The organism is Acinetobacter sp. YH01020, assembly GCF_013420275.1.
In the GTDB taxonomy this organism is placed as follows: domain Bacteria; phylum Pseudomonadota; class Gammaproteobacteria; order Pseudomonadales; family Moraxellaceae; genus Acinetobacter; species Acinetobacter amyesii.
Window position 1 is genome coordinate 57,672 of sequence record NZ_VOYN01000002.1, and the last position, 57,671, is coordinate 115,342.

The 57,671-nt window shown below is 41.4% G+C and carries 54 protein-coding genes and 1 pseudogene; 34 read left to right on the plus strand and 21 right to left on the minus strand.

The features are described from left to right. Positions 1–84 precede the first annotated feature (84 nt). Positions 85–2,295, minus strand: a complete 2,211-nt coding sequence (locus FTT85_RS01400) for a carboxy terminal-processing peptidase (protein ID WP_180182659.1) — start codon at positions 2,293–2,295, stop codon at positions 85–87. A gap of 200 nt (positions 2,296–2,495) precedes the next feature. Between FTT85_RS01400 and nagZ the strand changes: the two genes are divergently transcribed. Continuing rightward, on the plus strand, positions 2,496–3,518 hold the full coding sequence (gene nagZ / locus FTT85_RS01405) for a beta-N-acetylhexosaminidase (protein ID WP_078192696.1): 1,023 nt from the start codon (positions 2,496–2,498) through the stop codon (positions 3,516–3,518). Between the two features lie 130 nt (positions 3,519–3,648). Beyond that, positions 3,649–4,518: a class I SAM-dependent methyltransferase gene (locus FTT85_RS01410; protein WP_180182660.1), complete on the plus strand. Its 870-nt coding sequence runs from the start codon at positions 3,649–3,651 to the stop codon at positions 4,516–4,518. Between the two features lie 27 nt (positions 4,519–4,545). On the opposite strand, the gene FTT85_RS01415 is transcribed toward FTT85_RS01410, so the two are convergent. Beyond that, positions 4,546–5,874, minus strand: a complete 1,329-nt coding sequence (locus tag FTT85_RS01415; RefSeq protein WP_180182661.1) for an alpha/beta fold hydrolase — start codon at positions 5,872–5,874, stop codon at positions 4,546–4,548. A 303-nt stretch (positions 5,875–6,177) separates the two neighbouring features. Here FTT85_RS01415 and FTT85_RS01420 point away from each other — a divergent pair, with 303 nt between their 5' ends. The 4 genes from FTT85_RS01420 (at position 6,178) to FTT85_RS01435 (ending at position 12,291) form a co-directional block, all read left to right on the plus strand. After that, positions 6,178–7,443 carry a glutamate-5-semialdehyde dehydrogenase gene (locus FTT85_RS01420; protein WP_180182662.1) on the plus strand — a complete coding sequence of 422 codons (1,266 nt, stop codon included), beginning with the start codon at positions 6,178–6,180 and terminating at the stop codon, positions 7,441–7,443. A gap of 494 nt (positions 7,444–7,937) precedes the next feature. Next, positions 7,938–9,155: an acetate/propionate family kinase gene (locus tag FTT85_RS01425; RefSeq protein ID WP_078192700.1), complete on the plus strand. Its 1,218-nt coding sequence runs from the start codon at positions 7,938–7,940 to the stop codon at positions 9,153–9,155. A 59-nt stretch (positions 9,156–9,214) separates the two neighbouring features. Beyond that, positions 9,215–11,356, plus strand: coding sequence for a phosphate acetyltransferase (gene pta, locus FTT85_RS01430; RefSeq protein WP_180182663.1), 2,142 nt, complete (start codon positions 9,215–9,217; stop codon positions 11,354–11,356). A gap of 188 nt (positions 11,357–11,544) precedes the next feature. Beyond that, entirely contained in the window at positions 11,545–12,291 is a 747-nt protein-coding gene (locus FTT85_RS01435) for a phosphatase PAP2 family protein (protein ID WP_180182664.1), read from the plus strand. Positions 12,292–12,442: 151 nt separating this feature from the next. Here FTT85_RS01435 and FTT85_RS01440 read toward each other — a convergent pair whose 3' ends face one another. The 3 genes and pseudogenes from FTT85_RS01440 to FTT85_RS18925 all read right to left on the minus strand — a co-directional run. Further along, the gene (locus FTT85_RS01440) at positions 12,443–14,065 is read right to left on the minus strand and encodes an alkaline phosphatase (RefSeq protein ID WP_180182665.1); all 1,623 of its coding nucleotides are present in this window, start codon (positions 14,063–14,065) and stop codon (positions 12,443–12,445) included. Positions 14,066–14,113: 48 nt separating this feature from the next. Continuing rightward, positions 14,114–15,334: an OprD family outer membrane porin gene (locus FTT85_RS01445; RefSeq protein WP_162689716.1), complete on the minus strand. Its 1,221-nt coding sequence runs from the start codon at positions 15,332–15,334 to the stop codon at positions 14,114–14,116. Positions 15,335–15,555: 221 nt separating this feature from the next. Further along, positions 15,556–15,768: pseudogene (locus tag FTT85_RS18925) on the minus strand (GNAT family N-acetyltransferase); the annotation flags it as partial. Between the two features lie 1,020 nt (positions 15,769–16,788). Between FTT85_RS18925 and FTT85_RS01455 the strand changes: the two are divergent. Continuing rightward, on the plus strand, positions 16,789–18,315 hold the full coding sequence (locus tag FTT85_RS01455; RefSeq protein WP_180182666.1) for a fumarate hydratase: 1,527 nt from the start codon (positions 16,789–16,791) through the stop codon (positions 18,313–18,315). Between the two features lie 130 nt (positions 18,316–18,445). Here the strand turns inward: FTT85_RS01455 and FTT85_RS01460 are convergent, their stop codons facing one another. The 4 genes from FTT85_RS01460 to tig all read right to left on the minus strand — a co-directional run bounded on the left by FTT85_RS01460 (position 18,446) and on the right by tig (position 22,794). Further along, a complete protein-coding gene (locus FTT85_RS01460; RefSeq protein ID WP_180026011.1) occupies positions 18,446–19,159 on the minus strand; it encodes a DUF2846 domain-containing protein in 714 nt (237 codons plus the stop codon). 163 nt (positions 19,160–19,322) lie between these two features. Next, positions 19,323–20,633 carry an ATP-dependent protease ATP-binding subunit ClpX gene (gene clpX, locus FTT85_RS01465; RefSeq protein WP_111884049.1) on the minus strand — a complete coding sequence of 437 codons (1,311 nt, stop codon included), beginning with the start codon at positions 20,631–20,633 and terminating at the stop codon, positions 19,323–19,325. Positions 20,634–20,662: 29 nt separating this feature from the next. Further along, positions 20,663–21,268: an ATP-dependent Clp endopeptidase proteolytic subunit ClpP gene (gene clpP, locus FTT85_RS01470; RefSeq protein WP_078192707.1), complete on the minus strand. Its 606-nt coding sequence runs from the start codon at positions 21,266–21,268 to the stop codon at positions 20,663–20,665. Between the two features lie 194 nt (positions 21,269–21,462). Beyond that, positions 21,463–22,794: a trigger factor gene (gene tig, locus FTT85_RS01475; protein WP_078192708.1), complete on the minus strand. Its 1,332-nt coding sequence runs from the start codon at positions 22,792–22,794 to the stop codon at positions 21,463–21,465. Positions 22,795–23,065: 271 nt separating this feature from the next. On the opposite strand from tig, the gene FTT85_RS01480 reads away from it, so the two are divergent. The 10 genes from FTT85_RS01480 (at position 23,066) to FTT85_RS01525 (ending at position 35,235) form a co-directional block, all read left to right on the plus strand. Next, positions 23,066–25,240 carry a TonB-dependent receptor domain-containing protein gene (locus FTT85_RS01480; RefSeq protein ID WP_180182667.1) on the plus strand — a complete coding sequence of 725 codons (2,175 nt, stop codon included), beginning with the start codon at positions 23,066–23,068 and terminating at the stop codon, positions 25,238–25,240. 315 nt (positions 25,241–25,555) lie between these two features. Then, positions 25,556–27,808, plus strand: a complete 2,253-nt coding sequence (locus tag FTT85_RS01485; protein ID WP_180182668.1) for a TonB-dependent siderophore receptor — start codon at positions 25,556–25,558, stop codon at positions 27,806–27,808. 111 nt (positions 27,809–27,919) lie between these two features. Further along, a complete protein-coding gene (locus FTT85_RS01490; RefSeq protein ID WP_078192711.1) occupies positions 27,920–28,603 on the plus strand; it encodes a Fe2+-dependent dioxygenase in 684 nt (227 codons plus the stop codon). A gap of 33 nt (positions 28,604–28,636) precedes the next feature. Continuing rightward, positions 28,637–29,743, plus strand: coding sequence for an alpha-hydroxy acid oxidase (locus tag FTT85_RS01495; RefSeq protein ID WP_180182689.1), 1,107 nt, complete (start codon positions 28,637–28,639; stop codon positions 29,741–29,743). Between the two features lie 263 nt (positions 29,744–30,006). Then, on the plus strand, positions 30,007–31,704 hold the full coding sequence (leuA, locus tag FTT85_RS01500) for a 2-isopropylmalate synthase (RefSeq protein WP_180101383.1): 1,698 nt from the start codon (positions 30,007–30,009) through the stop codon (positions 31,702–31,704). A gap of 104 nt (positions 31,705–31,808) precedes the next feature. Further along, entirely contained in the window at positions 31,809–32,969 is a 1,161-nt protein-coding gene (locus FTT85_RS01505) for a homoserine O-acetyltransferase (protein WP_078192713.1), read from the plus strand. Continuing rightward, entirely contained in the window at positions 32,969–33,562 is a 594-nt protein-coding gene (metW, locus tag FTT85_RS01510; RefSeq protein WP_067763682.1) for a methionine biosynthesis protein MetW, read from the plus strand. Before FTT85_RS01505 ends, metW begins: the two co-directional genes overlap by 1 nt. Next, positions 33,559–34,149 carry a tetratricopeptide repeat protein gene (locus tag FTT85_RS01515; RefSeq protein WP_078189669.1) on the plus strand — a complete coding sequence of 197 codons (591 nt, stop codon included), beginning with the start codon at positions 33,559–33,561 and terminating at the stop codon, positions 34,147–34,149. Before metW ends, FTT85_RS01515 begins: the two co-directional genes overlap by 4 nt. A gap of 103 nt (positions 34,150–34,252) precedes the next feature. After that, the gene (rdgB, locus tag FTT85_RS01520) at positions 34,253–34,876 is read left to right on the plus strand and encodes an RdgB/HAM1 family non-canonical purine NTP pyrophosphatase (protein WP_078192870.1); all 624 of its coding nucleotides are present in this window, start codon (positions 34,253–34,255) and stop codon (positions 34,874–34,876) included. Positions 34,877–34,941: 65 nt separating this feature from the next. Then, on the plus strand, positions 34,942–35,235 hold the full coding sequence (locus FTT85_RS01525; RefSeq protein WP_180182669.1) for a hypothetical protein: 294 nt from the start codon (positions 34,942–34,944) through the stop codon (positions 35,233–35,235). A gap of 35 nt (positions 35,236–35,270) precedes the next feature. Here FTT85_RS01525 and FTT85_RS01530 read toward each other — a convergent pair whose 3' ends face one another. Further along, positions 35,271–36,152 (minus strand): permease, encoded by an 882-nt coding sequence (locus FTT85_RS01530; RefSeq protein ID WP_180182690.1) that lies wholly within the window; start codon positions 36,150–36,152, stop codon positions 35,271–35,273. A gap of 141 nt (positions 36,153–36,293) precedes the next feature. Between FTT85_RS01530 and tatA the strand changes: the two genes are divergently transcribed. From tatA to FTT85_RS01550, 4 genes are all read left to right on the plus strand, one after another. After that, positions 36,294–36,515, plus strand: a complete 222-nt coding sequence (gene tatA / locus FTT85_RS01535) for a Sec-independent protein translocase subunit TatA (RefSeq protein WP_078189673.1) — start codon at positions 36,294–36,296, stop codon at positions 36,513–36,515. A gap of 12 nt (positions 36,516–36,527) precedes the next feature. After that, a complete protein-coding gene (gene tatB / locus FTT85_RS01540; RefSeq protein WP_180182670.1) occupies positions 36,528–37,004 on the plus strand; it encodes a Sec-independent protein translocase protein TatB in 477 nt (158 codons plus the stop codon). Next, positions 37,001–37,771 (plus strand): twin-arginine translocase subunit TatC, encoded by a 771-nt coding sequence (gene tatC, locus FTT85_RS01545; protein ID WP_180128405.1) that lies wholly within the window; start codon positions 37,001–37,003, stop codon positions 37,769–37,771. Before tatB ends, tatC begins: the two co-directional genes overlap by 4 nt. A gap of 220 nt (positions 37,772–37,991) precedes the next feature. Beyond that, entirely contained in the window at positions 37,992–40,208 is a 2,217-nt protein-coding gene (locus FTT85_RS01550) for a PhoX family phosphatase (RefSeq protein ID WP_180182671.1), read from the plus strand. A gap of 41 nt (positions 40,209–40,249) precedes the next feature. Here the strand turns inward: FTT85_RS01550 and FTT85_RS01555 are convergent, their stop codons facing one another. Beyond that, positions 40,250–41,029 carry an NRDE family protein gene (locus FTT85_RS01555; protein ID WP_218955412.1) on the minus strand — a complete coding sequence of 260 codons (780 nt, stop codon included), beginning with the start codon at positions 41,027–41,029 and terminating at the stop codon, positions 40,250–40,252. A gap of 93 nt (positions 41,030–41,122) precedes the next feature. Between FTT85_RS01555 and lgt the strand changes: the two genes are divergently transcribed. The 3 genes from lgt (at position 41,123) to FTT85_RS01570 (ending at position 42,853) form a co-directional block, all read left to right on the plus strand. Further along, positions 41,123–41,935: a prolipoprotein diacylglyceryl transferase gene (gene lgt, locus FTT85_RS01560; protein ID WP_180007176.1), complete on the plus strand. Its 813-nt coding sequence runs from the start codon at positions 41,123–41,125 to the stop codon at positions 41,933–41,935. A gap of 156 nt (positions 41,936–42,091) precedes the next feature. Then, positions 42,092–42,484 carry a hypothetical protein gene (locus FTT85_RS01565; protein ID WP_180105479.1) on the plus strand — a complete coding sequence of 131 codons (393 nt, stop codon included), beginning with the start codon at positions 42,092–42,094 and terminating at the stop codon, positions 42,482–42,484. Further along, positions 42,485–42,853: a hypothetical protein gene (locus FTT85_RS01570; RefSeq protein WP_078192719.1), complete on the plus strand. Its 369-nt coding sequence runs from the start codon at positions 42,485–42,487 to the stop codon at positions 42,851–42,853. It begins immediately after the preceding gene. Positions 42,854–42,875: 22 nt separating this feature from the next. Here the strand turns inward: FTT85_RS01570 and FTT85_RS01575 are convergent, their stop codons facing one another. Next, positions 42,876–43,388: a peptidoglycan amidohydrolase family protein gene (locus tag FTT85_RS01575; protein ID WP_078189680.1), complete on the minus strand. Its 513-nt coding sequence runs from the start codon at positions 43,386–43,388 to the stop codon at positions 42,876–42,878. A gap of 559 nt (positions 43,389–43,947) precedes the next feature. Here FTT85_RS01575 and thyA point away from each other — a divergent pair. The 5 genes from thyA to msrA all read left to right on the plus strand — a co-directional run bounded on the left by thyA (position 43,948) and on the right by msrA (position 47,728). Next, positions 43,948–44,790, plus strand: a complete 843-nt coding sequence (thyA, locus tag FTT85_RS01580; RefSeq protein WP_078189681.1) for a thymidylate synthase — start codon at positions 43,948–43,950, stop codon at positions 44,788–44,790. Between the two features lie 100 nt (positions 44,791–44,890). Further along, positions 44,891–45,403 (plus strand): dihydrofolate reductase, encoded by a 513-nt coding sequence (locus FTT85_RS01585; RefSeq protein ID WP_168377882.1) that lies wholly within the window; start codon positions 44,891–44,893, stop codon positions 45,401–45,403. Between the two features lie 27 nt (positions 45,404–45,430). Next, positions 45,431–46,501 (plus strand): DUF4105 domain-containing protein, encoded by a 1,071-nt coding sequence (locus FTT85_RS01590; protein ID WP_180182672.1) that lies wholly within the window; start codon positions 45,431–45,433, stop codon positions 46,499–46,501. Between the two features lie 84 nt (positions 46,502–46,585). Next, the gene (locus tag FTT85_RS01595; protein WP_111884063.1) at positions 46,586–47,044 is read left to right on the plus strand and encodes an META domain-containing protein; all 459 of its coding nucleotides are present in this window, start codon (positions 46,586–46,588) and stop codon (positions 47,042–47,044) included. Positions 47,045–47,203: 159 nt separating this feature from the next. Then, entirely contained in the window at positions 47,204–47,728 is a 525-nt protein-coding gene (gene msrA / locus FTT85_RS01600; RefSeq protein ID WP_180182673.1) for a peptide-methionine (S)-S-oxide reductase MsrA, read from the plus strand. Between the two features lie 83 nt (positions 47,729–47,811). On the opposite strand, the gene FTT85_RS01605 is transcribed toward msrA, so the two are convergent. The 5 genes from FTT85_RS01605 to FTT85_RS01625 all read right to left on the minus strand — a co-directional run bounded on the left by FTT85_RS01605 (position 47,812) and on the right by FTT85_RS01625 (position 51,492). Next, positions 47,812–48,216 carry a biopolymer transporter ExbD gene (locus FTT85_RS01605; protein ID WP_078192724.1) on the minus strand — a complete coding sequence of 135 codons (405 nt, stop codon included), beginning with the start codon at positions 48,214–48,216 and terminating at the stop codon, positions 47,812–47,814. Further along, on the minus strand, positions 48,216–48,839 hold the full coding sequence (locus FTT85_RS01610; RefSeq protein WP_078192725.1) for a MotA/TolQ/ExbB proton channel family protein: 624 nt from the start codon (positions 48,837–48,839) through the stop codon (positions 48,216–48,218). Before FTT85_RS01610 ends, FTT85_RS01605 begins: the two co-directional genes overlap by 1 nt. A 30-nt stretch (positions 48,840–48,869) precedes the next feature. Then, positions 48,870–49,634, minus strand: coding sequence for a TonB family protein (locus tag FTT85_RS01615; protein WP_111884065.1), 765 nt, complete (start codon positions 49,632–49,634; stop codon positions 48,870–48,872). 210 nt (positions 49,635–49,844) lie between these two features. Then, complete coding sequence (gene purU / locus FTT85_RS01620) at positions 49,845–50,711, minus strand: formyltetrahydrofolate deformylase (protein WP_078192727.1); 867 nt, start codon at positions 50,709–50,711, stop codon at positions 49,845–49,847. A gap of 79 nt (positions 50,712–50,790) precedes the next feature. Next, positions 50,791–51,492: a TetR/AcrR family transcriptional regulator gene (locus FTT85_RS01625; protein WP_078192728.1), complete on the minus strand. Its 702-nt coding sequence runs from the start codon at positions 51,490–51,492 to the stop codon at positions 50,791–50,793. Between the two features lie 116 nt (positions 51,493–51,608). Between FTT85_RS01625 and FTT85_RS01630 the strand changes: the two genes are divergently transcribed. From FTT85_RS01630 to FTT85_RS01650, 5 genes are all read left to right on the plus strand, one after another. Beyond that, the gene (locus FTT85_RS01630) at positions 51,609–53,057 is read left to right on the plus strand and encodes a coniferyl aldehyde dehydrogenase (protein ID WP_078189691.1); all 1,449 of its coding nucleotides are present in this window, start codon (positions 51,609–51,611) and stop codon (positions 53,055–53,057) included. A gap of 162 nt (positions 53,058–53,219) precedes the next feature. Beyond that, positions 53,220–53,456, plus strand: a complete 237-nt coding sequence (rpmB, locus tag FTT85_RS01635) for a 50S ribosomal protein L28 (protein WP_000048256.1) — start codon at positions 53,220–53,222, stop codon at positions 53,454–53,456. A gap of 12 nt (positions 53,457–53,468) precedes the next feature. Next, the gene (rpmG, locus tag FTT85_RS01640) at positions 53,469–53,624 is read left to right on the plus strand and encodes a 50S ribosomal protein L33 (protein WP_001205031.1); all 156 of its coding nucleotides are present in this window, start codon (positions 53,469–53,471) and stop codon (positions 53,622–53,624) included. Positions 53,625–53,765: 141 nt separating this feature from the next. After that, the gene (locus tag FTT85_RS01645) at positions 53,766–55,484 is read left to right on the plus strand and encodes a cation:proton antiporter (protein WP_111884066.1); all 1,719 of its coding nucleotides are present in this window, start codon (positions 53,766–53,768) and stop codon (positions 55,482–55,484) included. A gap of 187 nt (positions 55,485–55,671) precedes the next feature. Beyond that, positions 55,672–55,914 (plus strand): hypothetical protein, encoded by a 243-nt coding sequence (locus tag FTT85_RS01650; RefSeq protein ID WP_078192731.1) that lies wholly within the window; start codon positions 55,672–55,674, stop codon positions 55,912–55,914. Between the two features lie 74 nt (positions 55,915–55,988). Here the strand turns inward: FTT85_RS01650 and FTT85_RS01655 are convergent, their stop codons facing one another. The 4 genes from FTT85_RS01655 to FTT85_RS01670 form a co-directional block, all read right to left on the minus strand. Next, positions 55,989–56,267 carry a hypothetical protein gene (locus FTT85_RS01655; RefSeq protein ID WP_078192732.1) on the minus strand — a complete coding sequence of 93 codons (279 nt, stop codon included), beginning with the start codon at positions 56,265–56,267 and terminating at the stop codon, positions 55,989–55,991. A 105-nt stretch (positions 56,268–56,372) separates the two neighbouring features. After that, positions 56,373–56,876, minus strand: a complete 504-nt coding sequence (locus tag FTT85_RS01660; protein WP_111884067.1) for a DUF6586 family protein — start codon at positions 56,874–56,876, stop codon at positions 56,373–56,375. A gap of 75 nt (positions 56,877–56,951) precedes the next feature. Continuing rightward, positions 56,952–57,314 (minus strand): ASCH domain-containing protein, encoded by a 363-nt coding sequence (locus FTT85_RS01665; protein WP_111884068.1) that lies wholly within the window; start codon positions 57,312–57,314, stop codon positions 56,952–56,954. 42 nt (positions 57,315–57,356) lie between these two features. Beyond that, entirely contained in the window at positions 57,357–57,608 is a 252-nt protein-coding gene (locus FTT85_RS01670; RefSeq protein ID WP_078189697.1) for an RNA-binding protein, read from the minus strand. Positions 57,609–57,671: the final 63 nt, after the last annotated feature.

A 57,671-nucleotide genomic window follows, 5' to 3' on the forward strand; every position in this document is an offset into this window, starting at 1 on the left:
AGCTCGCTATTTCTCAATGGATAAATTCATCTTTTCTGTCAAAAACTCAAGCAATCATCTCAATGTTATTTATGGATGAATTACTTACTTTTTGGCTGTTGTTGTATGCGTTTTGCCTTGTAATTTGGCATAGTCCATTAGCACGTTTGCTGCTTCCGTCACAAAGACTTCTTCTTCAGGCAGTGCTGGACGTTGGTTTGCCTTCATTTTTGCACGTGCCTCCACCAATGCATCCATAGACGCTTGGTAGCTTTCCCAGTTGGCATAAGGTTTTTGACCCACCACTTTACGACGCTGATTTTCAGCATCCAAAGACTTTTGCTCTAGTGCCAACAGCTCGGCTTTACGCTTCGCTAAGTCAAGCACCACACGCTTTTGCTCTTCTGTCTTTTTCGCAATCGCAGTACGTTGCTCTAAATATTTAAATTGCGGATCAATGCTGACACGTTGCTGAGATGACTTAATCAAATCGGGAACATAGGCTTGGATCGAGCCTTCACGTTTAAACGGTGCTGTAGGAATGGTATCCCACTGTAAAGCATTTTTCGCTTTACGTTCACCAAACTCTTCATTGTAAATATCAACCAACTTAATATCAGGCACGACCCCTTTATTTTGGGTACTGCCGCCAGTCACGCGGTAAAATTTACGTTGCGTTAAGGTTGCTTGACCATAGGCTAAAGAGTCAAGTTGTACCTGCGCTGTTCCTTTACCCGTTGTGGTGCTACCAATCACCACACCACGTTCATAGTCTTGAATCGCAGCAGAATAAATTTCACTCGCAGACGCCGAAGCCAAGTTAATCAATACTGCCAATGGACCTGCATAAGTTTGCGCGCCCCCATCATCATCTTCAAACACGCTGACATTGCCATTGCCATCACGGATTTGCACCACTGGACCTGATTTAATCACTTGACCAAGCATACGTGCCACTTCTTCAAGTGAGCCACCAGGGTTGTTACGTAAGTCAATGATGATGCCTTCAACATTTTGCGCATCTAAAGTTTTTAAGGCTTTATTGGTATCTTCTGACACAGAGCGGTATTCTGTACCTGCACGACGGGCACGATAGTTCAAGTAAAACGATGGAATTTCAATTACACCGAACTTATGCTTTTTGCCATCACGCTCAATTTCAACGGTACGTGAACGCACGCCTGCATCTTCTTCTTGAATCACATCACGTACAATTGTGACATTTCGCGCTTGATTCATGGACGCACCAGCACCCAATAAACGTAGAGTCACTTTGGTGCCACGTTTACCACGAATCAGTCCGACAATTTCATTGCTCGGCCAACCGATCACATCCACCATTTTGTCGCCATCTTGTGCAACACCAACAATGCGATCACCTGACTTGACTTGTCCTGATTTGCTGGCTGGACCACCTTCTACAATCGTTTCAATTTTAGTGTAGTCTTCGTTGCCACGTTCAGGACGAATCGACACCCCAATCCCTTCCAATTGCAGCGTGGTTTGACGGTTCAATTCCATCGCATCTACAGGTGGAAAGTAATTACTGTGCGGATCATACGTCAGCATCATGGCATTCAGAGTTTTGTCAAGCACATCATCGCTTTTTAAACGACTAATCCGCTCTAACTGACGCGTATAACGCTTGGTTAAAGTCTGTACAGGTGTTAAGTCTTCAGGACCTGTTAAGTCTTGACCATTTGCCAGTGTTGGGTCATCTTTCAACGCTTTTTGTTTGGCTTTCTCTTCTTCTTTGCTGATGGTTAAATTGATCAGCTGAGAGACCAACATTTTATTCCAATGCGCACGCTGTTCTTCTGTCGATTTAAAGAATGGCGCTTTTTCACGATCGGTTTCGATGTAGTTATTCGGTTGATTTAAATTCTGTGGCTTTTTCAGCTCTTCCAACATATAGGTGTAGAACTGTTTTAAGCGCTCACGATATTGCGCATGAATCGCATACGGCCCTGTTAAATTGCCCGCTTTGAGATTTGCACCAAAAGTTGAACCATAACGTTTTTTATAATTTTCAATATCCGATGCCAAGAACAACGTATGTTCAGCATCTAAACTATCAATATAAAAATCTAAAATACGGTTAGATGTATTGGCATCTAAACGCTGATTTAAATAGTGTTGACGGTCTACCAATGTTGCAAGCTGACGTGAGACCAAGGCTTGCTCTTGTGTGGGCTGAATAGTACCCGCGCTCACTGCTTCTGTATTATTGGCAGCAATTGCGTCATTCACCACATGAGTGAAAAAGAATCCACCTGTCGCAATCGCAACGGCACAAGCTAATGTTTGAAGTTTCATAAATAATTTGTACTTCCTTGGTATTAAGACCAATATTACCGTGTTGGTTTTCGACCTGAATTGAATAGATTCAAAATCTTAAACAACTTAATATGTTTATGTCGTGTAGTTTTATCATATTCTCTGCTGACAAAGTGTAGCAAATCATTGCAGAATTCAGGTATTGTTTTTCCTTAAAAATTCCAACACGGACACCGAATATGATTGGCGCATTAATGCTCGACATTGCTGGCACAGAACTTACCCAAGAAGATATTGAACTATTACAGGCACCACAAGTTGGCGGCATGATTTTATTTGGTCGCAACATTGAATCTCCTGAACAAGTTCGTGCCCTAACCGACCATATGCGTCAAATCCGTCCTGATATTTTAATTGCCGTCGATCAGGAAGGTGGTCGTGTACAACGATTAAAACAAGGCTTCACACTCTTACCAGCTATGGGTAAGTTTGGAGAACTTTACTTAACTGAACCTGAAAAAGCTGTTGAACTGGCTGAACAATGTGGCTGGTTGATGGCAGCTGAAGTCCTTGCGGTCGGCATCGATTTTAGTTTTGCACCAGTGCTGGACCTAAATGATGTCAGTGATGTGATTGGTGACCGTGGTTTTGCCAAAAATATGCAAGACATCATTCCACTGGCAAGTGCTTTCTTAAAAGGTATGAAACGTGCGGGGATGGCATCTACAGGTAAGCATTTCCCAGGCCATGGCTCGGTGAAAGCAGACTCACATGTTGCTGCTGCCATTGACCATCGTAGTTATGAAGAAATCTATCAAAAAGACATGCAAAGCTTTATTCAACTGCAACCACAGCTTGATGCCTTAATGCCTGCGCATGTGATTTATGAAAATATTGATCTTAATCCTGCTGGATTTTCACCGTATTGGATTCAGAAAGTCTTACGTCAAGAGCTCCAATTTGATGGCGTTTTATTCTCCGATGATTTAAGCATGCAAGCCGCTTGTGTCGCTGGCGGCGCAGATGCTCGTATCCAAGCAGCATTAAATGCAGGTTGTGATATGGGCCTTGTATGTAATAACCGTGAATCTGCATGCATTGCGCTGGATGGCATTCAAAACTTGGCTCTCCCAAATCAAGAACGCCTAGAACGTATGCGCGGTAAAATCCCACAAATTGAGATTGGACAAAGCATTGAACTCGGAGCGGACTGGCAAAACGTGCGTAACCGTATTGTGGATTTTAAAAATCAATATTGCTAATCCAAGACTTTCAAAATTCTAGAAAATGGAGCACGACAAGGTGCTCCTTTTTGATTTATGATGAAGACAAAATAAGTGCTTCGGCGCTATACAAAAATTGCCAATAAAAACAACATTAGGTCAGGACGACATGACACAAAGTTTATCGGAACATCGACACATTTCCTTTACTGCACATTACACCGGCTATATTTGGTACAGCATGGGGATTTCGCATCCCGTTTTTGCCACACGTAAAGGCAAATTTTTAGCACGTTTAGTCCATCCTTTAGAAAGCTGGGCAGAAAAGAATGTGGGCGGTAGCATGCGTTCGACGCTTAAACAGCGCCATGCCATGATCGATCAACATTTAGATCAATTCATTACCCAACACCCTCAGCTACAAGTACTCGAAATTGCCTGTGGCCTCTCCCCGCGCGGTTGGAATTTTCGCACCAAGCATCCTGAAATTGACTATCGTGAACTCGACTTGCCGGATATGGCAAAAATCAAAACACAAGCACTCAAACAAATTGACCCGCATGCCCCTGAGGTCTTAACTGGTGACATTTTTACTCAAGATTTTGAACGTATTTTTCAGAGTTTTGACCCTGAACGTCCTTTGGTGGTGATTAGCGAAGGTCTGATTAATTATTTTGATCAAACCCTACTGAATAAGTTATTGCAAGGGATCACCGAATATGGCGCCTCGTTTCAGGAATTACATTATCTGACCGACATCTATCCAGAACCCGTCAAGAACCGTTTAGCACGCTTTATTTGGGCCAGTAGTAAATTACTCAAAGTTATGTCACGCAGCGCTTTTACTTTTCATTTTCAATCCCCTGCTGAATTACAGCAGTTTTTCACCCATACAGGATTTGAAGAAGTAAAAGTCGTTCAGCCGGCCTTATACTTTCTACAACAGCAGCAAGAACAAGTGATTCCTTTTCACGATGCAGAGCAGCACTGTGGAGATTTGGTTTGGATGGTCCATGCTAAAACAAAAAAACAGCGCTAAAGCGCTGTTTTTTTATATGTTCATGTTTTAACTTACAGCTTCTAATATCAACACATCTTCTTTTTGGCGTTGTACAAAGCGCAATAAACGCTCCGCCAACTCAAAACTACCATGCTTAAACAAAGCACGAACCTGCGTATCTACAACGTCAAAGATGAGACATTCAATTTTAAACTCACCTTCTTCATCTTCTAGATGTAATGCCAAATCCCGTGGATATGCATGCATGAAGTCCAACATTTCAGCCTGCACATTCAACAACACGCCAAAATAATTTAAATCCGTAATTTGAGTATCAACCACAAGGTCTGAATGGCGATGAGATAAATGCGTGAATGGCTGTTGTACACTCACCCGCGCTTCGCCACGGCGTTCGATATTTTGCATTTGCTCTCGGCTCATTGGAATGATCCCTTCCAACTGCTGAATAGACTCACCGCGTAGATAAGTTGCAAACAAATTCATGGTTTCCTTACGGCGTTGCAACTGCGGTAAATGATCCGCATTGGCAATCATGGCAAATTGCATATTCGGACATTGCAACGCAAAGCCCGCATTTTCATGTGGCAAAGTAAAACTGTCGTACTGCCCGCAAGACACCAATACATCACACTGTGGAATCGGCACGTCTTGCAAACGCAGCAAACGATTACAGTTAATGTCATAACGCTCTTGTTCGGTATTGGTGAATTCAGCCATTTGTCTAAAGAACAAACGCTTCGCTGTCGGTGACATCCGCGTCACATCCAGTTTCGCATGATTAACCAAATACAAAATCACCGCTTGACCAAATTCATCCATGCGCTGTTCTTTCATCAAATGCAAGGATTCTTCAAGCAACATGCGCCAGCTCTTGCGCGTTTTTTGCATTACGCCCATCAATATCATGCGGTCAATCAATTCAGGACGTTGATCCGCCAGTCCTGCAGCCACCACTGAACCTAGTGACATCCCCATCACGGATACTTTTTCTAGCCCAACAACATCCAACCAAACGCCTAACATCTGTGCCAGATCACCCAACTCTAAAGTCCCTGCCGACACCGAAGTATCGACATTGGTAATTTGCTGATTTGAGCCCATAGAGGGTAAATCAATTAAAATAATAGGTCCTGCCGCAAATAGTTGTTCGACACAATATTTGTAGGAATTAAAGTTTTGAAATGCCCCACCAATAATAACAATCGGGGTGCGATGAATGGTTTCAGGTTGTGCAATGGCCATATATTCGACCTTCCAGCCATCAATCCATGTCGTTCTGGCAGGCTGTTTAAAGCTTTGCTTGTCATACAGATCGAAAAAACTGTAATGCGTACTTTCCTGTACGGTGGGATCCATTTGGATAATGGAATTCATATTCCTTTCCTCCATTCCTGCCTTATTTTTATTGTCAGGAATTCATTTAGAGACTCTGCTCGACTTAGCGTCCTGCTCTTTAATCGTTATTTGTACGACTTCAATGTCGCTATTGTTTCATTCTATACAGAGGTTCATTTTACAAGCAACTGATATCCCCGCCGCTTATCTACTTTTGCTCTAAAAACAATTTCAAAATGTTAATTCTAGTCAGCAAGTACAGTCGAATATGCACTTAAGTGCTTCATTGTTCAGTCACAGGCTGTTAATATCGAGTTGAAATTTCTAAGTGATCAAACCGCTATGCAAGAGTCTATTGAACAATACATGCAAACGGTAGGACAGCAAGCACGCACAGCATCACGTGTGCTCGCAGGGGCTTCTACCCAGACTAAAAATAATGCCTTATCAGCAATTTATACTGCTTTACAAAACAGTGAAACTGCAATTTTGGCAGCTAACCAAGTGGATATGACCAAAGCGCATAACAACAACTTGGATAGTGCTCTACTTGATCGCTTAGAACTTACCCCCACACGCTTTAAAGGCATGCTCCAAGGTCTAAAAGATGTAATCGCACTCACTGACCCGATTGGCGAAATCACCGATATGGCCTTTCGTCCGACAGGTATTCAGCTGGGCAAAATGCGCGTACCGCTAGGTGTTGTCGGCATGATTTACGAATCTCGCCCAAATGTCACCCTTGAAGCCGCATCTTTAGCGCTTAAATCAGGTAACGCGATTATTTTACGTGGTGGTTCTGAAGCTTTGGAATCTAACCAAGCAATTGCGGCAGCGATTCAACATGGCTTAAGTGCCGCAGGTGTGCCTGAACATGCCGTTCAAGTCATTAATACCCCAGACCGTGCTGCGGTTGGCCAATTAATTACTATGCCTGAATATGTCGATGTGATCGTACCTCGTGGTGGCAAAAGCTTAATTGAACGTATTACCAATGAAGCACGTGTGCCTGTTATCAAACATCTTGATGGTAACTGCCATGTTTTTGTGGAAGCTCAGGCTGATTTGCAAAAAGCATTACCTATTGCGCTCAATGCCAAAACACACCGTTATGGCGTATGTAATGCCATGGAAACCTTACTTGTCGATGAAAATGTCGCTGAGGAATTTTTACCACGCATTGCTGAACTCTATGCGGAGAAAAAAGTTGAACTGCGTGGCTGTGCTGAAACGCAGCGCATTTTGGGCGAATCGATTGTTCCTGCAACTGAGGAAGATTGGTATACCGAATACTTAGGCCCGATTTTGGCAGTGAAAGTCGTTACAGGCCTAGATGAAGCGATTGAGCACATCAACAAATATGGCTCACACCATACCGACTCAATCATTACCGAAAACTTTAGTCTGGCTCGTCAGTTCTTGGCGCGTGTAGATTCGAGTTCAGTGATGATTAATGCCTCAACGCGTTTTGCAGATGGTTTTGAATATGGTCTTGGTGCTGAGATTGGTATTTCAACCGATAAAATCCATGCACGTGGTCCAGTTGGTCTTGAAGGTCTAACTTCTCAAAAATGGATTGTGTTTGGTGATGGTCAAATTCGTCAATAACACTTAATAAGATAATGAAAGCTGTGCTTTTCTGAGTAAAGGTGCAGCTTTTTTATGGTGATTTAAAAAAATTAGACCCAGGGTTCATATATTGAAATATAAGCCTGTAAACACACAGGATCTAGAATTGAAACACAGATTTTTTGACAATTAAATGTTTGAGAAGAATAAGAAAAAATTAATTTACCTGCTTTTTTGCAACAATTTGAGGATTACAGCGCAGCGAACGCATGTTATGTTCTATGTATATCCCTTAAATCGTATAAATTTTGAGGACTATTTTATTAATAAATGAAAACTATGAACTGATAAATTTTAATTATTATTGTGCTCAGGGTCGATAGTGCTTAAGTCTAATCTCCTAAAGTCTATCTAGAACGATAAAAAAACCCATGATAAAACATCATCACAGATCTAAATTGCATCAATCAATATAACTGCAATCAGATCAATATTATGGATAAGTATTTCAATTAGAATTCGGGTATTTAAACGTGTCTACATCAGTATTAGTAATTAACTGCGGATCTTCTTCTATCAAATATGCGTTAGTTTCTGAGCGCCGTGAAGATCGTATTTTTGGTCTAGCCGAGAACCTAGGTTCTGCTGATGCACGTATTAAAGGGGTCACTACAGGTGGTGATGCGCTTGAGCTGTCTATTCCACATGCTGACCATGAAAAAGCCCTCGAAACTATTTTAGAGCGTTTGGCTCACCATAATCCTCAAGCGATTGGTCACCGTGTTGTTCACGGCGGTACATTAACCAAAGCTGAGCTATTAACACCAGAAATTATTGAACGTATTCGTGAAGCTACACCGCTTGCTCCATTGCATAACCCGGCTCACTTGGTAGGGATCGAAGCAACCATGCGTTTGTTCCCTGAACTTCCGCAAGTAGCCGTATTTGATACAGCATTCCACCAAACAATGCCGTCTCATGCATACCGTTATGCATTACCAAAATTCTTGTACACACAGCATAACGTGCGTCGTTATGGCTTCCATGGTACTAGCCATGCCTACGTATCTGAGCGTGGCTCAATGTTGGCAGGTAGCTTTAAACAAGGTGGCTGGTTAACTGCTCACTTAGGCAATGGTAGCTCGACTTGTGCGATTTGGAATGGTCAATCTGTAGATACGTCAATGGGTCTAACACCTCTTGAAGGTGTGGTGATGGGCACACGTAGTGGTGATGTCGACCCAAGTATTCACAGCTTCCTTGCAAGCAACTTAGGTTGGGATATCTACAAAATCGACAAGATGCTGAACAGCCAATCAGGCCTACTCGGTTTGTCTGATCTTTCAAATGACATGCGTACGTTGATCGAAGCATCGGAACAAGGCAACGAAGATGCCGCACTTGCCATTGAAGTTTTCTGCTACCGTTTAGCTAAATCTTTAGCAGGTTTAAGCTGTGGTCTGCCACGTATTGATGGTCTATTCTTTACCGGTGGTATTGGTGAAAATTCTGCCTACATTCGTGAAAAAACGGTTTCATACTTACCGCACTTTGGTTTCAACCTTAGTAAAGAATTAAATGACAACTTAAAACGCGGTACTGAAGGTCGTATTGACCACGGTACTGGCCCACAAATTTGGGTTGTTCCAACCGATGAAGAAGGCCGTATTGCCAAAGAAACTGAGCATGTTGTAGACGAGGTGACAGCGTCTGTTACAAAAAAGTCTGATGCTGAAGCTGCGATTGCATAAGCAATCGCATCAGCCCCTTCGCCTTCAATATTAATTTTTAGCTTTAATTTAGACACCGTATGAAAACAATTTTACTCGTGCCAACTGGGGAAGGTGTAGGTTTAACATCTGCATGCTTAGGTTTAATTTATGCTTTGGAATGCCAAGGGGTCAAAGCAGGTTTTCTGAAACCATTTTCACAGGAAAATGTCGCAGATACTGTAGACCGTACAACGGCTCTTTATCATCATTTATTTAATAATGAAACGGTAGAACCCATTCATCATGCCACCATCGTGAAACAACTGAGTCATGATGAAAGTGATGAATTGCTCGAAGAAGCTGTTCGTTTGCACCGTGAAATTGCAAAAAAGCATGATCTGATTATTGTTGAAGGCTTGGTTCCAAACAGCCGAGATAACTTTGCCTCAGAACTGAACGCGACATTAGCAAAAGCTCTTGATGCTAAAGTAATTATTGTCAGCACAGCAGATATTCAAAATGCCACGAAAACGGCTGAGAAAATTGACAGTTCTCTACGCCAATTCGGTGGTGCAGCATCTGAACGTACTGCGGGCGTTTTGTTTATGCGCACACGTGGTTTGCCAGAAGAATCTGCGCAAATTCCTGTCACGCTTGATCCAAATCTGCGTTTAATCAGTGATACCAATAAATTTGTACTCGAATTACAACAAAGTAATCCACAAATTGGTTCTGCACAGCTACCTGTCATTGGTCTCGTTCCATTTAGTAATACGCTCAGCGTACCTCGCATGTCTGACTTGGCAACGCATATTCAATCAGAATGGATCAACCAAGGCGATGCTGCTCATCGACGCGTACTACATAGCAGCTTAGTTGCATCTAATATTGAACATGAACTTCACAAATTTGTGGCAGGTGAACTGATTATCAGCGCCTCTGACCGTATTGATGTGTTGTTGGCTTCTAGCCTTGCAAGTAGCAATGGTATTCCACTTGCCGGTTTGGTTTTGACTGAACACCATCAACCGAACCCACAAGTTTTGGATTTCTGCCAAACCGCGATTAAGCAAGGCTTACCGATTTTACATACGCCTTTAAGCACTTTTGAAACGGCACAACAACTTTCAAATTTAGGCAATGAAATTCCTGTCGATGACGTAGAACGTGCAGAACAAGTGACCCGCTTTGTTTCAAGCCACATCAATGCTGAGTGGATTACTGAAGTATTGAATGGTTCGTATCAACCCCGTTTGTCCCCTTCTGCATTCCGTCATGAATTAGTACAAAAATCTATTGCTGCGAAAAAACGAATTGTTCTACCTGAAGGTGATGAACCACGCACCATTCAGGCGGCTGCCATTTGTCAATCACGTGGCATTGCACACTGTATTTTATTGGCAAAACCTGAAGCCGTGATTGAAGTTGCAAAAGCACGTAATATCGAACTTCCACATGATTTGGAAATTATTGATCCAGATCTGATTCGTGAAAACTATGTGCCTAAAATGGTTGAGCTGCGTAAAGGTAAACTCAATGATCTACAAGCACGTGAACAGCTACAAGATACTGTGGTTTTAGGTACCATGATGCTTGCACTCGATCAGGTGGATGGCTTAGTCTCAGGCGCAGTACATACTACGGCGAATACTGTACGTCCTGCATTCCAATTGATTAAGACTGCACCTGATTATTCATTGGTTTCTTCAGTATTCTTCATGCTGTTACCAGATGAAGTCTATGTATATGGTGACTGTGCCATTAATCCAGATCCAAATGCAGAACAGCTTGCAGAGATTGCGATTCAATCTGCAGATTCAGCGAAAGCTTTTGGTATTGACCCACGTATCGCAATGATTTCGTATTCAACAGGTACTTCTGGTGCAGGTGCAGATGTCGAGAAAGTGGCTGAAGCAACACGCATTGCCAAAGAACGCCGTCCTGATTTACTGATTGATGGCCCGCTTCAATACGATGCTGCATCGGTGGAAAGTGTGGGACGTTCTAAAGCACCTGACTCTAAAGTGGCTGGTCGTGCCAATGTGTTTATTTTCCCGGACTTAAATACAGGTAATACAACCTATAAAGCAGTTCAACGTTCTGCAAATGTAGTCAGTGTTGGCCCAATGCTGCAAGGTTTAAACAAGCCTGTAAATGACTTGTCACGTGGGGCTTTGGTCGATGACATCGTGTTTACCATTGCATTAACGGCAATTCAATCTGAACAGCAAGAAGCTTAATTTTAGTTTCGAGTTCTAAACCACCCTTTCGAAAGATTGGGTGGTTTTTTTATTCATTCCGATTTTCCCGCATTTCAATCTTATTTATATTGCGATAATTTTCATCTTATTAATTCTTGTCATCTTAGAGTCAATATTATTGCTTATGGTATGAGCGCTTTTTTAATTATTCAAAACTTAGCTATATCATGACAAACTTAAAATTTTATACTCCATGTGCCATCTCTACATTAATATGGGTTTGCTTAAGCGCACACTCCATAGCCGCAGATTCATATCTAACACCTGACTCAGCTCCAAATAGTCTTGAAATATTATCTACTCCTCCACAAGCCTATAGTACAGATTTTATTCGTGATCAAAGTATTTTCAAACAATCTCAATATTTGAAAAATACGGCTCGCTGGAAGGAAGCACAAATTGATGCTGATGTTTCAAATGCACATTTAGGGCGACCTTTTTCATCTGCATTTGGCTTAGAAATTAATGAGAAAAATACACCTATTTTATTTGAAATTTTAAGAAAGATTAAACTTGATAGTAGATACTCTACTCAAACTGCAAAAAAGAAATATAGCCGTGAACGTCCATATGGCTATTTTAATGTCAGCACTTGTACTCCTGAAGAAGAAAATGAAAAAAATCAATATGTTTCCTATCCTTCTGGACATACAACTATCGGTTGGACATATGCATTAGTCTTAGCAGAGTTACGTCCTGAGCGTCAAAGTCAAATTCTTAAACGTGGTATTGAATTTGGGCAAAGCCGAGTCGTGTGCAATATGCATTGGCAAAGTGATGTCGATGCTGGCCGTATTATGGGAGCAGCGCAATTTTCACGCCTACAGGCAGATCCACAATTCCAAGCCGATATGATTAAAGCCAAAACTGAAATTAACCATCTTATTTCTGCCACACACAAAAAATCTGATTAAAAAATCAGCATCTTGTCCCATTGCATGGATTGTAGATCACATGCATGGGCAGTGGTTTTTAATAGATGTGCATATCCAATATAAAAATAAAGCGCTTAGAACCATCTAAGCGCTTTATTTAATTTAGCAGAAGTATTTTGATACCGTTTTATTAAGATTCAATCTGCTTCAGTTCTGGCTTGCCGTAAGCCACTTCAAAACTTGCAACGGTCGTCATTTTTCCACCTGGTTTTTCAACAAAGTCTAGAACCTTTAAGTCTGTACGCATATAGTCTTTAAAAAAGTCTAAAGTCTGATAACCGCGTTGATCATTGATAAATTTGATGTGTGGATTTAACTTCAGCACATCTTCCTGCCCTGGACGAATTGGTTGACCATTGCCGGTAGAGGTTATCGATGTAGTTAAAAATTCGGTTGCAATCGATGGACTCTTAAAATCATTCAAATCACTTGGAATATTCGCTGCAAAATATTGATGCAAATCTCCTGATAAAATTACTGTATTACCATGAGGTGCATTTTTTTTGATAGATTCAATCAAGCGCTCGCGTGCGTATGGATAGCCATTCCACGTATCTTTCCCAAAATAAGCTTTGCCTGATTTGTTATAACGTACCCAAGGCATAACCTGAATTTGCTGTGCCAAGACATTCCAACGCTTATCATGGCGCATTTGCTTCGCCAACCATTGCTCTTGTGCTTTACCAAGAACCTGCTCATTTCGGCTATTTTCCGTACGGCAGTAATCTATTTTATCAAACCCATCTTCTAACTGAGCTTTGGTGCATAAAATTGGAGAACGGTACTGGCGTGTATCCAAAATATTCATCCGTAGCATTTTGCCATAATCTAAAGTGCGGTAAGCAAGGATATCTGGGCCGTTCGGCTTCTGTTTTAAACGCACAGGCATATATTCATACCATGCTTGAAACGCTGCTGCGCGGCGCAGTAAAAATATGTCTTTCTTCTCGCCTTTTTCTTCAATATCTGCAGCCCAGTTGTTATCCACTTCATGATCATCAAAAGTCATCGCAAAAGGTGCAGATGCATGTGCAGCTTGCAAATCAGGATCTGCACGGTACTGTGCATAACGAATACGATATTGCAGTAAAGTTTGAATTTCCGGACCAATATGTTGACGCGCTGGAATAGACACACGCAAGTCACCGATTGCACGTCCCCCGCCTTTACCCTCTGGTCCTTCATAAATATAGTCACCATAGTGGAAAACTAAATCTATCTCTTTTTCTTTGCTCAAGTAGTCATAAGCCGTGTAATAACCTGTTTCATAATGCTGACAGCCCACTACAGCGACTCGAACTCGTTCTGGCATTTGGTGCGCGGCAGGTGCTGATTTTGCTGTACCTACAGAACTTTCATAACCAGCCAATCTAAATCGATAATAATAGCGTGTCATCGGTGCTAAACCGGCCACTTCCACATGCACGGTGTGATGCAAGTCAGGATGTGCCTGCGCCTTCCCAGTTTGCACAATTTTCTTAAATTCAATATCTGTAGCAATATCCCAATCCACTTCAACAGCTTCCTTCGGCATCCCACCATCTACAGAAAGTGGATATGGTGCAACACGCGTCCAAATCACAAAGCCATCTGGCCAAGGTTCACCTGAGGCAACACCTAATTGAAATGGGCTAATCGGAAATTTGGCATTTGCCCACGTGCTTACTGGACTCAGTCCAGAAAATAACGCTAAAGACCCGACTCCCATCAAACCCTTTAAGAATTGACGACGATTCGAATTAATATGATTCATTTTATTTCTCTATAAACTTATTAATAAATTAATCTGATCGGTTTTGGATTAGAAAATTGGCAGGGTGTAGGTCAAGTAGATACGACTTTGTTCCTGCTTTGTTCCTGTACTTTTTTTGAATTTTCCGTATTGAGCAGTAAAACCTAAATTTTTGAATTTCCCTTCTGGAACTTTATAACGCAAGGTATAGTCAATTTCAGACTCAGTTGCACAGCCACATTTACCAAAGTCACGTCCTTGTACTTTCAGGAACGATACATTTAAGCCTTTTAAGTATTGATCATTAAAGTCATAACGATAGCCATACCAAGTCGACTTTTCCCCAGCATTGGTAAAGTTCTGCAACAAACGGTTGGTTGGTAAGTAAATGAAAGTCCCATCTGCACCGTTGTCTAAACTGCCCTGATTCATATGCAGAAAATCGCCATCATCTCCAATTTTCTGCGCGCCGAATTGCAGCTGATGATTATTGAATTTGTATTTGAAATCCACACTGGCTGTCTGGTTATCTACTTTAGCGCCATAGCCTTTTTCACCACGCTCATTAGCTCCAGTCGCTTGAGTATCAAATAAACGTAAGTCCGTATTAAAACTCTGGTTTTCACTGAATGGAAATTTGTGTTTCACGCCGATAAATTGCTGTACATAAAAATCATCCAGCTCACCGGCATAGTACTGTAGCGTTAAATTTTTATTGGGCTTCCAGTCCGCACCGCCAAACATAAACCCATCACTGGTTTCTGTTGCGCCTTTAATAGAAAGCTTTGACGCATCTCGTGATGCACGTGGAATTGCTTTAGTGACGTAACCACCTGTTAAAGTCAATCCCTTTACATCTTTAGAAGTGACTTGACCACCTAAATAGGCAGATTCGAGCAAGCGAGCAAAGCTTCGACTTAAAATGGGTAAATTAGGGCGTAACTCCCCGACTTTTACATCAGTTTTCTGATAGCGCGCTTTTAAAGTGGGATATGCACGTGTCCAATAATTTGTTGGACTACCATCACCCTCTAAAGGAAACATCAACGAATTTTTGGCTTTATCTTTACTGCCGTCTAAACGTATACCTGCTGCCGCAGTAGCATCTAAACCAAAACCGACTTGACCTTCGGTAAAACCAGATTGATAACTCAATTCAATACCTTGTCCCCAAACTGTCGAATCTTTATCGTTAGGCTCTTGATCTTGATCAAAATAATAATTTTTAAAATCTATTTCTGCTTTACTATCTTTAATAAATTCTGCTTGTGCTGCCTGCATTGTCAGCATGGGGGTGAAAACCATACAGCAGATGAGTGCTTTGTAATTCAACGTCTAACCTCTTTGGTCCTTGAGAAATACTGCAATAACCTAAAGACTCTGTATGACAATACACTTGCAATCCCATGACAATTACATGAAAAATAAAACAAATGTTTAATATAAATATTTGATAATATAAAAATTAGAGTTATTTTTTTTAAGCACTTAAATATGAAAAAAGTTGACCATTAAAAGAACTGCAAGCACTCCATTTTTTGACTGCTTAGCTCTAAGCCTGATTTTAAAGAAGATTGCTCAAGAACTTTTATAAAACCTTGTTTAGAATAAAATTGAGTAGCTCGTAAATTAATTAATTCAACACGAAGTACAATTTTTGTATAACCTTGGTTTGCTGCATATTTTTTTAGATTACATATTAAAAGATCAGCAAAACTGTTTCCCCGATAATTCTCTTACAACCACATTGCAACTACAGTAAATTCATGCTGTTTATCAATAGTACCTCCAACCATGCCTACAGCTCTCATTCCGTCAAATGCCAATAGAAACTGGCATGGTCTTTTTTGCGCAGCTCTATCACGCCATTCAGAGTCACTATGAGTTTTAATTTTTTCATCTGTTGCTATAAATACATCAGGACTGTCATGTAATGCCTTGAGCTGTAATTTTTTTCAGTATCTCCCAATCTGATTCAACAGTTGGTCGAACAGTAACAGTGCCCATTTTTAATTTTACCTGTCATCTATTTGCTTCAAATCATAACGTTTAGAATTGAAGTCTTGTAAAAAATTTGAAAGCAACAAAGATCATCGATGATTATCACACACACTGACGCAAAGACTAAAAATTAGCTATTACTCATGATTAGATTTGAAGATTTGAAGATTTGAAGATTTGAAGATTTGAAGATTTGAAGATTTGAAGATTTGAAGATTTGAAGATTTGAAGATTTGAAGATTTGAAGATTTGAAGATTTGAAGATTTGAAGATTTGAAGAAGAATATTATTTTTTATAAAATTTAAAGCAAAAAAAAAAGAAGATAAAGCTTTAGGCTTGATCTTCTTGTTGACCGTAGAACCAAGTTGCTGCGATAAACAGAGAAAAACCAATAACTGACAACACTGGAGTAACCATATATTTCACACTCTAACTTTGATGACGTCATTATGTAAAAGTTTTATGACAGTTATATGACAAATATGAAATATTCAAAAATAATAAATATTATTTAATTTCAAAATCTTAGAAACAAAAAAAATCTTCTCCTCTAGTTATGTGACAAATATTTCATGAAATATGACAGTGAAAACGTCATTTTCAGGCTATTGATGACAGCGAAACACGGTGCTGTTTAAGCCTATTAAACTTTCGGCCAAAGATTAAGCGAAATACCCACACAACTGTGTTTTTGTCTTATAATTTAGCCCGCTAGCTATCAGCCCGCTCAAGAGATATTTGTATGACAACTATTATCAAGCAAGATGACTTGATCACATCGGTAAAAGATGCGCTTCAGTTCATTTCTTACTATCACCCACAGGACTTCATCCAAGCGATGAGCCGTGCGTATGACCGTGAAGAAAACAAAGCCGCAAAAGACGCGATTGCACAAATTTTAATTAACTCTCGTATGTGTGCAGAAGGCCATCGTCCTATCTGTCAAGATACGGGTATTGTGAACGTATTTCTTGAAGTGGGCTTAGACGTTAAATTTGATTTAACCATGAGCCTAGACGATGCAATCAACGAAGGTGTACGTCAAGGTTATCTTGAAAACTCAAACATTCTTCGTGCATCAGTATTAGCTGATCCTGCTTTTGGTCGTAAAAATACCAAAGACAACACCCCTGCTGTAATTCACTACAAACTCGTTCCGGGTAATAAAGTTGATATTACTGTTGCTGCTAAAGGTGGTGGTTCAGAAAATAAATCTAAGCTTGCAATGCTTAATCCTTCTGACTCTATCGTAGATTGGGTACTTAAAACTGTTCCAACAATGGGTGCAGGTTGGTGTCCTCCTGGTATGCTCGGTATCGGTATTGGTGGTACTGCTGAAAAAGCCATGATGCTTGCAAAAGAAGCATTGATGGAAGAAATCAACATGGACGAACTCCTTCGTCGTGGCCCACAAAACCAAATCGAAGAACTTCGTATCGAAATCTTCGAAAAAGTAAATGCTTTAGGTATTGGTGCTCAAGGTCTTGGCGGTTTAACCACTGTTCTTGATATCAAAATCAAAGACTACCCATGTCACGCTGCGGGTAAACCAGTAGGTATGATTCCAAACTGTGCTGCAACTCGTCATGCGCATTTCCAATTAGACGGTTCAGGTGTAGCGCATATACAAGCGCCTAGCCTTGAAGACTACCCTGCAGTAACTTGGGATTCATCAACGTCTAAACGTGTTGACTTAGATAACATCACTCAAGAAGAAATGAACTCTTGGCAACCGGGTGACACACTACTTCTTAACGGTACAATCTATACAGGTCGTGACGCTGCGCACAAACGTATGGTTGACATGTTAAACAAAGGTGAAAAACTTCCAGTTGACCTAAAAGGTAAATTTATTTACTACGTTGGCCCTGTTGATCCAGTCGGTGACGAAGTCGTTGGTCCTGCTGGCCCAACAACTGCAACACGTATGGATAAGTTCACACGTCAAGTGCTTGAAGCAACTGGCATGTTCGGTATGATTGGTAAAGCGGATCGTGGCCCTGCTGCTGTTGAAGCAATCAAAGACAACAAAGCAACTTACCTCATGGCTGTTGGTGGTGCTGCTTACTTAGTATCAAAAGCGATTCGTGAAGCTGAAGTGGTTGCTTTCGCTGACTTAGGTATGGAAGCGATCTACAAATTTGTTGTAAAAGACATGCCAGTATCTGTAGCTGTTGACGTAAATGGTACTTCTGTACACGCGACTGCACCAAAAATCTGGCAAGCAAAAATTGGTAAAATCCCAGTAGTTGATGCTGCCGCGAACTAATTTCGCCACATTCAAGATCTAAAAAAAGCACCCCATCGGGTGCTTTTTTTAATGTCAATATTTAGGCTGTTTGTCGAATGACATTCGCTATTTAATATTTTCACACACTCAAAAACACGAGCTAATTACATTACCAAGTTAATGGATTCCACAGTTTAAAAGGCTTGGTCAACTGTACATCTTCCGCAGGATCATAATGAGGTGCTTTCAACTTCTGCGCACTTTTCCGCACTTTTCCAGTGTTTTGATCTTCTGCCACAAAGTTAAAACTGTTGGATTTCAACTCTGTAAATGCGATTTCATTTCGACCAATTTTTTCAGGCATGAGCAGCAATGGCCCTGAAACCGTTCTTTTACTGGATAAATTCTCTTCATCATATTTAATGAAGTAAGTTTGACCTGCTTCAACATCAAAGTCTAAATATTTAGGTTTTTGAAAATGATTCACCCCCAAAGGGCGACTGGACGATAAGCGGTAATTCCCTGCCGGTAACTCCACCCAGTAATAATGATTATTCAATAAACTTGGAATACGCTCACTGTTCAGAAATAAGCTGCTGGCCACAATTTCTTGACGATTCCATTTACTGTCTGGACGATATAAATACACAATCGCTGCTTGATCATGTTGAGCTTTCACTTCTTGAAAATGTCGACCTTGTTTCTGATTGACCCAACCACCAATGGTAAACATACCCAATCGATATTGCTCAATATGACCCGGTTTACTTTCAGGATCCACGGGCTTTAATGTTGAAGCCAATGACGTTTGCTCAATGGCTGATTTTCCATGACAACCCAGCAGCGCTACACTGCTTAAAAGTAGAATTGCAACTCCACGCATGATTATCCCTCACTGCGTCTTTTTTTATTTTTACACTTTTGTTTTCAGTTTTTTACATTCAGGCATCCACGCCATCCTGCTGAGATTAACATTCTGCCTTTATTTTTGGAAATAAAAAACGTGTGCAAATCTTGGATTTACACACGTTTCAGACGAATAGCGCTTAAGCAGATTTAGAGTTCACAACTTTTAAATCTGACTTCGGTGCAGCTTCTTCAGTTTTCTTTGGTTGACGTTCTGATTTAAATTCAGGTTCCGCTTCACCATTAATCACCGCTTCATTGATGACAACCGTACCCACATCTGAACGACTTGGTAGGTCATACATCGTTTCAAGCAATGAATTTTCTAAAATCGAACGTAGACCACGCGCACCCGTATTACGGTCAAGGGCTTTTTTAGCCACGGCACGTAATGCTGAGTCTTCAAATACAAGGTCAACATTTTCCATTTCAAATAAATATTGGTACTGACGTGTCAATGCATTTTTTGGTTCTGTCAGAATCTGCATCAATGCTTCTTCGTCGAGTTCTTCCAAGGTAGCAATCACAGGTAAACGACCAATAAATTCAGGAATCAGACCAAATTTAACCAAATCTGTCGCTTCAACTTGGCGGAATAAGTCAGATAATTTTTTAGTTTCATCTTTCTTACGCACTTCAGCTGTAAAGCCGATACCACCTTTTTCTTGACGCTGCTGTACGATTTTCTCTAGACCAGAGAATGCGCCACCACAGATAAACAGGATATTTGAAGTATCAATTTGAATAAATTCTTGCTGCGGATGCTTACGACCACCTTGAGGCGGAATCGACGCAACCGTACCTTCGATCATTTTCAATAACGCTTGCTGAACACCTTCACCCGATACATCACGAGTAATAGATGGGTTTTCAGACTTACGGGTAATTTTGTCGATTTCATCGATATAGATAATGCCCTTTTGCGCTTTTTCTACATCGTAATCGGCTTTTTGAAGGAGTTTTTGAACAATGTTCTCAACGTCTTCACCCACATAACCGGCTTCAGTTAAAGTCGTTGCATCTGCCATCGCAAATGGCACATCTAAAAGACGCGCAAGTGTCTGAGCAAGCAGTGTTTTACCTGAACCTGTTGGTCCAACCAACATGATGTTACTTTTCGAAATCTCTACACCGTCTTCTGGTTTTTTACCACTAGTGCCAACTTTTAGGCGTTTATAGTGGTTGTATACCGCAACAGAGAGGGTCTTTTTCGCAACATCTTGACCAATCACATATTGGTCAAGCGCAGCACGGATTTCATGCGGTTTTGGTAAAGGACGAGTTGCCCAGTCATTTGATTCAACTTGCTGACTGGTCTGAACTAGGTCAAGACATACGTCCACACACTCATTACAGATGTACGCGTCCTCACCTGCAATCAGTTTCCCGACTTCAGACTGCGTTTTACCGCAAAATGAACAATGCTTTTGTCCTTGAGGATGTTCGGACATATTCACTCCAATAATTAATTCTTTAAAACTTATGGGCGTTTAGATAAAACTTCGTCCACAAGACCGTATTCTTTCGCAGCTTGCGCTGTCATAAAATTGTCACGGTCAGTATCTCGAGCAACAGTTTCGTAGTCTTGACCACTATGCTCTGCCATTAAACGATTTAAACGTTCTTTGATGAATAGAATTTCACGTGCATGAATTTCAATGTCAGATGCCTGACCACGGAAACCACCAAGGGGTTGGTGAATCATGACACGGGCATTTTCAAGACAGTAACGTTTGCCTTTAGCACCGGCGTTAAGCAGGAATGCACCCATCGATGCTGCTTGCCCCATGCAGTAAGTCACAACATCAGGTTTAATAAATTGCATGGTATCGTAAATCGCCATACCTGCAGTAACCGAACCGCCTGGTGAGTTGATATATAAATGAATATCTTTATCTGGGTTTTCTGCTTCTAAGAACAACATTTGGGCAACAATCAAATTTGCCATGTTGTCTTCAACTTCACCGGTTAAAAAAATCACACGTTCACGCAAAAGGCGTGAATAAATATCAAAAGAACGCTCGCCACGAGATGACTGTTCTACCACCATTGGCACTAGTGCGTTTTCAATTGTTGGAACATACATACGTTATTTATTCCTAAATTTTTCTGACTCAACCCATAATTCACAATATGAGGGATATTTGTCGAAATTGCAAAAGATTCCCAATTAAATAACAGATATTTTTTTCATAAGCATTGTGAAATCAGGACAACTTATTTGGGGGCAAATTTCGATAAAAAAAGGCGCTTAATGCGCCTTTTTTTGAAAGCTAGAAATTAGCCTTGTTGACGAGCTTGTTGCTCTTTCAATAAGTCTTCATAGCTCACAGTTGTATCAGTTACTTTAGCAGAAGCTAAGATGTGATCGACAACTTGGTCTTCTAGAATAACAGCTTCGATTTGAGCACGTTGCTGTTTATCGTTGTTGAAGTATTCAATTACTTCTTTAGGATCTTCGTAAGAAGAAGCCATGTCTTCGATGTAAGCATCAACACGTGCAGCATCAACTTCAATTTTAGCATCAGCTAATACTTTGCTGACCAATACGCCAAGTTTAACTGATTTTTCAGCTTGCTCTTTGAATAGGTCATCTGGAAGCATGCTTGAATCAAACGCTTTAGCGCCTTGAGCACCAAACTGTTGAGTGAATTGTTGGATCATTTGTTGACGTTGACGGTCAATTTCTTGAGCAACCATTGCTTCTGGAAGTTCTACTTCGTTTGCAGCTACAAGCGCATCAAAAGTTGCACCTTTCACTTGGTTACGAAGACCGTTTTTCACTTCACGTTCCATGTTTTTACGCACGTCAGCTTTCAGCTTTTCAACGCCTTCTTCTTCAGTTAGACCGAAGATTTTTAAGAATTCAGCATCAACTTCTGGAAGTTTTTGTTTTTCAACAAGCTTAACAGTGATTTTGAATTGAGCAGCTTTACCAGCAAGGTTTTCAGCTTGGTAGTCTTCAGGGAAAGTTACATCGATAACTTTCTCTTCGCCTTTCTTCATACCAACGATACCGTCTTCGAAGCCAGGGATCATACGACCAGAACCAAGAACGAGTTTAAAGTCTTCAGCAGCGCCGCCTTCAAACTTCTCGCCATCAACAGTACCTTCAAAGTCGAAAGTTACTTGCATGTCTTTTTTAGCCATGCCTTTAGTTTCAACCCATGAAGCGCGTTGTTTTTGAAGATTTTCAATCATCTTCTCAACGTCTTTGTCGTCAACTGAAGTTGTTTTACGTTCAACTTCTAAACCTTCGAACTTAACTTCAACTTCTGGATAAACTTCTACAGTTGCTTCATAAACTAAAGCATCATCTTTCATTTCAGTTTTTTCAATGTTTGGCATACCAACAGCATTGATTTTTTCTTGTTGGATCGCTTCGAATACTGTGTCACGAATGATGTCGTTTACAACTTCTTGATAGATACCAGCACCGTATTCACGACGAACAACGTTTACAGGTACTTTACCTGGACGGAAGCCGTTGATCTTCACAGTTTTGGCAGTGCGTTTCAAGCGAGCTTCAAACTGCTCGTTAATACGGCTCGTCGGTACAGATACATTTAAACGACGGGCAACGCCCGAAACCGCTTCAGAAGTTACTTGCATGGCTTCCTCGATAATTTGTTAGTTAAAACAGTTTTAAAAAAAAGTGCCACATTATATGACAACAATTAAAGATATACAAAAATGGATTATAACACTATAAATTCAGGCATGGATGCCCTTCTTATTTTTAGAATTTTTCAGCTTTTTTCGAAGAAATATTGATTATTTTTTAATTCACCATTGAAAATGAGAAACTTTCTCACTATTATTCTTAATGATATTTTTTAATTTATTTTCATATATTTATCTTGTCCATATTTGGTATTCTTTTATGAGTAAATTTAATCTCAACCCTCTTTCCGCTGCTTTATTTGGGGCAATTGTAACTACTACGAGTTTCGCACATGCTGAAACGACTGAATCTCAAGCTCAACAGATGGAAACCATTGTTGTTTCTGCAGCGGGCTTTGAACAAAAGATCAAGAATGCTCCTGCTTCAATCAGTGTTGTTACAAAAGCAGACATAGAAAAGAAAAATGCTTCTAGCATTGCAGATTTACTAGCTGACATTCCGGGCATTGATATTCGTGACGGTATTGGTAAAACATCCGGCTTAAACGTAAAAATGCGTGGTCTAGGTAATGACTATGGTTTGGTTTTAATTGATGGACGTCGCCAAACAACATCTTCTGACGTAACTCCAAATGGTTTCGGTGAATCATCAAATGGTTACTTACCACCCCTTGCTGCAATTGAGCGTATTGAGGTCATTCGTGGTCCTATGGCTACTCGCTATGGCTCAGAAGCAATGGGTGGTGTAATCAACATTATTACTAAAAAAGTGTCTGATACATGGACTGGTAATGTTACTGTGAGTGGTAATCTCATGGAACATAATGGGGAAGCCGACTCAGCAAAAACCAGTTTTGTTTTAAATGGCCCTCTTATAAGCGAACGATTAGGGATGCAGCTACGCGGTTCTTATTTAGACCGTCAAAAATCTGAACGTATTCCAGGTACATCTGGCCGTGACCCACGCCCAAGTGAAGCAGATAATTTTGATTTTGGTGGTAAATTATCCTTTAACTTAGATGATAAAAATAGTTTCTGGTTAGATGGCTTCCATTCAAGTCAAAACTATAAAAATGATGATAATCGACTGGGCACTCAAGACACACAGAGCCGTGCTAATGGTTATAAAGACGAACTAGAATTTAACCGTGATCAAATTTCTGCTGGACATGAGGGGAACTATGATTTTGGTAAATGGTCATCTTACGTAAGCCATACAACTACTGAAACCGTAGGCCGTACTATTCCACGAAACACATTCCCATTAAATGCATTTGCAGGTAAAGATCGTACATTAGAAAACACTGACTTTGTTGCTGATACACATATCGTCATGCCTATTGCAGATCATAAAATCACAGTAGGTGCCGAATATAAAGAAGCAGAAATTGCTGACGATATTGCGGGCGTGGGTTCAAAATTCAAAAAAGACTCATTATCTTTCTACGCTGAAGATGAATGGCGCCTTTTAGATTCAGTTGCTTTAACTTTAGGTGGACGTTATGAAGATCATTCAGGTTTTGGTGGTCACTTCAGCCCACGAGCATATTTAGTTTGGAATACTAATGAAAATCTAACACTGAAAGGTGGTGTAAGTACGGGTTACAAAGCACCGTCTGCAAAAGCATTACACAATGGCGTGATTAGTGTTAGTGGTCAAGGTGCAACTTTTGGTGTCGGCTCTCCTAATCTTAAACCTGAAGAATCCACCAACTATGAATTAGGCTTTAATTATAACAAAGGTAGCTTTGACTTAACCACAACGGCATTCTTTAATAAAATTGAAGATCTGATAACTGATGCAGCTGACCTTTGGAACTGTTACTCTGAAACAAATCCAAACCAAGCAGGTTGTGTCAGCTATGGTTCCCATATTACTCAAGATAGTTTTTCACAAAGTATTAATGCCAATGAAGCAGAAACTAAGGGCGTTGAAGTTAGCTTGAAATACAGCATTATCCCTGAATGGGATATTAAAGCTGCATATACCTATATGGAAAGTGAGATCACAAAAGGTGAAAATAAAGGCTCGTACCTAAATAACGTACCCAAAAATGCTTTTAATATGACATCTACTTGGCATATTAATCCTTCACTCGATATTTGGTTACAGCATGAGTATAAATCTGATCGTAAACGTTATAGTACAGTCCAAACTGCTGGTGATGCTGGCATCATTTATGCTGCAACTGGCAATAAGTTGAAGGGGTATAATTTATTTAACCTCGGTACAAGTTATAGCCTTAACGACAATATTCGTATTAATGGATCTATAAATAACTTATTAGATAAAGACTTCACAAGCAATGGAACTTATATCAATAGCCAAGGTGTAGAGACATCTTACTATGACTATATGACCATTGGTTCTTCAATGGCTGGAACTTACTTAGCTGGTCGTAACTACTGGTTATCCATTTCTTATGATTTCTAACTTTTAGTACTTATAAAAGACAAAACTAAAAAACCTGTTTCGGCAGGTTTTTTTTTGCATTAACAATTACGATTTATGCTTATTTAATTCACAATCATGTCTATATTTATAATCTCAATTAAACATAAAAAAACAATATATTTTATCAATATTTAAATAAAACATAGTCTTAATTAATACTTGTTATATCATTACATTAAATAGGACTATCACAATATGATTATTTATCGTGATTTACAATTATACAAAGATGTAAGAACAAATAAGAATCATTATTATTCGCATACAAATTCACTATTCCAAATCGGGTTCGAAATGGCCTTCATTAAAACACGTAAGAAAATTGTTTCTTCAGCAATTGCTTCTTCTCTTTCTGTCATTGCTGTTAATGCAGTCGCGCAAGAGCAAGTTACTCAACTTCCAACGATTAACCAAGAAGTTGTTGCTGAAAAGGCACCAAGCTTAAAAGTTGATAAATCTGCGAATGCTAAATTTGTTGCTCCCCTTCTTGATACACCAAAATCTGTATCAGTGATTTCTAAGCAACTGATTGAAGACACGCAAGTCACAACTTTAAGTGATGCTTTACGTACAGTACCTGGTATTACCCTCGGTGCTGGTGAAGGCGGCAACCCAAATGGCGACCGTCCATTTATCCGTGGCTACAGCTCTGAAAGCTCAATGTATTTAGATGGTATTCGTAATTCAACCTCACAAAACCGTGAAATGTTTGCCATAGAACAAGTTGAAGTCACCAAAGGTTCTGCTTCTGCTATGGGTGGTGCAGGTACTGTTGGCGGTAGCATCAACATGATTTCTAAAGTGGCCAAAAAAGGTGACTTTTTAGAAGGTACTCTTGCTGGCGGTACAGATGCTTACGCACGTGTGACGCTTGATGGCAACAAAGATTTTGGCAATGGGATTGCTGCACGTGTTGCCGTTATGGGACACATGAATGAGAAAGCAGGTCAAGCTGACGGTGCTGAATACAAACGTGCAGGTATTGCCCCTAGTATTACTTTTGGCTTAGACACCCCTACTCGTGCAACTTTAAGTTATTACTATTTAAAATCGGATGACACTCCAGATTCAGGTGTTCCATATTGGGATGCTGGTTTAAGTAAACCACAGGGTAAACCTGCGGAAGTAAAACAAGGCGTTTATTATGGTTGGAAAGATCGTGACTTCCAAAAACAAGAAAACCAAGCAGGAACAATCAAGTTAGAACATGATTTAACTGACAACTTAACCCTCACAAACACTGCAATGTACAGCAAATCTAAAAATGATTATGTTTGGACAAACCCTGATGACTCTAAAGGCAATGTAGCCAATGGCAAAGTATGGCATCGTCAAAACTCTGCCATCACAGATAGCGATACCTTTACAAATCAATTAGCATTGACAGGTAAATTCGCTACAGGTGCCATTAATCACAGTTTTAATGTCGGTGCTGAATATAGCAAGCAAGAAACTGACAAAGGTGGTTATAACATCATTAACAGTAAAGATGGCAAAGTTTCCTCAACGGGGTTTTACAGCGACTGTAAAGACCTTTCAAGCAATTGGTGTACTTCTCTAAACAATCCAACTCAAAAACCATTTTTAGATCGTTTAGAAGCCCGCCAAGACTTTGATGCCACGGTTGAAAGCACTTCTGTATATTTATTAGACAGCATTGAAATCACACCACAATGGTTACTTGATCTTGGTGTGCGTTGGGACAAGTTTGAAGCTGAACAAAACTTTCGTGCTACATCTTCAGCTGCTGCATATACAGCTAACAATGATTCAGACTTCTTTACATATCAATCAGGTATAACCTTTAAACCTGTTGAAAATGGTTCAATTTATGCAAGTTATGCTACCTCTGCCAGTCCTGTTGGCTTAAATGCTGGTTGGGGAGATAACAGCGAAACCATAAATGCTAATAACCAAATGATCGATCCTGAAGAAGCGCAAACTTACGAGTTGGGTACTAAGTGGGACTTGTTAAATGATCGTTTGAATTTAACAGCAGCGATCTTCCGTACTGAAAAACAAAATACTCGTGTACAGCTTGACCCAACAACTTATGCGAATGTAGGTGAAAGCAAAGTAGATGGTGTTGAATTAGGATTAAATGGTCAAATTACCGATAAATGGGATATTTCGGCAGGTTATACTTATCTTAATAGTGAATTAACAAAAAATGGTAAATCATGCCGTGGTTCAGGTTCAACAGCAACTTGTACAGATAATGCCATTTATAATGGCAACCAAATGCCTAATGTACCTAAACAAGCAGCAACATTATGGACTACCTATAAGATATTGCCGCAATTAACTTTGGGTGGTGGTGCAGTATATTCAGACAAAGTTTATGGTGATGTTGCAAACATCAAATGGGCTCCATCTTATGTACGCTACGATGCTATGGCGCGTTATACCGTTAACAAAAATGTGGATTTACAGTTGAATGTAAATAACCTTTCTGACAAACGTTATTTCACTAAAGCCTACGCATCTCACTATGCCACTGAAGCAGAAGGCCGCAGCGCAGTTCTATCTGTTAACTTTAAATACTAAGAAGAAATAAATACCATAAATAATTTATGGTATTGACTCAAATAGCCTCGCTTCGAGGCTATTTTTGTATATGATCAAAACATTAATATTACAGTTCCAAAGGGTTAGGCCGTGATTCACCATATCCCAAATGTATTGAGTAAAGAACAGGTCAACTACTTCCGCACAGAAATGCAAAAAGTAGAATGGATTAATGGTCAAAAAACTACGGGTTCACTGTCTAAAAATGTAAAAAACAACCAACAGCTAGATATAGACCATCCATTAACACAGCATTTAGGTGACATTATTCTGCATGAATTGTCACAACACGCGCTTTTTACATCAGCGGCTCTCCCCCTCAATATTTTGCCGCCCTATTTTAACCGCTATGAAAATGGTGAAACGTTTGGTTTCCATGTCGACAATGCCATTCGCTGGATGCCTGACAGCAATCAAAAAATTCGTACCGATTTGTCCTGCACGATTTTTCTAAGTGAACCCGAAGAATATGAGGGTGGTGAACTTGTGGTAGAAGACACCTATGGCTACCACGAAGTGAAATTACCTGCCGGAGATTTGATTTTGTATCCATCTACCAGTGTGCATGAAGTTACTCCTGTGACTGCAGGCTGTCGTATTGCGTCATTTTTTTGGTTGCAAAGTATGATCCGTGAAGATGCTGAGCGTCACATGTTATTTAATCTCGATCAAAGCATTCAAAATTTGCGTATGCAATTGGGTGATGCACATAGTGAAGTCGTCAAGTTGACTAGTCTGTATCACAACCTCATCCGCAAATGGGCCGAAATTTAAAGCTTAAGGTCAATAGACATGGACAAACTACCAATGACTGATCACAACATTTTAGCGCCACTCACTCAGATTCCAGCTCATTTGCAAACCATTGCAGATTACGAAAAACAGGCTGAGCTGCACCTTTCTCAAATGGTGTGGCAGTACTTGCAAGGCGGCTCGATGGATGAACACAGTGTCCGTGGCAATTTGTCTCAGTTTGAACAGATACAACTGCTACCACGTATGCTGAAAGATCTAACCCAAGGTCATACCCGAATCGAAATCTTAGGGCAACGTTTCCCGCATCCTATTTTTGTAGCACCCATTGGTCACCAACAACAATTTCATCCTGATGCTGAAGCTGCAACAGCCCTCGCTGCCGAAGTCCTTGGCAGCAATATGATCCTCAGTACGTTTACCAATACAGATATGCGTGAGTTAAAGCAGGACAATCCGTACAAATGGTTCCAATTGTATTGGCAAGGTGAGCGCGAAAAGTCATTATCACTGGTCAAGATGGCAGAAGAACATGCTTATACAGCGATTGTAGTAACCATTGATTCCCCGCATACAGGGATTCGTGACCGTGAACGTCGAGTGTTTTTCCATTTGCCTGAAGGCATGCAACATCCGCATACCCCTGCACATATCCCATTGCCTGAGCTCAATGATGGCGACCATCCCGTATTTAACGGTCTGATGAAAATCGCACCGACATGGGCCGATATCCTTTGGCTCAGTCAAAACACCTCATTACCGATTATTTTAAAGGGCATTGTCAGTCCACATGATGCTGAACTTGCCCTGCAACACGGTGTACAAGGCATTATTGTGTCGAATCATGGTGGGCGCGTACTGGACGGTTGCATTTCCCCTCTCACCGCCTTAGAACTGATTAAAAAAGTTGTGCCTAAGGATTTTCCAGTTTTATATGATGGTGGTATTCGTCGTGGTTCAGATGTGTTTAAAGCGATAGCCTTGGGTGCATCTGCCGTATTAGTCGGCCGTCCCTGCATTTATGGTTTAGCTACAGCGGGCGCTTTAGGTGTTGCCCATGTACTCAAAATACTGAAAGAAGAATTTGAGATTACGATGGCATTGATGGGAACAGCCACCGTCGATGAGATTAATAAAGATTATATTTTTCAAAAAAGCTAATTTTATAGAAAAATATTTTCCAGTAATGGCATCTTGACGCAAAAATAGGAAATTATTTCCGGAATATATGGACTAATATTTAGTTATACATTTACGAGCTTACGGTAAAGCTAAGTCATGTGAATCTTTACGGATTTATTTCGACTTTCGACTAAAGACTCCGAAATTAAACTTGTAAATTGCTAGAATAGACACAATCTATATAAGTAGTACCTTGCCGTTTATCCACGACATTTATCCACGGTGCTATAAGGAGTTTTCACATGATGTTGGCAGATCCAAGCAAAAAATACCGTCGCATGTACCAACGTGTAGACTTACCAGACCGTCAATGGCCAAATAACGAAATCAATAAAGCGCCGATCTGGATGAGTACCGACCTTCGTGACGGTAACCAAGCGATCTTCGAGCCAATGAACATTGAACAAAAGTTCAAAATGTTCCAAATGCTTGTGAAAATTGGTTTCAAACACATTGAAATCGGCTTCCCTTCTGCATCACAAATCGACTTTGATTTCACCCGTTTGTTGATCGAAGGCGGCCATATTCCCGATGATGTGTACATCGAAGTTTTGGTTCAAGCACGTGATCATTTGATTCAACGTACATTTGAATCATTACAAGGTGCAAAACGTGCCATCGTGCATATCTACAACTCAAACTCGCCAACATTCCGCAATAAAGTGTTGAATGTTGATGTTGCTGGTGCAAAACAATTAGCGATTAATGCCGCAACGAAAGTCAAAGAATACGCTGCAAAACAGCCTGAAACTGAATTTGTATTCCAATACAGTCCAGAGTGTTTTACTGCAACAGAATTAGAAGTTGCTAAAGATGTCTGTGATGCGGTCACTGAAATTTGGGAAGCATCTCCAGAGAACAAAGTGATTTTAAACTTGCCTGCAACGGTTGAAGTTTCAGGTCCGAACGTCTATGCAGACCAAGTGGAATGGATGCACCGTAATATTGAGCGCCGTGACGGTGTGATTATTTCTGTGCACTGTCATAACGACCGTGGCTGTGGTATTGCCGCTTCTGAGTTGGCCATTATGGCTGGTGCTGACCGCGTCGAAGGTTGTGTGTTTGGTAACGGTGAACGTACAGGTAACGTGGACGTTGCAGCGATTGCATTGAACATGTATACCCAAGGTGTTGCGCCAAACTTAGATTTCTCAAACATTAACGAAATCATTTCAATCATTGAAGAATGCACAGGCTTGCCGGTACACCCTCGTCATCCGTATGCTGGTGATTTGGTCTTCACCGCGTTCTCTGGCTCACACCAAGATGCCATTAAAAAAGGTTTCGAGTTCCAAAAGAACGAAGAAATGTGGGATATGCCTTATTTGCCAATCGACCCGAAAGACTTGGGCCGCGACTATGATGCCGTGATTCGTGTCAACTCACAGTCTGGTAAAGGCGGTATTGCGTACTTGTTAGAATCAAATTACAACGTGGTGTTGCCTCGCCGTATTCAAATTGAATTCTCGCAAATCGTACAGCAAAAAACAGATGAAGACGGTACTGAGATTTCTGCACAAGCGATCTGGTCATTGTTTAAAGACACGTATGTGGCGGCCAAAGATACACATTATGCGGCGAAAAACTACCGCTTACATGATGAAAATGGCAAGCAAGTCATTGAACTCGATATCGAAGTGAACGGTGAGATCCAGCAATTACGTGGTGAAGGCAACGGCCCAATTTCTGCTATCTTAAATGCATTGCAGTTGCCGATTGATGTCTTGAACTATGAAGAACGCAGTATCAGTTCAGGCGCGCATGCCAAAGCCTTGGCGTTGATTGAGCTTCAAGTGAAAGGCACAGGCAAGTCTGCATTCGGCGCAGGTGTACATGACAACATCGTGACTGCATCCATCGAAGCGATTATTGCCAGCACTAACCGTTTAATTGAACAAGGTGTTTTAAGTACTGAACAAGTGATTGCTGCTGCAGTCTAATTCAATGCTTTAAATATCAAATAGCAATAAAATGACTTTAGAAGGATACCCTCAAGTGGTATCCTTTTATTATTCATACTAAAGATTTAAGGCGAATTATTCCTGTGTCTTTTCCAGCTGACTCAGTGGGCTTAGTTACCCCACAAAAGTTTATTTTTGAAGAGCCGTTAGAGCTCGAATGCGATCGCATACTCCCACGTTTTGAGCTCATGGTTGAAACTTATGGCGAACTGAATGCAGACAAATCTAATGCAATTTTGATTTGTCATGCTCTGTCAGGCCATCACCATGCAGCAGGTTATCATCATGAAGATGACCGTAAGCCGGGTTGGTGGGACGCATGTATTGGACCAGGCAAAGCCATTGATACGTCAAAATTCTTTGTCGTAGCACTAAATAATATCGGCGGCTGTAGCGGTTCTACTGGACCGACCTCTCCAAATCCTGAAAATGACAATCGCCCTTATGGTCCTGATTTCCCATTAGTGACTGTCCGTGACTGGGTCAAAACCCAAGCCATGTTGTCTGATCGTTTAGAGATTCAACAGTGGTATGCGGTGATTGGCGGCTCTTTAGGGGGCATGCAAGCTCTACAATGGTCTGTGGACTATCCAGATCGTTTACAAAAGTGCGTGATTATTGCCAGTACACCAAAACTGTCTGCGCAAAACATTGCCTTTAACGAAGTGGCGCGTCAGTCGATTTTGTCTGACCCTGATTTCCATGATGGTCGCTATTTAGAAAATGATAGTTATCCTAAGCGAGGTTTGATCTTGGCCCGTATGGTGGGTCATATCACTTACCTCTCTGAAGAAGCCATGAAACAAAAATTTGGCCGTGACTTAAAGTCAGGTAAATTTATGTATGGCTTTGACGTCGAATTCCAAGTCGAAAGTTATTTGCGTTATCAAGGTGAGCAATTTAGCCGTAACTTTGATGCCAATACCTATTTGATCATGACCAAGGCTTTAGATTATTTCGATCCATCACGTGAATATGAGCAATCATTAAAAACCGCGATGTCTAAAACCAAGTGTCAATTTTTAGTTGTTTCGTTTACAACGGACTGGCGTTTTGCCCCTGCTCGTTCGCAAGAAATTGTAGATGCATTAATTAGCAATCATAAGCCTGTGAGCTATGTGGATATTGATGCTGAACAAGGCCATGACTCTTTCTTGTTCCCGATTCCGTTATATGTGAAAAGCTTACGTGCATTCCTAGGCGGTGTAAAACACCTGCAAGAAACACCGAAGGAGACCAACTAATGCGTATTGATCATCAACTGGCTGAACGTTGGATTAAACCAGATTCAAGCGTACTCGATTTAGGGTGTGGTGACGGTGAACTGCTTGCACATATGAGCAAAAAGCACAATATTCGTGCATATGGCTTAGAAATTGATCAAGAAAAGATTGCAATTGCAGTCAGTCGCGGGTTAAATATCATCCAACAGGACTTGAACTTAGGTTTAAGTCGCTTTGCCGACCAGTCTTTTGACTATGTGGTTATGGCACAAGCCTTGCAAGCTGTAGATGCGCCAGACGTTCTCTTAAGAGACATGGTGCGTGTGGGGAAACAGGCTATTATTACCTTTCCAAACTTTGCACATTGGAAGACTCGTTCTTTCCTTGCATTAAAAGGAATGATGCCCGTTTCAGACGCGTTACCCTATATGTGGTATAACACGCCCAATATTCATTTATGTACTTTCCGTGATTTTGAAGCGCTGTGTGCTGAAAATAACATCCGGATTATTAACCGACTTGCCGTGAATGGGGATCAACAAGACAGTTTACTCAGTAAACGTCTCCCAAATCTATTTGGTGAAGTCGCAATTTATCGAGTGAGCGCTCTATGAAAAAATTATTATTAAGCACGACGCTACTGATTGGACTTTTTAGCATACAAGCCCATGCGGATTATGTTGCTCCATCATCTTCAGTTTCTAGCCAAGCTGCTCAATATTCAATTATGGATATTCACAGCTTAAGTAAAGCTGCTAAAGCAGGTCAGCCCGGTGCTCAGTTTTACTTAGGCACTAAATATCAACAAGGTAAAGACGTTGCCAAAGATGAACGTCAAGCTTTTGCATGGTATAAGGCTGCTGCTGATCAAGGTTTATCTGCAGCACAGCTTAATGTAGGTCGTATGCTTGCAGATGGCATTGGGACTAAAAAAGATGAAGCGCTTGCTCGTCAATATTTCGAAAAAGCAGCCAGCCGTGGTGATAACCGCGCAAGCTTTAACTTAGCCATGATGGAAGAGCAAAAGAAAAACTACATGGGTGCATACCAATGGTATGAGCTTTCTACCCGTGATGGCATGCTCGACAACAAAGTGATTAGCTTGTCTGAAGGTAAGAAAACGGCATTGGCAGCCAACTTAAGCCAAGACCAAATTCGTCAAGCACGTGACCGTGCAGACAAATGGATTCAAGCACAATAAGTTTTTGAATCTTAAAAAGCACCTTCGGGTGCTTTTTTATTGCCTGTCAACCACAGCATCTTGTTAAAATAGCCTCAAATCTTGTTTAATGGTGAATATTCACATGGCTTCAACTGATTGGTTATCTCAAGGCACTTTGGTGCTTGCAAGTAATAACAAAGGCAAAATTGCAGAATTTGAAAAAATGTTTGCCGAGCTTAATCTTCCTGTTGAAGTGATTCCACAAGGTCAGTTGAACATTGAAGATGCCATCGAAGACGGTCTAAGCTTTGTTGAAAATGCCATTATCAAAGCGCGTCATGCGTCGAAAATTTCAGGCAAGCCAGCCATTGCAGATGATTCTGGCATTTGCGTACCTGTGCTTGGTGGCGCACCGGGGATTTACTCTGCGCGCTATGCAGGTGAACATGGCAATGATGCCGCTAACAATGCCAAGTTGCTTGCTGACCTCAAACCACTCCGTAAAGAGGGTGAAGCCATCGAAGGGATGTTTGTATGTGTCTTGGCTTTGGTCCAACATGCAGAAGACCCACTCCCACAAATTTTCCAAGGGATTTGGCGCGGTGAAGTGATGGAAGCAGCACGCGGTGAAAATGGCTTTGGCTATGACCCACTGTTTTGGCTGCCTGAACTAAACGTTTCTAGTGCTGAATTATCAAAAGAAGAAAAAAATAAAATCAGCCATCGTGGTCAGGCGATGAAATTATTTAAAGCAAGTTTGAAATAATTTGAATTGGAGTTAATCTTAATGCCAAAGATTAACTCCAATCCCTGAATAAAAATAGAATAATTATGGCACTTCAACCGATACAGATCATATGCAACACTTGCCATCACACTTCAACTGAAATCCCGACACGCTCTTTTCTTGGTTTTCAAAAACTAAGCTGCCCTCATTGCCATGCGCAACTAACCTACCCGCTCACCTCAGGCTTTCGTACCACTTACGCTATTTTTGCAGCGTTGATCGTACTGTCGATCATGCTTAATCTGTCGCAAGGTCAGGTTGGATTTCCAGGCCTGATAGGTATCGCAATGATATACGCCCTCGTGCGTGATTGGCAGATTCGCAAACAGCTCAAGTAATCACTGTTTTGGGCATTTATAATTCACTTTTCATCTTAAAGCGAAAAAAGATGCAAAATTAACCCATAAAAACTGACGACGATGCAGCTCATAATCGTACCTGAAGCAATATAACGCGCCGAAGTACCTGTTCCTTGATAATGCGTTTCTAAAGCCACAATATTGGCGGCAGGGGGTAAGCAGAACAGCATAAACATCACCCCAATATATTTCTCGATCTGGGGAATTGGAAGAAAGGCATAACTCAAACTACAGATCACCGCGCCAACGGTGAGTTTCATCGCATAAATACGACTACTGTTCATCAGATCACGCCACTGTACCTTAGTTTGGCGCAGCCACATGCCTAAGACGCACATCCCTGTGAAACTCATTCCTATTTTTGCAGCTTGATAGAGCCAATCTAAGATCTGATGTTCTTCTAAATGTTGTAATCCAACTATTCGACAGACACCTGCAATCATCAAGGCAAATACAGGCGGTGACATCGCCACTTTTTGAATCACGCTCGACCATGGTAGTTGGGCTGAACTGACGGCTGTCACGGCCCACATATTGCCAAAGATAGAGCCACCGACATACAGAGCCACCATCGCTGCACTAATTTCAGGGCCGAACAATGCTAATGCAAAAGGAAAACCCAGCCAAGCCAAGTTCAAATAACTGACACACAAGGCACGTAAACTATCTTTTAACAGCCAGCGAAATAAATAAAACATCAGCACGGCAACACTAAAGCTAAAGAGCATCAGCGCTAAACTGCCTGCTTGATAGAACACCATATTGTAGATGATTACGGCTGGAATAAAACAGCGTGCAAGTAAGCTAGAGAAAATCGATTTGAGCGATGATGTTCGTGATAATGATGCCAATCCGAGGCCACTTAAAAAACCCAATATCGGAAGAAGAAACGCCACTACACCACCCTCACTGCTCAATCCATGCATAGTAACACTGAACATAAGCTTCGCGACTGTCTTTAAACTGCAACATCTTGGTCACTTCACTGTCATCTACAACTGCTGAAATGTTGTGCAGACCAACAAGAGGATAACAAGATGGCTGGACTATCGATTTGGCATGTACTGATTTTTGCAATTGTGGTGATTTTACTCTTTGGTACCTCTAAGCTAAAAAACTTGGGCAAAGATGTCGGCGGCGCGGTCAAAGATTTCAAAAAATCGATGCGTGATGAAGACGCAGCAAATACACAGCTTAATGAGCCTCGCACGCTAGAGCATGAAGCTCAAAATAAAACCAATTCCTCAGTTCAAAGCTAAGGAGTTGTCATAATGCTTAATATTGGTATTAGCGAATTACTGGTGTTCAGCATTATTGCGCTGATCGTACTCGGCCCGGAAAAACTGCCTGAAGGTATCCGCTTTGCAGGCAAATGGTACGGGAAAGTTAAACGACTGATCAGTAACGTGCAAACAGATATTGACCGTGAACTTCGCATGTCCGAACTTCGTGAAGAAATGCAAAAAGAAATGCAACGTATTCAACAGCTCGAAGCGCGTATGCAGGCGCAGATGAATGAATTGCAACAAACGCAACATCCCATAGAACAGACTGCGCTAAAACAACAAGAAGCCGTCCTACCTGACAATAAAAATTTATCTCCACGTTATCAGTACATCGAACGTGGTCAGATCACGATCTTTGCCTTGGTTACACCCCAAATGAAAAAAAAGCACGAGATTAAAACAGATCAAGCTCCTGTATTAAGTTCGACCGATGTATTAGCAGAATATCAGGTGGCCGTATGACAGATCTTTCACTGAATAATTCACAGAACACTGTGCCTGATTTGGAAGAAATGCCGATCACCAAACATTTGGTGATTTTGCGTCGGCATTTGATCAAAATTACAGGACTTATTTTGATTCTGTTCTTTTGTTTACTACCCTTTGCCAATCAAAGCTATCAATTGATGTCAGAGCCACTGCGTGCGCAGTTGCCGATGACCTCATCCATGATCGCAACGGATGTGACCGCCACCTTTATGGCGCCGTTCAAGTTGAATTTCTTTGTCGCGCTTATGCTCGCGATGCCTTTCGTGATTTATCAACTTTGGGCCTTCATCAAACCTGCACTGTATGAAAAAGAGCGGCATTTGGCGATGCCCTTATTATTCGGCAGCATCGTCCTCTTCTATGTCGGTATTGCCTTTGCCTATTGGGTTGCTCTGCCCTCCATCCTACATTTTTTTATGAGTGTTTCGCCTGAAACAGTCGCCCCGATGACGGATATCAATAGTTATTTAAGTTTCTGCTTAAAGCTTTTTTTGGTGTTTGGGCTGACCTTTGAAATTCCCATCATCACGCTAATTTTGATTTTGATCGGGGTGGTGTCTACTCAAACCTTGGTGGAGAAGCGTCGTTTTATTATCGTCGGCTGTTTTTTTGTCGCCATGTTTGCCACGCCACCCGATGCGCTTTCGATGATCATGCTGGCCATTCCCATGTGGATGCTCTTTGAGCTGGGTTTGTTCTTTGGCAAGCTGATTGAAAAACGACGTACATCTGCAACTTAAACAAACTGATGTTTCGACAATTTTGGTGAGTTTTACACCTAAGAGGCTGAGATAGCCTCTTTTTTTATGCGCCCATTTAATGTTTTGCAATTTTCATGCAGCGAAATCTAAACGCCTATTTCATCAGTTTGCAACATTAGCTTCAAAGCATTGTCATATTTTATCGATAGTTTTATGTGATCAACTTTTACCCAGCACACCTTTGCCAGGATTTAAATTCATGACAAACATGCCATATAACGAAGATCAAGAACTTGATAACAACACTTCGGATAACCTTCATTTTCGTGACATTTTAGAACAGCGCATCAGCCGTCGTAGCTTGATTACCAAGACTGCGAGTGGTGCAGTCGCACTTGCATTGGCATCTTCATTAACGGGGTGTAATGATGACAATGACTCAGGTTCAAATAGCAATACCAAACCACCTGTCACTGATCCAAATCAAAAACCGACCAAGTTCAATTTCACACCAGTGAAAAAGAATTTAGACGATATTGTGACTGTTCCTGAAGGCTATCAAGCGCATGTGCTATATGCGATGGGTGACTCGATTAACCCTGCATACCCAGCGTGGGATGATAACAATGTTCCTTCTGGCCCGAGCTTCCAATTCCGCTCTGGTGACTGCCATGACGGTATGAGCTTCTTTGGTTTAAATACCACCTCTGGACGTTATGATGCCACGCAGTCTGACCAAGGTTTGTTGGTAATGAATCATGAATACATCAACCCGACCTTCTTGCACCCGCAAGGCCCAACCAAAGTGGAAGGTCGTCGCCCTGAAGATGAAGTTATCCGTGAAGTCAATGCACACGGTGTTTCTGTGATTCAAATTGAAAAAGACAGCAAGACTCAAGCCGTTAAACTGGTACAAAACTCTCCATTTAACCGTCGTATTACCGCATCGACCGTAATGGACTTTAAAGGCCCTGTTGCAGGCTCAAGCTTAGTCAGTACAAAGTTTTCAGCCAATGGTCAACAAACCCGTGGTACACACAACAACTGCGGTAATGGCTATACCCCTTGGGGCACTTACCTGACAACAGAAGAAAACTTCATTGGTTACTTCGCTCGTGCAAAAGACGATGATGCCAAACGTAGTCCGGCTGAAATTGTGGCACTCAACCGTTATGGCCTAAAAGCGGGTGCGAACTCACGCTATGGTTGGGAAACAGCGATTGGAAGTAATGAGTCTCAAGATTTATATGACCGTTGGTCGGCGAATGTTTCCGGTACTCAGGCAGCAGAAGATTATCGTAATGGTCCAAACACCTTTGGTTGGATTGTCGAAATCGATCCATTTGACCGTCGTGAAAACCCCGTAAAACGTACAGCACTGGGTCGCTTTGCACATGAAGACTGCCGTGCAAGTCGCTTACGTGAAGATGACAACCTCGCATTTTACATGGGTGATGACTCACGCGGTGAATACATCTATAAATTTGTATCCGACCAAAAATGGAATAAAAAAGATGTCAACGGTGGCTATGCTGCAGGTGACAAATACATGAACAACGGTAAGTTATACGTTGCCAAATTTAACAATGACGGCAAAGGTCAATGGATTGAATTGAGCTATAACGTCAATGGTTTAAACCAAAGCAACAGCGTGTATCCGTTTAGCTCACAAGCAGATGTTCTGACCTTCGCACGTCTTGCCGCAGATGCTGTCGGTGCTACCAAAATGGACCGCCCTGAATGGGTCGCTGTGCATCCAGACAATGGTGAAGTCTATGTGACCCTCACCAATAACTCGAACCGTGGTACGACGCATGCACTAGATGCTGCCAACCCTCGTAACTACATCGACCCTGAAGGTGGTAAAGGCAACGTCAACGGTCATATTATCCGTTTCCGTGAAGATGGTGATACAACCACAGCACTCAGCTTTACTTGGGATATTTACCTGTTTGGTGCTGAAGCAAAAATGGCGAGCAACATTAACTTATCTGGTCTAAATGACAACAATGACTTGTCTTCACCCGATGGGATGTGGTTCGACCCACGTGGTGTGTTATGGATTCAAACCGATGACGGTGCTTATACTGATACCACCAACTGTATGATGCTTGCTGCGCTTCCGGGTCAAGTCGGTGATGGTACAAAAGCCACGACATCATCGGGTCAAGAAACCATTGTGGGTGCAAAACTGAATGATGAAAACTTACGTCGCTTCCTGACTGGACCTAAAGAATGTGAAATCACAGGTGTGACGATGACACCTGACTACAAAGCGATTTTTATCAATGTGCAACATCCCGGTGAAGATTCAGCATCCTATGCTGAACCGACCAGCCACTGGCCTGCATCACAAACCAATGCAGCAGCGACTTCACGTCCTCGCTCAGCGACCGTAGTCATCACCCGTAAAGATGGTGGGGTGATTGCTGGCGAAGCGGTAGAACAAGCTCAGCCAACGCAAAAAACTGCATAAAACACCTTTAAAAAATAAGCCGACGAATCGTCGGCTTTTTTTTATAGCTTTAAATGCACTTCTATCTGGGTGATCTGTCCTTGTTGCTCACCCTGCTGCTGTTTTTCCTGCCAATGCCACTGTGAATCCCGCATACACAATAAATTTGAACAGCGGGTGCCATACACCGGACTTTGAATAAAGGTTGAAGACAACAAATGTTCCATTTCCGCCTGAATCCCAGTATTGGGTAACAATGCTGGAATGATTTTACGTTCATCTTCCAAAATATCCCACGCAGCGGCGTCTATATCCGCCTGTGGTTGCTGGCTTTGTAGCATCGGCAAAAATTCTTGCGTGAAACGTTTACGTAAATGTCGGGTCTTTTCCCAATGTTCAGTCATTAAACCATTAGATGTGACATACACCCCTTTGGCTAAGACTTGTGGCGCTTCACCGCGATTACTCATATAAACGGCTTGAGTGGCATCGCCAACGAATAAATTAAAGCCAGCATAATTACATTGGATTTGTTCCAGTGCTTGCGCAAACCGAATGGGCGTTTGCTCAGATTCTAAAAATTGCTGAATCAAAGCGCCACGTGAAGTGGGATATGTGGTCTGATCACGACCATCACGAAAATTGGTCACAATCGCCCAACGCCCTTGAGCGGTTATCCCCATCCATGTTCCACCAGACTGTAAGTCCTGCCCTGCAATAATCGGACTATCTACCCATTGCTTTAGGCCTGCCGTCGGTCGATGATAAAACTCATCACGATTCGAAATCAGGCAGAGTGGCATGTCATCCAAGACCTGCCAAGCAAAAGCCACAATGCACATATTCAACTCTCAATATCTTTACACATTGAATGTACAACATTTTTCAGCACATTCAGCTAAAATCTGTGCAAAACATAATGACAAGGAACAGCAATGCTGACATATCCAAATATCGACCCTGTGGCGATATCACTGGGGCCACTACAAGTTCACTGGTATGGTCTGATGTATTTATTGGCCTTTTTATTTGCATGGGGCTTGGCAAGCTACCGCGCAAAACAACGTGACGGCTGGAACGCAGAAATGGTCTCAGACCTGATTTTCTATGGTGCATTAGGTGTCGTGATTGGTGGACGCTTTGGCTATGTCTTCTTTTATGGTTTCGATCAGTTCCTTGCCAACCCATTGTGGCTATTCCAAGTTTGGACAGGCGGCATGAGCTTCCATGGCGGTTTCCTTGGGGTCATGATTGCCATGTTACTGTGGTGCAAGAAATATAAAATGACTTGGTTCCAGACCCTCGACTTTATTGCACCCTGCGTTCCGACAGGCTTAATGTTTGGTCGTATTGGGAACTTTATTGGTGGCGAACTATATGGTCGTGCAGTGACCGACCCTAATTTTGCTTTCGGCATGATCTTCCCGACCGATCCACTCCAGTTGGTGCGCCATCCGTCGCAGCTTTATCAAGCCCTCTGTGAAGGTTTAATTCTGTTTATCGTGCTGTGGTGGTTTAGTTCAAAACCTCGTCCACGTTATGCCGTTTCAGCTTTGTTCCTCATCGGATATGGTATCGCACGCTTCACCGTTGAATTCTTCCGTGAGCCGGACAATGGTCAACTGTTCATTGGATGGATGAGTAAAGGTCAGTTCCTGACAGTTCCGATGATTCTGATTGGCCTATGGATGATGTGGTATGCCTACCAGAAAAAAATCTATGACTGGGGTCCACAAAAGAATCACTAATATTTTCTAAATGTCTTTAAGCAAGCGAGGTTTAAGCCTCGCTTTTTTATGCGCTGAAATTTACTCCTTCATACGCATTTACTGCACATGAAGTGACTGAATTAGACAACTGATCTGTGCTAAAGTTTATTCAGCTTATTTTTAAACTATCGATCCATGCTTGAATTTTGGTTTAACCCCAGCGTTTCTGTACTTAAAAAAATCCTGTTTTTTATTGCGATGGTCGTACTGACCGGTGTTCTGTATTGGATGGAACCCCTAACACTTCAAGCCATTCTCATGTTCATGGGTACAGGCGTGATTTTCCTGATTTGTCGTTATTGCAAGATTCATTTTGCAGCAAAAAACCCAACAGGTTTGCTCTATCGTTTATTGACGTGGATACCGATTGCACTGCTGTTAGCATTGGTTTTTATCAACATGAATAAGGGTGAAATTTTGATTCCGGGTGCTCAAGGCATTGGCTTTATGGCTTTGGCGATCTGCCTACTCTCCCCGATTTCTCTACTGAATAAAAACGAGAAAACTTCACCCCAAGGTAAAATTTAAATGCTGACGTTTTGGTACTCTGAGCGCTGTAACCGACAAATCAAGCTCATCATTTGTATTAGTACCTGCGTGCTTATTTTTCTATGCGCTGAACAAAAACAACTAGATCCCCGCTTTGCGGGCATAAGTTTAGCCATTGGTTTGATGATTGATCTGCTTTATAAGCTCAGACAAGACAAACTAAAAACACTGTCTCAGTCATTAAAATGCGGTTTGGCTGGTTTGCCAATTTTATGTTTAGTGTGCTTAATTTATTTTCTACCCAATGAGCAACGCTGGATTTTAGCGCTGCAATGTGTGGGCTTTGCTGCAATTGGATTATTTATCGTCTCGATCTACAGTCAGCGTGCAAAAAGGTTTGAAGACTAACCTTTTTTTCACTGAAGGATTATCAATCTGCTAAGCGATAATAGCTATATTTCACATTTGGAGTTCGATAGACCGCATAACCCGCTTGACGATAATCAGACACCCAATCCTTACCTGAATATGCTGCGATATGACCATAACGGCTACTTTGATTGCGGTCGATAATATAAATATCGCCTTTCTTTGGTCGATCAAACGCTAAATTAATTTTTTGATAACCAATTTTTTGTAATGTGCTGCCCCAGTCTGCTGCGGCAACGGGGTGACCGTTAAAACGTGCCCCTGCGGACTCAAGTGCTAGACGAACACTGCGGGCACATTTCTGAGTACTGCTTTGGCGGGTAATGCCTTGTAAAAATCCAGTCAAACGATCGATATCGATACGCTGACCATTTCGGGATACCACATTTTTAGTCGCTGCTTTTTGAGTGGTATTGGACTTGCCCGTATTTTTACTCGCCTGAGAACGAATTATGATATTTGCCTGAACTGGAGCATGCACTTCACTCAAGTTTACATTGTGATCATAAGCCATTCTTTAACCCACACTCCCGCCTATATTTAGGCATTCAAAAATTTTAACGAGGGTGATAGTACCGCGTAAATCATGTTTTTTCATGTAAAAAATGTAAGATTTCTTAAACAAATCTTCACATTTAAATACGACCGTCTATTTTTAATTCAAATTGATTTATTTTTGATATCAAACTCTTAATCAAAAATAGCTGTTCAATATCACCTCTTCATAATGAGAAAAATCACGTTTATTTTTTAATCAAACTTATCTGTACTTTTTTCAACACTGCGAAAGAAGCATCTCTCAATATGTAAAAAATAGAGCTTCATTTTCTAAGCTCATGCTTGATTTAACAGACATATTGTCTCGTTAACACTTGATGTAGTTGTTATAAATAGACGTCTTCAGCTCAGGCAACTCAGCTCTTGTTGCCTGCAAAATTTGGTCATCACCCAATAAACACCGTATGTTTTTGATTTTTTAAACCTGACCATATTCAAGCACCCATCGCAGTTCCTTCCTCACGCAAAACAAGCTAATATGTGCTACAAGAAATTTAGCAAATTATGAGAGAGACATGCGCCAGTATTTAGACCTTTTACAACACATTCTAGACAACGGCGGCGACAAGGGCGACCGTACGGGTACGGGAACACGTTCTGTATTTGGTCATCAAATGCGCTTCGATCTTTCTCAAGGTTTCCCTTTACTCACCACCAAGAAAGTTCATTTCCGCTCTATCGTGATTGAACTGTTGTGGTTCCTTAAAGGCGATACCAATGTTCAATATTTGCAAGACAATAAAGTATCGATTTGGGATGAATGGTCTACCGCAGAACAAACTGCACGCTTTGGTCGTCCTGCCGGCGAATTAGGTCCTGTTTACGGTCATCAATGGCGTAATTTCGGGGCGACCAAAAAAGCCGATGGCCTATATGAACAAGATGGCTTTGACCAAATCAAATGGTTGGTCAATGAAATCAAAACCAATCCTAACTCACGTCGTCTAATCGTGTCTGGTTGGAATCCAAATGAGGCCGGTAATGTTGCATTGCCACCATGCCATACCTTGTTTCAATTTTTTGTCCAAAACGGAAAATTATCCTGCCAATTATATCAACGTAGTGCTGACGTTTTTTTGGGTGTGCCGTTTAACATTGCCAGCTATGCCCTGTTAACACACATGATTGCGCAAGTTTGTGGTCTTGGTGTGGGCGACTTCGTTTGGACCGGTGGGGATACACATTTGTATGCCAACCATTTCGAACAAGCGCAGTTGCAACTGACACGTGAACCAATGGGTCTGTGCCAATTAAAACTCAATCCTGAAATTACCGATCTTTTCGATTTTAAATTTGAAGATATTGAAATTGTAGGTTATGAATCACATCCTGCGATTAAAGCCCCTGTTGCTGTTTAATTTTTAGAAATCCCAAGTGAAAAGCAAAATCCCGCTTTACCTCAAGCGGGATTTTGCATTCTAATAGACGGCAAATATTTCGGCTATTTGAGTTCAAACTATGGCATTTCAAAATTTAGAAATCGTGCACGTTGTCGCTATGGATCAGCAGCGCTGCATTGGTAAAGGGAATGATTTGCCGTGGCATATTTCTGCAGATTTACAACACTTTAAAGCCATCACCCAAGGTGGTGTGGTGGTTATGGGACGCAAAACCTTAGAGTCTATGGGACGTACCCTACCGAAGCGTGTCAATTGGGTCATTACACGAGATAGCAATTGGTCATTTGAAGGCACCAAAGTCGCATATAGTATCGACGAGGCGTTAACGCAAGCTGTTGCTGATGTCGCGAGTTCAGAAAAACCAACGAGTCTTTTTATTATTGGTGGTGGTGAAATTTTTAAGCAAACCATCGGCATCGCAGACCGTTTAGAACTCACGCATGTTGAACTCGATGTTCAAGGTGATGCGCATTATCCTGAAATTCCTGCGGACTTTCAAAAAGTGGCGTCAGAACAACATATCGACGACAAAACTGGGATTGCTTTTGAGTTCGCAACTTACCGAAAATAAAGAAAAATCTTAAGCTAAAAGAAAAATATGCAACAGAGTGACCAACGAGCAATGTTCAAAAAAATAGGGCGAAGTATTCTTCATGCTCTATTTAGTGTGTTTGTCCTCTGTTCTTCGATTTGGCTCTGTGCCGCCCTGTGGATACAGCAACCGGCAGGCTGGTTAGGCAGCCGCATTATCATTGGGATCTGGATCGCTTTTGCTCTTAGCATTTTAGGCATCTATATTACCCAACACTTTTTTAGCCGTCGTAAAGATGTCTTGATTTATATTGTGGGCTTTATCTGTGGTCTATTTTGGTATTTTGGCATGGAAGCACGCCAAGATCGTGAATGGAATCCTGAAGTGGCAGAAATTCTACATTATGAAAAGCAAGGCAATCTTGTCACCTTGCACAATGTGCGTAATTTCGACTGGCATGCCGATGGCAGCTATACCCCGCACTGGGAAACCCGCCAATATGACCTGAGTCAAATCAATGGCGTCAACATCATTACCTCGTATTGGATGGGGCCGCAAATCGCCCATACCTTGGTCAGTTTTGATTTTGCTGACCGACCACCGCTGACATTTTCGATTGAAATTCGCAAAGAGAAAAACGAAGAATTCTCTGCGATTGGTGGTTTTTTCCGTAAATATGAACTGAGCCTTATTGCATCTGATGAAAAAGATATCATCTATACCCGCAGCAATACACGCGGAGAACAGGTCTATTTCTTCCCCGTAAACATGCCAAAATCTGAAATGCAGGCGCTGTTTATTGAATATTTACATAAAGCCGATGAACTACAGACTCAACCCAAATGGTACAACACGCTCACCAGTAATTGTACAACACTGGTGTTTGATATGATTCAAGCGGTTTCCAAACATCAGCTTCCAACCGATTACCGCTTATTTGCATCGGGTTATTTGCCGAATTATTTGCATGACCTTCATGCCATAGACCAAAATTGGGATATGAAAACATGGTATCAAAAAGCCCATGTTAACCCTCATGTCTCTCAAATCAAGCAACTGAGCAGTCAACAATATTCCAAATTAATTCGACAAGGTTTGCCGCATTCACAGTCCAATCCAAGCGCCAATCAATTGTAATTCTTAAATATTGATACAAATATGGCTAGCTTATCTGTGCGATATTTGCTTAGATAGTTGAAATGCTTCCACGGGGAAATTCCGATGCTAAAACAAATATTTGTTGCTGCAACTTTGGTTTCAACTTTAGTGGTGACAGGCTGTGAAAGCATGCCTGCACAAGACAACACCATAACTGAAAATTTAAACCTATTACAGAATCGTACTTGGATTGCCACTCAGATTGGCAACACTCCAATCAAAACAGCACCCAATGCGCATAATATTCCAAGCATTCAATTCGATGCGGCTTCAAAACGTGTCTCAGGTGCAGACGGCTGTAATCGTATAATGGGTGGCTATAATGCTGGCAAAGACACCATAACGTTTGGCCCGATTGCTGCGACACAAATGGCTTGTCTCAATAACAATGGGCTAGAGCGACAGTACCATGCAGCACTCGAAAAGGTAACGCATTATCAAGTTTTTGGAAAAACCTTGAAATTGCTAGACCGTCACGGCAATTTATTAATTCAATATGAAAGCGCTGTTCAACCGCGTTAAATCGTTAAAAAAGTCTGCTTCGGCAGACTTTTTTATTCACTGTTCAGTCATGCCAGAGACATTTAATGCACATAAACTTGTGATTAGTATACAGACGTACATTGCAGTTTTTAGCTATAACCCCATATTAAACATCAGGGAACAAGATAGGATTTCACTATGCAACAAGCGGTATTTGGTGGTGGGTGCTTTTGGTGTGTAGAAGCAGTTTTTCTACAACTAAAGGGCGTGCAAACAGTCGTCAGTGGTTATGCAGGGGGAGTTACTCAGTATCCGAGCTATGAGCAAATCTGTGAGGGAAACACCCAACATGCAGAAGTCATTCAGATCAATTTTGATGACAGCCAAATCAGTTTTAGCCAATTGCTAGATGTATTTTTCGCAACTCACGATCCAACCACGCTGAACCGTCAAGGCAACGATATCGGTACACAGTATCGCTCAGTGATTTTCTATCAGGACGAATCACAAAAGCAGCTTGCTCAACAACGTATTGAAGAATTAAAAGCTGAAGGCATCAATATCGTGACTGAACTGAGTCCAATGCCGACCTTCTACCCTGCCGAAGAATATCATCAGAACTTCTTTGCACGTAACCCAAACCAAGGCTATTGTAATTTCTCAATACCACCTAAACTCATGAAATTACGTAGCAAATTTCAAGACCTACTCAAATCTGAGTGATCTATTTGTACGACGTCTTTTCAAAATAGAGACATAAAAAAAAGCGACATTTCAGTCGCTTTTTTTCTATCTTAGCTCAGTGCTTAGTTATCACTGGCAAAGGCGATATCGCTGAGTCCGGCTCCACTCGCACGCGACATCACTTGTGCAACTGTGTCATAACGTGATTCTTTATCGGCTTTTAATACCAATGCAGGCTTACGTTCTTGCTGACCAGCTGTATTTAGACGACTTTCTAAATCTTCGAGCGTGACAATATCACCATTCCAAGCAATATCACCCGCTGAGTTAATGCTGATGGTTACGCTTTCAGTTGGCAGATCAATCACTTCTGCAGTCGTTTGTGGCAAGGTTAATGGAATTGATGGGTTGGCAACAGTCGCAGTCACCAAGAAGATGATCATCAATACCAACATAATATCGATGAGCGGAATGAGGTTCATCTCATTCATGCCAGCATCGTTGTCTTCACCCAATTGAAAAGCCATTAAGCTTGACCTCCAGCTAAACTTTGCTGTGCAGTTTTCACGTCTTCTTTCTTCGCTGCAGATTCTTGTTGCAACATAGTATCAATCAATAAACCATGCGCTTGATCTTGCAATTCATTCGACAGTGTACGGTTAAAACGAACACAAATGTTATAAGCCAATACCGCAGGAATCGCCACAGCCAAACCAAGACCGGTCATGATCAAAGCTTCACCGACTGGAGTTGCCACTTGCGCTAAACCCGCTTGACCGCTTTTACCCACTGCTACAAGGGCATGGAAAATACCCCATACTGTACCGAACAAACCTACGAACGGTGCAATTGAAGCAATCGTACCCAATACAGATACGCCTTTTTCAGCATTAGCTTTTTCTACCGAAATTTGACGTAGTAATGCTTGTTCAGCCACAGCCTTACGTTGTTCAAAAGCCAAAGGAGCAAATTTCGCTTTCAGTTTGCTTAGTGCATCTGCAAGGTGGTTATACGCCACTTGTTTGAGCTGACGTGTGCCCATAATACGAAGAACGAAGATCGTCCAAGTCGCAATCGACATTGCAAGTAACACGAAATACAGTGTTTTGCTGACTGCATCTGCATGTTGCCAATAAACTGAAAAGTTCATATTCGAACTCCTAATGGGTTAGCCGGAATCTTAATTAAGTTTAAAGTTGAATGGTTGATCAACTCGCGTCGGAGTTGCCACACCATTATCAATATATTTGGATAAACGTGCACGCTTCACTGCAGCAGTCACTTTACGGTTTACAGCAGCGCCACAAGTCGAGTTTTTAATCGTTGCTGATTCGACTTTACCTTCAGCACTTGCAGCAATCGCAACTTCAACTGTACACGACGCTTTTAATTCACCATCTTCAAATTGAACATTCGGTTTCTTAATCCAACTGACACCATTACCAATGCTCACAGTTTTAGGTGTCGGTGGCGCAGGTGGTGCTGGAGGCGCAGGTGGTGGTGCAACAGGTGCCGGAGGTGTTGGTTCAACACGAACGACTTTCGTTTCAGAAACAACAGTTGAAACAACAGGTGTTGGTGGTACGTTTTTGACCGCTTCAACAGTTGGTTTCGGCGCATCTTTCTTTTTCACCTGTTCCACTTTTTCCACTTTCTTCGGTGGAGGTGGTAAAGGCTTATCTACAATTTTAACTTCTTTTGGCTTTGGTGGCTCTTTCTTCGGTTCTGGTTTTGGCTTCGGAGGTTCTGGTTTTTTCTCTTCAACAATCTTCACAAAGCGAACTTTAATCGGATCTTTTTCGATCGGTTTAAGTTCTGGTGCTTTCATATTGCTGACCGCCCATAATACTCCCATATGCCCTACCACAACAGCGAGAAGCGCAGTAATGATTTTCTTTTTCATCGGGTTAGGTGATTGCATCATTGGAGCGGGAGATTGACTCATTAAACTCAGTTACCTTGAAGAAGCGATTGCATTTATTTTGTCAAAAATACAATCATGCTCATCGGTTAGCACAATTAAAGTACGGCAATAATAAATGAGAAGTGTTTTCATTTGCAACTATTAATTCGTCAGTTTTAATGACTTTTTTTAATCATAATATAAAAAAGGCATACCTAAAGTATGCCCTTTTATTCAAAAATTTATCTCGTTTTATTGAAATACAACAGTTTTATTACCATCGACAATAATACGATCTTCAAGATGCCATTTGACTGCACGTGCGAGTACATTACGCTCTACGTCCTGACCTAACTCACGCAATTGTTCAACGGTAAAGTCGTGACTGACACGCTCTACGTCTTGCTCAATAATCGGACCTTGGTCAAGATCAGCAGTCACATAGTGCGCTGTTGCACCAATCAGTTTCACGCCTTTTTCATGCGCTTGCTTATATGGGTTCGCACCAACAAAGGCTGGGAGGAATGAATGGTGAATGTTGATCACTTTCATTTCCCACTTTTGAACAAATTCTTCGTCTAAAATTTGCATATAACGAGCAAGAACCAATAAATCATTGCCTTGCATCAATTGATCAATTTGCTCATAAGCTTCACGTTTGTTTTCTTTGTTTACAGGAACAACTTCAAACGGAATACCGAAATTTTCTACAGATTCACGTAAAGCATCGTGGTTAGACACGACTTTGGTGATTTCACATGGCAAACCACCACGTGCATGACGCCACAACAGCTCAAGCAAAGCATGGTCAACTTTTGACACCAAGATACCGACTTTCTTCACATCACTGACTAAAGCTAAACGCCAGTGCATGTTGTAACGCTCAGCAACATTGCTTGCAAATGTTTGAGTTAGACTTTCTTTACGGCTTTGTAAATTGTCCAATTCAAACTCAACACGCATGAAGTATCGCCCCCCTTGAGCTTCAGTCGCGTATTGATCAAGTGCGGTAATATTTGCTCCCTGATGATACAAAAAGCTCGATACAGCTTGCACAATCCCTGGTTTATCTTCACAGGTAATGAGTAAGCGTGCTGTGTTAGCGGTCGACATATTCATGTTGGTTTATATCACTAATCAGTTAAATTGAAAAAAGAGCCGAGTATTCTAACGCTTTTTAAAGCCAGACTAAATAGTCTTATTCAGTAACCTGATGCTTTACGTTTGAAAGACTTGCAAATAAGTCCGACGGCCCTAAAGTTTCGAGCAGTCGCTCATAGGTTTCACGGCTTTCACCACGTAGATATGCGCCTTCTAAGAACACCATTTGTCGCAGTGCTTGCCACACCCACTTTTCTTCCAAAGTGTTGGAGTCAGTAATATGGCCCGACATATAAAGGAAGTTGGTCCAGTTGGTCAGCACGATCCACAAGTTAATGGTTAAGGCCTCAATTTCAGAATCGGTCATCTGCATTAAGCCTGCATCGACAAAAGCACGATAAATTTTCTGCCCTTGTTGCATAACTTGACCGGCAAAACGTGGATACATTTTGCGGAAATCTTCATTATTTTCGACCAAGTGATAAACATCACGATGTAAAAAGCGATAAGCCCATAATTGGCTACTTAACACTTGGAAATAGCGAATTTTATCATTGGCATCAAGCTGACGATCATCAGGAAGCGCTAACATTTCTAGCGTTTCATGCTGATATTGCTCCATTAATTCCTTAATAATTTCACTTTTATTTCGGAAATGGTAATACAAGTTACCTGGGCTCATTCCCAGTTCAGCAGCAATATGATTGGTTGTCACTGAACGCTCGCCACGCTCATTAAACAACTGCAAACTCAGCTGCAAAATACGTTCTTTCGTTTTTAAGGTTTTGGTGTGAGACATCCTAAAACAACCATTTATTTCAAAGCATTAGAACACTAACACATAAAGTAACTTGACTATTTAGAGTATTTGCTCTAAAAATTAATTAATCGCTAATTTGGATATGGTCGTGCGACATGAATAGTCAAACAAAAACAACTTCAATGACACCACATTCTTTTGATCACCAGCATCTCAACAATATGTTGGAACAGCAGAAACAAGCATATTTACGTTACCCATTGCCTACAGCGAAGGAACGTATAGACCGTTTGGCTCGGCTTAAGCGTATCTTAGTTAAGTATCAAGATCAATTTGCTGATGCAATTAATCAAGACTATGGTAACCGTTCTATTGGTGAAACCAAGATTGGTGAGTTGCTCACATGTCTTGAACACATCAAATATTATAGCAAGCATTTGACAGACTGGATGAAACCATCCAAACGCCATGTCGGAATTATTCACCAACCTGCAAAAGCATGGGTGCAATATCAACCACTTGGTGTCGTCGGCATTATTACGCCATGGAACTACCCACTGCTTCTTTCTATAGGCCCACTGATTTGTGCTTTGGCTGCAGGCAACCATGCCATGATCAAAATTTCGAGTGCCTCTGCGGCATTCGGTGATGTGCTCGAAAAAGCTCTCGCAGAAGCATTTCCTCAAGAATTGGTCGCAGTCGTCAACGGTGGTGGCCCAATTTCAGATGCGTTTAGTCACCTTGCCTTCGACAAAATGATTTTTACTGGCTCGACCAATGTCGGTAAAACCGTCATGGCTGCTGCGTCTGAAAACTTAGTTCCGGTGATTTTAGAATTAGGCGGAAAGTCACCTGTATTGGTTCATCCGTCTATTGACCTTGCGGATGTTGCACAGCGTCTTGCGGTTGGTAAACTTTGGAATGCAGGTCAAACTTGTGTTGCACCTGACTATGTGTTCTTACCTCGTGGTAAAACGGCTGAATTTTTAGATCACTATAAAGTGTGCGTTGAAGCCATGTACCCAAGTATTGCCCATAATCAGGACTACACCTCGATTATTAATGACAAGCAGTACAACCGCCTACAAGGTTATTTAGAAGATGCGCGTGATCAAGGCGCACAAATCATCAGTTTTAACCCACAAAATGAAGATGTGGACGCTGTACGTAAAATTGCACCGACTGTGTTAACAGGTGTCACTCCAGACATGCAAATTATGCAGCATGAAATATTCGGTCCGATCCTTCCGATCATGGAATATGATCAAATTGACGAGGTTATTGCTTTTATTAATAGCCGTCCTCGTCCACTTGCTTTATACTATTTCGACTTTGATCAGGCACGTGCCGACTATGTCGCAACACGTACCCATTCAGGACATTTCGGACAAAACACGGTATTAACCCATGTTGCTCAAGATGACCTGCCGTTTGGCGGTGTGGGGGCTTCGGGTATGGGTAAATATCATGGTCCAGAAGGTTTCTTCAGTTTGTCGCATGAACGCTCGGTGATGTCGAATCCAAAACTGTATAGTTTGAAATTCATTCTTCCACCGTTCAATAAGCCGATCCACAAACTGATTTCGAAGACACTTCTTCGATAAACGATCAAGGCATGAACGATCACACCAGGTGATCGTTCGTTTTATGCAAAATCGCTTGTCTTTTAAGCGCATTTTTGATATAAAACGCCCCTTGAATGAATTCAATGTTTTTTTTGACTGGCCATACAGATTTGCTGTTGGCTAAATCAATGGAGTTACACCATGTCTAAGGTTTGCCAAGTTACCGGCAAGCGTCCAGTCGTTGGTAACAACGTCTCACACGCCAACAACAAAACTAAACGCCGGTTCGAGCCGAACCTGCATCACCACCGTTTTTGGTTAGAAAGCGAAAAACGTTTCGTACGTCTTCGTCTAACTACTAAAGGTATGCGTATTATCGACAAATTGGGCATCGAAAAGGTTGTTGCTGACCTACGTGCTCAAGGTCAAAAGATCTAAGGAGCTACGAACATGCGTGATAAAATTCGCCTAGTTTCTTCTGCTGGTACAGGTTATTTCTACACTACCACTAAGAACAAACGTACTATGCCGGAAAAAATGGAAATCAAAAAATTTGATCCAAAAATCCGTCAACACGTAATTTTCAAAGAAGCTAAAATCAAATAATTTTAGTTTTTTGAAAAAAACGACCTGCTTAGGTCGTTTTTTTTTGCATTTTTTTTATTCGAATTGCTAAACTTTCAAAATGCTTTTGGCACTTTTTGTGCTTGTCTTTTTTACCCTTAACTTAGGCTTAAGGAGTTTTTAGTGCCTCATGATGTAGAACTCATAATATTACTTGCTGTTGGCTTTGGTTTTGCCTTAATTTTTGGCTATATAGCTGCGCGCCTGCGACTTCCTCCCCTCATCGGCTATCTGATTGCCGGTATTATTATTAGCCCAAATACGCCTGGAGTAGTTGGTGATATCCACCTTGCCAACCAGTTGGCAGAACTTGGTGTGATGTTTCTGATGTTTGGTGTAGGTATGCACTTCTCACTCAGCGACCTAATGCAAGTTCGACGTATTGCGCTTCCAGGTGCAGTATTACAAATTGCAGTGGCGACCTTACTGGGTATGGGAATTTCCATGCTTTGGGGCTGGAGCATGGGCTCAGCGCTGGTCTTTGGCTTAAGTTTGTCGTGTGCAAGTACGGTGGTTCTCCTCAAGGCTCTCGGTGACCGAGGCTTACTTAACTCCGTGAATGGTAAAATTGCTGTAGGCTGGCTCTTGGTTGAAGATCTGGTCATGGTCTTGGTTCTGGTCTTACTCCCTGCCACAGCAGTATTGCTTGGTGGACAGCCACTCACAGAAAGTAGTGCAGATGAAAATATCTGGCTCACCCTTGGTATTACCTTACTCAAAGTGGCAGGTTTTATTGCCTTTATGCTAATCATTGGTAAACGCTTAGTGCCAATGATTATGCAAGTGGTTGCACGCTTAGGCTCACGTGAATTATTCACGCTTACCGTGGTTGCAGCAGCTGTGTCTATTGCCTTTGGTGCCTACAAGGTATTTGGTGTATCCATGGCACTGGGCGCATTTTTTGCCGGTATGGTGGTCAAAGAGTCTGACTTTAGTCACCGTGCAGAAGAAGAAACCCTTCCGCTTCGTGAAATTTTTTCGATTTTGTTTTTCGTCTCCGTCGGCATGCTGTTTGATCCACGGATCTTGATTGAACAACCGCTTCACGTCTTAGCAGTAGTCGGCATTATCATGATTGGTAAGACCATCGCTGCAATGGCGTTGGTGTTGTTCTTCCGTTACCCTATCAATACCGCATTAACCGTTGGGGCGAGTTTGGCGCAGATTGGTGAGTTCTCATTTATTTTGGCGACCTTAGGTGTATCTCTAAATCTCCTTTCAATGGAAGGTCAAAATCTGATACTGGCAGGCGCTTTAATCTCGATTACGCTGAATTCATTTATATTTTCAGCCATCGAGCCTATGCAGCGACTCATCCGTGAGCGCTCGAATTTGGCCCGTTTACTGGAACGTAGTAGTGACCCATTGGCCATGTTGCCGGATGAGGTCTCACAGGATTATCTGCGTGATCAGGTGGTGCTGATTGGTCATGGTGAAGTCGGTCGTCGTATTACCCGCGAATTAATGAATGAAAACATTAAAGTGGTTATTGCTGAAGAAAACCGTGAAATCGTGGAAAACTTGCGGGAAAAAGGCATCGCTGCGGTATCCGGTGTAGCAACAGAACCTGGGGTTTTAATTCAAGCCCATATTCAACACGCACGCCTTTTGGTCATTTCACCTATGGATATTTTAGATATTCATAAAATTGTCGATATTGCCAAAATGCTGAATCCTTCTATCCAAGTATTGGTGTGTGCGGAAAGTAAAGAAGAAGCTGAAGTCATTCGTCGTGACAATATCGGTGAGGTTTATTATGCCAAAGAGGAAATGGCGAAAAATATGAGCAATCATATTTTAAATCAAATCCAAATTGCCCATCACCAAACTCCGACACACTAAACTAAGTACCTAATTAAGTTCTTATGAGCAAAACCCAAAAGGCGATGTATTAAAGCATCGCCTTTTTTTAATGGATATAATTCAGTAATTTTAAAATTACAACTAATTGAATTTAAAAAACATGTTGATAAAATGAGCATCAAACGAAGCATCATTTTAAAAACTTCAAACAAGAAACGAGAAAAACATGTACATACTCTATTTAGGCCTTGCCATTATTTTGATTGGCGGTCTGGGCTTTCTCATCGCTGCATTTAAAACCAGTATTTTATGGGGACTGGGCTGTCTATTGTTTTACCCCATTTCCATCGTCTTTCTGATTCTGTATTGGCAAGATGCCAAAAATCCTTTTTTCTTACAGCTCATCGGGGTCTTTATTGTATTTTTAGGTTCGATACTGATCTCACCTACTGAACTAGGCACAGTCTAAGCGCCATTTTGGGTATAAAAAAACGCACCGAAAGGTGCGTTTTCATCATGATCTAAAAATCAGTGCCTATATGATTAGCTCATATATTTAGGCTTTTCATCGACCACTTCGGCATGCCATTCATCCACTTGTTTTTCTAACAAACCAAACAATGCAGCCTGAATCATTTGCTGAGCGATCACACTCATTTGATCGCCCAAAATATTGCGTAATTCTTCATTGAATTGGATAGTCACCAAAGGCTCTTTTTCTGAGCCTGCATTACGCAATGCCAACTCACCACCTTCCAATTGAACCAGCTCTAAAATTGCTTCCTGGTTCCCAAAGAGTTCTTTCAACTGTTCTATAGACATATATCCCTCCATGCGCAACATGGTGATAAAGGCATCTGCACTTTGTATTACTTAGATAATCTTATATCGGGTTAAATAAATTTATTTCAAGTAGCAATAGTCCGATTAGAATTCCACCATCTCGTTACGAAATCCATCAATCAATTGGGTTAGATCACGATGCCATTCACGCAAAATAGCGGTATCTGGCAACCATGCTTGCGGTGTTTGAGTGACTTTAATAATTAAATTTGAAGACGTTTCATCTTCTGGCTCTGGTGCAGACGGTTCAGGTGCATACTGACACATACGATGTGCGCGTTTCAGCTCTGCAATAAATCCCTGCTTTGCCAATTGCTGCATAACAGTCACTTCAGGTGATACCTGACCTTTTTCAGCCATCAGCGTTTCAATCGACTTTAACGTGGGCGCAGGCTCATTTAAACGATAGTAACGCACCAACTCTTGTAAAAACGCAAGTACTGCACCATGCAAATGAAAAACCGCTGCTTCGCGATAAGCCTGAGCTTGTTGAACATGATCGGTCTGCTCGGCTTGCTGACATGCAAGACGGCTAAAATATAACTTTTGATTGGTACGATCAGCATGAAAGCGAGCAACACGAGACATGAACAATTCCCTAAATTTTGGCGTTTTTCTACATGAATAAGCTTAAACGGATTTTTAGGAAATTCACAATAAATATTATGGATGATCGATTTCAATTAAATAAATGTCACGCTTTGCAGGAACAGGCATATCCCAATCAATCATCCTGATATTTTCTAGACGCCAAGCCCAGTACCCTGCGGCCCAATAGGTCGCCTGCGCTTGCTCTACCTCTGTTTCAGTCCATGCATGAACATCATATACATCGACCATCGCCACTGCACGTCCAATATCTTCATCTCCGCTTTCATGTAAGTAGCGTTGATTTTCCACGATCACTAAATCTTTTAAAGGCAAATGTTCGGGCTGCCATGAGCGGACTCCAAGCGTTTTAAGCCCACACGCAATGTTCGAACCAGATGGCGCAACAATGGACAAAGCCGAGTAGCGTTTTTTCATAGATCACCGATAAAAAAAGGAGCGTTACGCTCCTTTTTGAATTTATGCTTTAGGCTTATCTTCAGCCGCTTTTACTCGAATACCTGCACCTTTGACTTTCAAAGTATTCAGGCCTTTAATCGCTTTTACAGCTTCACGACCATTTGGCATTTCGACAAAACCAAACCCTTTCGATTTACCTGTGCTTGCATCCATAACAACAACAGCAGACTCTACTGCGCCAAATGGTTTAAACAGTTCAACCAATTCTGCTTCAGTAACTGAACGCTCTAAGTTACGTACTAAAATTTTCATTCAATCTTCCAAATAGACAGCATCATCAAAAAGCATTTGTCTATTTTGCTTTTTAACTCGCGT

Coding starts and splice junctions, on each gene's coding strand:
- FTT85_RS01630 (WP_078189691.1), top strand. CDS start 51,609: ATGAATAGTCAAACAAAAACAACTTCAATGACACCACATTCTTTTGAT.
- thyA (WP_078189681.1), top strand. CDS start 43,948: ATGCGCCAGTATTTAGACCTTTTACAACACATTCTAGACAACGGCGGC.
- FTT85_RS01565 (WP_180105479.1), top strand. CDS start 42,092: ATGCTTGAATTTTGGTTTAACCCCAGCGTTTCTGTACTTAAAAAAATC.
- clpP (WP_078192707.1), bottom strand. CDS start 21,268: ATGTATGTTCCAACAATTGAAAACGCACTAGTGCCAATGGTGGTAGAA.
- FTT85_RS01625 (WP_078192728.1), bottom strand. CDS start 51,492: ATGTCTCACACCAAAACCTTAAAAACGAAAGAACGTATTTTGCAGCTG.
- msrA (WP_180182673.1), top strand. CDS start 47,204: ATGCAACAAGCGGTATTTGGTGGTGGGTGCTTTTGGTGTGTAGAAGCA.
- FTT85_RS01585 (WP_168377882.1), top strand. CDS start 44,891: ATGGCATTTCAAAATTTAGAAATCGTGCACGTTGTCGCTATGGATCAG.
- metW (WP_067763682.1), top strand. CDS start 32,969: ATGCGTATTGATCATCAACTGGCTGAACGTTGGATTAAACCAGATTCA.
- purU (WP_078192727.1), bottom strand. CDS start 50,711: ATGAATATGTCGACCGCTAACACAGCACGCTTACTCATTACCTGTGAA.
- rpmG (WP_001205031.1), top strand. CDS start 53,469: ATGCGTGATAAAATTCGCCTAGTTTCTTCTGCTGGTACAGGTTATTTC.
- FTT85_RS01610 (WP_078192725.1), bottom strand. CDS start 48,839: ATGAACTTTTCAGTTTATTGGCAACATGCAGATGCAGTCAGCAAAACA.
- FTT85_RS01605 (WP_078192724.1), bottom strand. CDS start 48,216: ATGGCTTTTCAATTGGGTGAAGACAACGATGCTGGCATGAATGAGATG.
- FTT85_RS01415 (WP_180182661.1), bottom strand. CDS start 5,874: ATGAATTCCATTATCCAAATGGATCCCACCGTACAGGAAAGTACGCAT.
- FTT85_RS01525 (WP_180182669.1), top strand. CDS start 34,942: ATGGCACTTCAACCGATACAGATCATATGCAACACTTGCCATCACACT.
- FTT85_RS01670 (WP_078189697.1), bottom strand. CDS start 57,608: ATGAAAATTTTAGTACGTAACTTAGAGCGTTCAGTTACTGAAGCAGAA.
- FTT85_RS01665 (WP_111884068.1), bottom strand. CDS start 57,314: ATGAAAAAACGCTACTCGGCTTTGTCCATTGTTGCGCCATCTGGTTCG.
- FTT85_RS01515 (WP_078189669.1), top strand. CDS start 33,559: ATGAAAAAATTATTATTAAGCACGACGCTACTGATTGGACTTTTTAGC.
- FTT85_RS01575 (WP_078189680.1), bottom strand. CDS start 43,388: ATGGCTTATGATCACAATGTAAACTTGAGTGAAGTGCATGCTCCAGTT.
- tatA (WP_078189673.1), top strand. CDS start 36,294: ATGGCTGGACTATCGATTTGGCATGTACTGATTTTTGCAATTGTGGTG.
- tatB (WP_180182670.1), top strand. CDS start 36,528: ATGCTTAATATTGGTATTAGCGAATTACTGGTGTTCAGCATTATTGCG.
- FTT85_RS01660 (WP_111884067.1), bottom strand. CDS start 56,876: ATGTCTCGTGTTGCTCGCTTTCATGCTGATCGTACCAATCAAAAGTTA.
- FTT85_RS01480 (WP_180182667.1), top strand. CDS start 23,066: ATGAGTAAATTTAATCTCAACCCTCTTTCCGCTGCTTTATTTGGGGCA.
- tatC (WP_180128405.1), top strand. CDS start 37,001: ATGACAGATCTTTCACTGAATAATTCACAGAACACTGTGCCTGATTTG.
- leuA (WP_180101383.1), top strand. CDS start 30,007: ATGATGTTGGCAGATCCAAGCAAAAAATACCGTCGCATGTACCAACGT.
- FTT85_RS01455 (WP_180182666.1), top strand. CDS start 16,789: ATGACAACTATTATCAAGCAAGATGACTTGATCACATCGGTAAAAGAT.
- FTT85_RS01555 (WP_218955412.1), bottom strand. CDS start 41,029: ATGTGCATTGTGGCTTTTGCTTGGCAGGTCTTGGATGACATGCCACTC.
- FTT85_RS01615 (WP_111884065.1), bottom strand. CDS start 49,634: ATGAGTCAATCTCCCGCTCCAATGATGCAATCACCTAACCCGATGAAA.
- nagZ (WP_078192696.1), top strand. CDS start 2,496: ATGATTGGCGCATTAATGCTCGACATTGCTGGCACAGAACTTACCCAA.
- FTT85_RS01400 (WP_180182659.1), bottom strand. CDS start 2,295: ATGAAACTTCAAACATTAGCTTGTGCCGTTGCGATTGCGACAGGTGGA.
- FTT85_RS01410 (WP_180182660.1), top strand. CDS start 3,649: ATGACACAAAGTTTATCGGAACATCGACACATTTCCTTTACTGCACAT.
- FTT85_RS01550 (WP_180182671.1), top strand. CDS start 37,992: ATGACAAACATGCCATATAACGAAGATCAAGAACTTGATAACAACACT.
- tig (WP_078192708.1), bottom strand. CDS start 22,794: ATGCAAGTAACTTCTGAAGCGGTTTCGGGCGTTGCCCGTCGTTTAAAT.
- FTT85_RS01570 (WP_078192719.1), top strand. CDS start 42,485: ATGCTGACGTTTTGGTACTCTGAGCGCTGTAACCGACAAATCAAGCTC.
- rpmB (WP_000048256.1), top strand. CDS start 53,220: ATGTCTAAGGTTTGCCAAGTTACCGGCAAGCGTCCAGTCGTTGGTAAC.
- FTT85_RS01595 (WP_111884063.1), top strand. CDS start 46,586: ATGCTAAAACAAATATTTGTTGCTGCAACTTTGGTTTCAACTTTAGTG.
- FTT85_RS01420 (WP_180182662.1), top strand. CDS start 6,178: ATGCAAGAGTCTATTGAACAATACATGCAAACGGTAGGACAGCAAGCA.
- FTT85_RS01485 (WP_180182668.1), top strand. CDS start 25,556: ATGGCCTTCATTAAAACACGTAAGAAAATTGTTTCTTCAGCAATTGCT.
- FTT85_RS01445 (WP_162689716.1), bottom strand. CDS start 15,334: ATGCTGACAATGCAGGCAGCACAAGCAGAATTTATTAAAGATAGTAAA.
- FTT85_RS01650 (WP_078192731.1), top strand. CDS start 55,672: ATGTACATACTCTATTTAGGCCTTGCCATTATTTTGATTGGCGGTCTG.
- FTT85_RS01440 (WP_180182665.1), bottom strand. CDS start 14,065: ATGAATCATATTAATTCGAATCGTCGTCAATTCTTAAAGGGTTTGATG.
- lgt (WP_180007176.1), top strand. CDS start 41,123: ATGCTGACATATCCAAATATCGACCCTGTGGCGATATCACTGGGGCCA.
- FTT85_RS01435 (WP_180182664.1), top strand. CDS start 11,545: ATGACAAACTTAAAATTTTATACTCCATGTGCCATCTCTACATTAATA.
- clpX (WP_111884049.1), bottom strand. CDS start 20,633: ATGTCCGAACATCCTCAAGGACAAAAGCATTGTTCATTTTGCGGTAAA.
- FTT85_RS01460 (WP_180026011.1), bottom strand. CDS start 19,159: ATGCGTGGAGTTGCAATTCTACTTTTAAGCAGTGTAGCGCTGCTGGGT.
- pta (WP_180182663.1), top strand. CDS start 9,215: ATGAAAACAATTTTACTCGTGCCAACTGGGGAAGGTGTAGGTTTAACA.
- FTT85_RS01590 (WP_180182672.1), top strand. CDS start 45,431: ATGCAACAGAGTGACCAACGAGCAATGTTCAAAAAAATAGGGCGAAGT.
- FTT85_RS01655 (WP_078192732.1), bottom strand. CDS start 56,267: ATGTCTATAGAACAGTTGAAAGAACTCTTTGGGAACCAGGAAGCAATT.
- rdgB (WP_078192870.1), top strand. CDS start 34,253: ATGGCTTCAACTGATTGGTTATCTCAAGGCACTTTGGTGCTTGCAAGT.
- FTT85_RS01495 (WP_180182689.1), top strand. CDS start 28,637: ATGACTGATCACAACATTTTAGCGCCACTCACTCAGATTCCAGCTCAT.